Origin of the sequence: Streptococcus parasanguinis (assembly GCF_047463195.1) — a bacterium.
Classification (GTDB): Bacteria; Bacillota; Bacilli; order Lactobacillales; family Streptococcaceae; genus Streptococcus; species Streptococcus parasanguinis_R.
This window is the reverse complement of the sequence record NZ_JASHEI010000002.1, coordinates 230686-288356: the sequence shown is the minus strand read 5'-3', so window position 1 is coordinate 288356 and position 57671 is coordinate 230686. Positions and strand designations below refer to the sequence as shown.

General features: G+C 41.3%; 54 protein-coding genes, 1 tRNA gene and 1 other RNA gene (2 of these 56 only partly in view). 7 read left to right on the top strand and 49 right to left on the bottom strand.

Annotated elements, in window-relative coordinates; all coding sequences use genetic code 11:
• From QM870_RS02945 to QM870_RS02880, 14 genes are all read right to left on the bottom strand, one after another.
• Positions 1–41, bottom strand: partial view of a rhamnan synthesis F family protein gene (locus tag QM870_RS02945; RefSeq protein WP_155169011.1) — the start only. The gene continues 1708 nt to the left of window position 1, outside the view; only the first 41 of its 1749 coding nucleotides appear in the window; its start codon is at positions 39–41; the stop codon falls past the left edge of the window.
• 1 nt (position 42) lies between these two features.
• Positions 43–1392: a glycosyltransferase family 2 protein gene (locus tag QM870_RS02940; protein WP_414368541.1), complete on the bottom strand. Its 1350-nt coding sequence runs from the start codon at positions 1390–1392 to the stop codon at positions 43–45.
• Between the two features lie 12 nt (positions 1393–1404).
• Complete coding sequence (locus tag QM870_RS02935) at positions 1405–2628, bottom strand: ABC transporter ATP-binding protein (protein ID WP_049482481.1); 1224 nt, start codon at positions 2626–2628, stop codon at positions 1405–1407.
• Entirely contained in the window at positions 2628–3434 is an 807-nt protein-coding gene (locus QM870_RS02930; protein WP_313790718.1) for an ABC transporter permease, read from the bottom strand. The genes QM870_RS02935 and QM870_RS02930 overlap by 1 nt, the downstream gene beginning before the upstream one ends.
• Positions 3434–4375, bottom strand: a complete 942-nt coding sequence (locus QM870_RS02925; protein ID WP_414368538.1) for a glycosyltransferase family 2 protein — start codon at positions 4373–4375, stop codon at positions 3434–3436. The genes QM870_RS02930 and QM870_RS02925 overlap by 1 nt, the downstream gene beginning before the upstream one ends.
• Positions 4372–5520: a beta 1-4 rhamnosyltransferase Cps2T gene (cps2T, locus tag QM870_RS02920; protein WP_201087633.1), complete on the bottom strand. Its 1149-nt coding sequence runs from the start codon at positions 5518–5520 to the stop codon at positions 4372–4374. The genes QM870_RS02925 and cps2T overlap by 4 nt, the downstream gene beginning before the upstream one ends.
• Before the next feature lie 107 nt (positions 5521–5627).
• Positions 5628–6479, bottom strand: coding sequence for a dTDP-4-dehydrorhamnose reductase (gene rfbD, locus QM870_RS02915; RefSeq protein ID WP_023026990.1), 852 nt, complete (start codon positions 6477–6479; stop codon positions 5628–5630).
• Between the two features lie 65 nt (positions 6480–6544).
• Positions 6545–8446 carry a hypothetical protein gene (locus tag QM870_RS02910; RefSeq protein ID WP_414368535.1) on the bottom strand — a complete coding sequence of 634 codons (1902 nt, stop codon included), beginning with the start codon at positions 8444–8446 and terminating at the stop codon, positions 6545–6547.
• Positions 8443–9372: a glycosyltransferase family 2 protein gene (locus QM870_RS02905; RefSeq protein WP_049490921.1), complete on the bottom strand. Its 930-nt coding sequence runs from the start codon at positions 9370–9372 to the stop codon at positions 8443–8445. Before QM870_RS02905 ends, QM870_RS02910 begins: the two co-directional genes overlap by 4 nt.
• An 82-nt stretch (positions 9373–9454) precedes the next feature.
• Complete coding sequence (locus QM870_RS02900) at positions 9455–10933, bottom strand: DUF2142 domain-containing protein (RefSeq protein ID WP_414363078.1); 1479 nt, start codon at positions 10931–10933, stop codon at positions 9455–9457.
• 9 nt (positions 10934–10942) lie between these two features.
• Positions 10943–11725: a glycosyltransferase family 2 protein gene (locus QM870_RS02895; protein ID WP_414323196.1), complete on the bottom strand. Its 783-nt coding sequence runs from the start codon at positions 11723–11725 to the stop codon at positions 10943–10945.
• The gene (locus tag QM870_RS02890) at positions 11715–12998 is read right to left on the bottom strand and encodes a lipopolysaccharide biosynthesis protein (protein ID WP_414363076.1); all 1284 of its coding nucleotides are present in this window, start codon (positions 12996–12998) and stop codon (positions 11715–11717) included. The genes QM870_RS02895 and QM870_RS02890 overlap by 11 nt, the downstream gene beginning before the upstream one ends.
• Positions 12988–13317, bottom strand: coding sequence for a DUF2304 domain-containing protein (locus QM870_RS02885; RefSeq protein ID WP_049490917.1), 330 nt, complete (start codon positions 13315–13317; stop codon positions 12988–12990). Before QM870_RS02885 ends, QM870_RS02890 begins: the two co-directional genes overlap by 11 nt.
• 1 nt (position 13318) lies before the next feature.
• Positions 13319–14029, bottom strand: coding sequence for a glycosyltransferase family 2 protein (locus QM870_RS02880; protein ID WP_049472007.1), 711 nt, complete (start codon positions 14027–14029; stop codon positions 13319–13321).
• A gap of 127 nt (positions 14030–14156) precedes the next feature.
• Here QM870_RS02880 and QM870_RS02875 point away from each other — a divergent pair, with 127 nt between their 5' ends.
• Both QM870_RS02875 and QM870_RS02870 read left to right on the top strand, forming a co-directional pair.
• Positions 14157–15137 carry a Gfo/Idh/MocA family protein gene (locus QM870_RS02875; protein ID WP_414368530.1) on the top strand — a complete coding sequence of 327 codons (981 nt, stop codon included), beginning with the start codon at positions 14157–14159 and terminating at the stop codon, positions 15135–15137.
• A complete protein-coding gene (locus tag QM870_RS02870; protein ID WP_414368528.1) occupies positions 15134–16219 on the top strand; it encodes a DEAD/DEAH box helicase in 1086 nt (361 codons plus the stop codon). Before QM870_RS02875 ends, QM870_RS02870 begins: the two co-directional genes overlap by 4 nt.
• 42 nt (positions 16220–16261) lie before the next feature.
• Here the strand turns inward: QM870_RS02870 and QM870_RS02865 are convergent, their stop codons facing one another.
• The 5 genes from QM870_RS02865 to QM870_RS02845 all read right to left on the bottom strand — a co-directional run bounded on the left by QM870_RS02865 (position 16262) and on the right by QM870_RS02845 (position 21012).
• Positions 16262–17644 carry a polysaccharide deacetylase family protein gene (locus tag QM870_RS02865; RefSeq protein WP_414368526.1) on the bottom strand — a complete coding sequence of 461 codons (1383 nt, stop codon included), beginning with the start codon at positions 17642–17644 and terminating at the stop codon, positions 16262–16264.
• A 257-nt stretch (positions 17645–17901) separates the two neighbouring features.
• Positions 17902–18282, bottom strand: a complete 381-nt coding sequence (gloA, locus tag QM870_RS02860; protein ID WP_003003384.1) for a lactoylglutathione lyase — start codon at positions 18280–18282, stop codon at positions 17902–17904.
• Positions 18283–18311: 29 nt separating this feature from the next.
• Complete coding sequence (locus QM870_RS02855) at positions 18312–19673, bottom strand: sensor histidine kinase (RefSeq protein ID WP_125826265.1); 1362 nt, start codon at positions 19671–19673, stop codon at positions 18312–18314.
• Positions 19657–20337: a response regulator transcription factor gene (locus QM870_RS02850; protein ID WP_021152983.1), complete on the bottom strand. Its 681-nt coding sequence runs from the start codon at positions 20335–20337 to the stop codon at positions 19657–19659. Before QM870_RS02850 ends, QM870_RS02855 begins: the two co-directional genes overlap by 17 nt.
• A 135-nt stretch (positions 20338–20472) precedes the next feature.
• Positions 20473–21012: a hypothetical protein gene (locus tag QM870_RS02845; protein ID WP_414368523.1), complete on the bottom strand. Its 540-nt coding sequence runs from the start codon at positions 21010–21012 to the stop codon at positions 20473–20475.
• Between the two features lie 205 nt (positions 21013–21217).
• On the opposite strand from QM870_RS02845, the gene QM870_RS02840 reads away from it, so the two are divergent.
• Positions 21218–21751, top strand: a complete 534-nt coding sequence (locus QM870_RS02840) for a biotin transporter BioY (protein WP_118228284.1) — start codon at positions 21218–21220, stop codon at positions 21749–21751.
• Between the two features lie 154 nt (positions 21752–21905).
• Here the strand turns inward: QM870_RS02840 and QM870_RS02835 are convergent, their stop codons facing one another.
• On the bottom strand, positions 21906–22628 hold the full coding sequence (locus QM870_RS02835; protein ID WP_070595201.1) for an ABC transporter permease: 723 nt from the start codon (positions 22626–22628) through the stop codon (positions 21906–21908).
• A 1-nt stretch (position 22629) separates the two neighbouring features.
• The gene (locus QM870_RS02830) at positions 22630–23586 is read right to left on the bottom strand and encodes an ABC transporter ATP-binding protein (RefSeq protein WP_070595199.1); all 957 of its coding nucleotides are present in this window, start codon (positions 23584–23586) and stop codon (positions 22630–22632) included.
• A gap of 106 nt (positions 23587–23692) precedes the next feature.
• Between QM870_RS02830 and QM870_RS02825 the strand changes: the two genes are divergently transcribed.
• Complete coding sequence (locus tag QM870_RS02825) at positions 23693–24403, top strand: LytR/AlgR family response regulator transcription factor (protein WP_414368521.1); 711 nt, start codon at positions 23693–23695, stop codon at positions 24401–24403.
• Positions 24403–25680: a sensor histidine kinase gene (locus tag QM870_RS02820; RefSeq protein ID WP_414368519.1), complete on the top strand. Its 1278-nt coding sequence runs from the start codon at positions 24403–24405 to the stop codon at positions 25678–25680. The genes QM870_RS02825 and QM870_RS02820 overlap by 1 nt, the downstream gene beginning before the upstream one ends.
• Before the next feature lie 582 nt (positions 25681–26262).
• Here the strand turns inward: QM870_RS02820 and QM870_RS02815 are convergent.
• The 13 genes from QM870_RS02815 to truB all read right to left on the bottom strand — a co-directional run bounded on the left by QM870_RS02815 (position 26263) and on the right by truB (position 38883).
• The gene (locus QM870_RS02815; RefSeq protein WP_414368517.1) at positions 26263–28806 is read right to left on the bottom strand and encodes a M1 family metallopeptidase; all 2544 of its coding nucleotides are present in this window, start codon (positions 28804–28806) and stop codon (positions 26263–26265) included.
• A 129-nt stretch (positions 28807–28935) separates the two neighbouring features.
• The gene (gene phoU / locus QM870_RS02810) at positions 28936–29589 is read right to left on the bottom strand and encodes a phosphate signaling complex protein PhoU (protein WP_021152974.1); all 654 of its coding nucleotides are present in this window, start codon (positions 29587–29589) and stop codon (positions 28936–28938) included.
• Positions 29590–29601: 12 nt separating this feature from the next.
• The gene (gene pstB / locus QM870_RS02805) at positions 29602–30360 is read right to left on the bottom strand and encodes a phosphate ABC transporter ATP-binding protein PstB (RefSeq protein ID WP_003003393.1); all 759 of its coding nucleotides are present in this window, start codon (positions 30358–30360) and stop codon (positions 29602–29604) included.
• A gap of 29 nt (positions 30361–30389) precedes the next feature.
• Positions 30390–31193 (bottom strand): phosphate ABC transporter ATP-binding protein PstB, encoded by an 804-nt coding sequence (pstB, locus tag QM870_RS02800; protein ID WP_003006600.1) that lies wholly within the window; start codon positions 31191–31193, stop codon positions 30390–30392.
• Between the two features lie 10 nt (positions 31194–31203).
• Complete coding sequence (gene pstA, locus QM870_RS02795; RefSeq protein ID WP_003006597.1) at positions 31204–32088, bottom strand: phosphate ABC transporter permease PstA; 885 nt, start codon at positions 32086–32088, stop codon at positions 31204–31206.
• The gene (pstC, locus tag QM870_RS02790) at positions 32078–32989 is read right to left on the bottom strand and encodes a phosphate ABC transporter permease subunit PstC (protein WP_014713132.1); all 912 of its coding nucleotides are present in this window, start codon (positions 32987–32989) and stop codon (positions 32078–32080) included. Before pstC ends, pstA begins: the two co-directional genes overlap by 11 nt.
• A 16-nt stretch (positions 32990–33005) precedes the next feature.
• Positions 33006–33872 carry a phosphate ABC transporter substrate-binding protein PstS family protein gene (locus tag QM870_RS02785; protein ID WP_414368514.1) on the bottom strand — a complete coding sequence of 289 codons (867 nt, stop codon included), beginning with the start codon at positions 33870–33872 and terminating at the stop codon, positions 33006–33008.
• Between the two features lie 107 nt (positions 33873–33979).
• Positions 33980–35284, bottom strand: a complete 1305-nt coding sequence (locus QM870_RS02780; protein WP_155199462.1) for an RsmF rRNA methyltransferase first C-terminal domain-containing protein — start codon at positions 35282–35284, stop codon at positions 33980–33982.
• A complete protein-coding gene (locus QM870_RS02775; RefSeq protein ID WP_155199461.1) occupies positions 35285–36055 on the bottom strand; it encodes an inositol monophosphatase family protein in 771 nt (256 codons plus the stop codon).
• A complete protein-coding gene (locus QM870_RS02770) occupies positions 36045–36323 on the bottom strand; it encodes a UPF0223 family protein (protein ID WP_003003480.1) in 279 nt (92 codons plus the stop codon). Before QM870_RS02770 ends, QM870_RS02775 begins: the two co-directional genes overlap by 11 nt.
• Before the next feature lie 12 nt (positions 36324–36335).
• Positions 36336–36737: a Spx/MgsR family RNA polymerase-binding regulatory protein gene (locus tag QM870_RS02765; protein WP_009732658.1), complete on the bottom strand. Its 402-nt coding sequence runs from the start codon at positions 36735–36737 to the stop codon at positions 36336–36338.
• A gap of 309 nt (positions 36738–37046) precedes the next feature.
• Complete coding sequence (locus tag QM870_RS02760) at positions 37047–37982, bottom strand: bifunctional riboflavin kinase/FAD synthetase (protein ID WP_155199460.1); 936 nt, start codon at positions 37980–37982, stop codon at positions 37047–37049.
• A gap of 4 nt (positions 37983–37986) precedes the next feature.
• On the bottom strand, positions 37987–38883 hold the full coding sequence (gene truB / locus QM870_RS02755; RefSeq protein ID WP_414368510.1) for a tRNA pseudouridine(55) synthase TruB: 897 nt from the start codon (positions 38881–38883) through the stop codon (positions 37987–37989).
• Positions 38884–39065: 182 nt separating this feature from the next.
• Here truB and QM870_RS02750 point away from each other — a divergent pair, with 182 nt between their 5' ends.
• Positions 39066–40382 (top strand): FAD-containing oxidoreductase, encoded by a 1317-nt coding sequence (locus QM870_RS02750; protein ID WP_414368507.1) that lies wholly within the window; start codon positions 39066–39068, stop codon positions 40380–40382.
• Between the two features lie 37 nt (positions 40383–40419).
• Here QM870_RS02750 and QM870_RS02745 read toward each other — a convergent pair whose 3' ends face one another.
• The 4 genes from QM870_RS02745 to pcrA all read right to left on the bottom strand — a co-directional run bounded on the left by QM870_RS02745 (position 40420) and on the right by pcrA (position 45593).
• Positions 40420–41220, bottom strand: a complete 801-nt coding sequence (locus tag QM870_RS02745) for an alpha/beta fold hydrolase (protein WP_347089291.1) — start codon at positions 41218–41220, stop codon at positions 40420–40422.
• Positions 41221–41251: 31 nt separating this feature from the next.
• Positions 41252–41695: a GNAT family N-acetyltransferase gene (locus QM870_RS02740; RefSeq protein ID WP_118095669.1), complete on the bottom strand. Its 444-nt coding sequence runs from the start codon at positions 41693–41695 to the stop codon at positions 41252–41254.
• A 9-nt stretch (positions 41696–41704) separates the two neighbouring features.
• Positions 41705–42979, bottom strand: a complete 1275-nt coding sequence (locus QM870_RS02735) for a DUF2130 domain-containing protein (RefSeq protein ID WP_048789667.1) — start codon at positions 42977–42979, stop codon at positions 41705–41707.
• A 328-nt stretch (positions 42980–43307) separates the two neighbouring features.
• Positions 43308–45593, bottom strand: coding sequence for a DNA helicase PcrA (pcrA, locus tag QM870_RS02730; RefSeq protein ID WP_414368503.1), 2286 nt, complete (start codon positions 45591–45593; stop codon positions 43308–43310).
• Positions 45594–45745: 152 nt separating this feature from the next.
• Here pcrA and QM870_RS02725 point away from each other — a divergent pair, with 152 nt between their 5' ends.
• Complete coding sequence (locus QM870_RS02725) at positions 45746–46936, top strand: cation diffusion facilitator family transporter (protein WP_414368501.1); 1191 nt, start codon at positions 45746–45748, stop codon at positions 46934–46936.
• Between the two features lie 295 nt (positions 46937–47231).
• Here QM870_RS02725 and QM870_RS02720 read toward each other — a convergent pair whose 3' ends face one another.
• From QM870_RS02720 to QM870_RS02670, 11 genes are all read right to left on the bottom strand, one after another.
• Positions 47232–48059: an amino acid ABC transporter substrate-binding protein gene (locus tag QM870_RS02720; protein ID WP_414368498.1), complete on the bottom strand. Its 828-nt coding sequence runs from the start codon at positions 48057–48059 to the stop codon at positions 47232–47234.
• A 9-nt stretch (positions 48060–48068) separates the two neighbouring features.
• Entirely contained in the window at positions 48069–48698 is a 630-nt protein-coding gene (locus tag QM870_RS02715; RefSeq protein ID WP_003014104.1) for an amino acid ABC transporter ATP-binding protein, read from the bottom strand.
• 12 nt (positions 48699–48710) lie between these two features.
• The gene (locus QM870_RS02710) at positions 48711–49352 is read right to left on the bottom strand and encodes an amino acid ABC transporter permease (RefSeq protein WP_023917742.1); all 642 of its coding nucleotides are present in this window, start codon (positions 49350–49352) and stop codon (positions 48711–48713) included.
• A gap of 99 nt (positions 49353–49451) precedes the next feature.
• Entirely contained in the window at positions 49452–50012 is a 561-nt protein-coding gene (gene lepB / locus QM870_RS02705; protein ID WP_021152958.1) for a signal peptidase I, read from the bottom strand.
• 165 nt (positions 50013–50177) lie between these two features.
• Positions 50178–51683, bottom strand: coding sequence for a pyruvate kinase (pyk, locus tag QM870_RS02700; protein WP_013903352.1), 1506 nt, complete (start codon positions 51681–51683; stop codon positions 50178–50180).
• A 69-nt stretch (positions 51684–51752) separates the two neighbouring features.
• Positions 51753–52766 carry a 6-phosphofructokinase gene (gene pfkA, locus QM870_RS02695; RefSeq protein WP_021152956.1) on the bottom strand — a complete coding sequence of 338 codons (1014 nt, stop codon included), beginning with the start codon at positions 52764–52766 and terminating at the stop codon, positions 51753–51755.
• Positions 52767–52850: 84 nt separating this feature from the next.
• On the bottom strand, positions 52851–55952 hold the full coding sequence (locus QM870_RS02690; protein WP_414368493.1) for a DNA polymerase III subunit alpha: 3102 nt from the start codon (positions 55950–55952) through the stop codon (positions 52851–52853).
• Positions 55953–56035: 83 nt separating this feature from the next.
• Positions 56036–56123: transfer RNA gene (locus tag QM870_RS02685), tRNA-Ser, on the bottom strand.
• 10 nt (positions 56124–56133) lie between these two features.
• Positions 56134–56482: a transfer-messenger RNA gene (ssrA, locus tag QM870_RS02680) on the bottom strand.
• Between the two features lie 103 nt (positions 56483–56585).
• Complete coding sequence (locus QM870_RS02675) at positions 56586–57380, bottom strand: hypothetical protein (protein ID WP_414368490.1); 795 nt, start codon at positions 57378–57380, stop codon at positions 56586–56588.
• Between the two features lie 9 nt (positions 57381–57389).
• Positions 57390–57671, bottom strand: the 3' end of a protein-coding gene (locus tag QM870_RS02670; protein WP_021152925.1) for an ABC transporter ATP-binding protein. It continues 426 nt past the right edge of the window; 282 of the gene's 708 nt are visible here — the last part of the coding sequence; its start codon lies off the right edge, out of view; the stop codon is at positions 57390–57392.

Here is a 57671-nt window from a genome sequence, read left to right as displayed (position 1 = left end):
TTAAATTTATTGAAGTGGACATATAAAAGTAAACGTTGCATATTATTTCCTTATTCTTAAGAATTTCAAGATCTTTGTTGGAATGGTCCAACGTTTGGATGTGATAACGGCGTTATATGCTACTTTCGTAGCTTCTAGATCAGCCTCAAGTTTTTTTATTCTATTCTGACTATCCAAGAACTCAGCTGCAAAAACTTTTCCAATATAATCCGGTGCAGCTATATCATCGACAGGAATCATCTTATAACTTAATCTATATTCTCCTTCTTCCTTAACATCATAGATCAGTTGTGGATCCGGTTCGCTAAAGAAAAAGTAACCATCAACAATGACTCCGTTACTATAAACTGGCGAGTAAACCTTTCCGTTAGAATCTCTCAATTCAACATCAGAGTAATAACTTGGACTTTCAGACAGATCAACTCGGATAACAGAAGTTCCCTTCGGAATTTCGATTGCCAGACTATCTTCTTTTTGAAGAAGTTTGGTCATGGTACGATCTTCCGAATAAGTATTTTCTTCGTCACCAAAATAAATTGTAACAGACTCCATTCCGATGTGTGAAAGAGAATCCATTGGTTTGGAAAGGCGAATCTCATAAGTATTATTACGATCTAAAAGGATCTTCGTCATCTCTTTATAATCGGCATTTGGATATTTATCAAGATAGTCCAGTTGTGTTTGTAGCAACTTATGAAAACGATGTTCTAATTTTTTAAAATCAGTAGGACGAGAATCCGATCCTTGATTAATGGTATAAGCAACTGTCGCTTCATCCAGATAGGCTAAAGAAGTCCGTTGAAAGAGTTCCAATTGGAGGTTGAAAGTATCATCTGATGTCGTTAAATCTAACTCTTGATTGACTTCTAACATCAGATCTCTTTCAACTAGCCATGTAGAGGCCATGGTAAACCCTCTTGTTGCAAGCATCTTTTCATAGGTATCTGCTAATGGAATCGTATGATTAGCAAAGCCGGCCTTAGAAACGAGGGTTCCTTGTTCATCATAAATATCAAAATCTGTATTGGACCATTTGCAATCAGGTTCACTTTCTAATAAGTCAACCTGTTTCTGAAGTTTTAAAGGGTCTAACCAAAAATCATCTCCATCACAGCGGGCAATATACTTTCCACGTGCTTCTTTACAGATAGAGACCCAGGTTTTAGAAATTCCCTGATTCTCATCCTGATAAAAGGCACGAATCAGATCAGGGTAGTTGGCTTGATAATCATGAATGATAGAACGAGATCCATCGCTTGAAGCATCATCCACCAAGATAATCTCATAATCAAACTCTGTTTGTTGGGCTAAGAAGCTATCAATCGTCTTCTTTAGCCAGGGCTCTTTATTAAAAACCGTACAAATAATCGAAACAAAAGGCGTCGTTTTCATATTTCCCTCAGTCTAGTCAGTCATTGACCATGTTCCATTGCGTTGGATTAAGCCACTTGCCGAATCCATTGCTGATTTATCATCCAAAGCGATATCATCTCGATTGATAAAGATCAGTGGAGTCTGGGTGGCATCTGAAAAGGCCAACATCTGCCCTTCCTCATCCCTTACTGTCACTTCCAATTTCATTTTTAAGTCATTTACAGTTGGCAGTGAACAAGTATAATGAACTGTTTTATGTCCAGCTCCACTCATCAGTTGATTCATAGAATTATCATTGTAGATCCAAATGTTCCGATCAATATCCGTTAAAGACAGAGCGATATAGGTCCTGATATCTTCACGAACATCAAAATCAATCTGGAACTGAATAGGATCTTGAGGACGTAATTTGTTTGAGCTTAACAACTGAAGCTGAAAATTTTCAACCAAGACTTTTTCTTCCTGGTTGGAATTGCCTGCTCCATTAGCTTCTCCTCCCTGTTGCAAAGGAGCTGTATTATCAAAACTGTACTGATTGGCAACATTTTCTGGACTCCCTAAAGCCTTCACCAATCCATTTTCAATCAAAACAGCCTTGTTACAATATTTCTTGACAGCTCCCATATCATGGGTAACCAGGATCGTGGTTTTCCCTGATTTCTTGCGTTCTTGGAAGTAATCGTTACACTTGCGCTGGAAGGCCTCATCTCCTACTGCTAGGACCTCATCCAAAATCAAGATATCCCCTTGGGCCTTAATGGCAACCGAAAAGGCTAGACGAACCTGCATGCCTGATGAGTAGTTCTTGAGCTTTTGGTTCATGAATTCATGCAACTCAGCAAAGTCTACGATATCATCATACATGGCATCAATTTCAGCTGTCGAGAAGCCCAGCATAGCCCCGTTCATATAGACATTTTCACGACCAGTCAGCTCTGGGTTAAAGCCCACTCCAAGCTCGATAAAGGACACCAATTTCCCATCGATGGTGACGGTACCTTTTTCCGGCACATAGATTTCAGAAATAATTTTCAAGAGAGTCGATTTTCCAGAACCATTTCTTCCGAGGATCCCGAAAAAATCACCTTTTTCTACTTCAAAAGAAATATCCTTAAGCACATGTTGTTCTTTGTAGCCTTTAATGCCTTTGAAGCGATTGACCAGGGCAGTTCGAAGACTGTTGGTTGCCTCTGTTGGCAACTTAAAGTACTTGCTGACATGGTCTACTTTTACTGCAATTTGTTTATCTGTCATTAGAGAATCTCCGCAAATTTCTTAGCATGTTTGTTAAAGTAAGCATAGCCAGCGACAAAAATAAGAATTGGTAAAACATAAGGAATCAAAACCAAGAACTTATTTTCCACCAAAAGCCAGACAGGGGTGTTGGCCTTATCAATCAAGAAGTATCGCATGTCTTGAATAATTTGGGCCAAAGGATTCATCATGACCAACTTAGCAGCCCAGGGATTGCGGTCTGCAATAAAGGTAATTGGATAGATAATTGGCGTCGCATACAGGCCGGCTTGCAGGAGTACTTCCCAGACTTGACCTAGGTCACGGAAACGGACAAAAAATGTCGCTAAGATCAATGCACATCCTGTCGCCATCAAGAACAACTCAAAGAATAGCGGAATCACCATCAAAGCTGTCCAAGAGAATGTCACCCCATTAAAGAATGAAAAAATCAAGACAACAACCAGGTTAATGACAAAGTTAATCGCTGCTCCTGAAATCGCAGACAAGACAATGATGTGTTTGGAGAAGTTCAATTTTCGCAACAAGTCGCCTCGACTAACAATAGACACCATCCCCATAGATGTTGCTTCTGAGAAAAAGCCCCAGATTACATTGGCCAACAAGAGGGCAACTGGGAAATGGGGCACATCTCCACCCAAGCGTAAGAATCGGATGAAGACAATATACATGATCGTAAAGGTCATCAGGGGCTTTAAAATCGACCAAAGATAACCGATTGCTGATCCTTGGTAACGTAATTTAAAGTCTGTTTTGATTAATTCTCTTAATAAAATTCGATTTTTCTGACTAAAAACGTCAAACATTATTTTTTACCTCGATATGCAAACTTTGTCAGAATCAAGCTAGTAAACACAAAGGTGTGAAAAGCTCGGTTCTTACGATAACCATACTGACGAATCCTTCTCAAACGTTCTCTTAGCGGAACGTCCATGATGGTCACAAAGTTTTCAATAATTTCTTTATTTTGGGGACTGACAGGCAGATCCAATAAATTTTTTGCTTGTTCTTGACTGGACTCGATGAGATTCCAATATTTAGCAAAAAGAATATGAGGGCGAACCCAGTTTTTAACCCGTTTTCTAAGGGTACGAGCCCCCAGAACATTGCTACTGTGCTGACGGTACAACTCTGTCGGCTGATCGATATAGATGAGCTTTCCAAAGGCAGTTGCTAGTAAGGCCAAATACCAATCATGCATAAGGAGTGCATGCTTTTCTTGACCTGTCCACAATTCCGCCAGGTCATGGTTAATCATGGCTACCCCACCAGTTACCGTATTTTCCGTCAGCTCTTGAATCAGTTCTGTATTGGCATGATCAGACTGGGTGCGAATCATACTTTCATGCTGCACGTGCAAGTTTTCATCGACCACTTTTAAATCTGTGTAGACCAGCAAAGGCACTTCTTGAGGATGCTTCTCGGCTTCTGCTACCTGAAGTGCAATCTTTTCAGGAAGCCAGACATCATCTTGGTCACTGAAGCAATAAAGATCTGCTTTTTCATATTTCAGAAGCGCATGGAAGCTCTTGATAACACCGAGATTTTCGATAGCTCCTTGGTTGATAAAGCGGATGCGCTCATCCTGGGCTACCAACTCTTGAATGATCTCCACCGTACCATCTGTCGATCCATCATCTCGGATCAAGAGTTGCCAGTCTTGATAAGTCTGGTCTTGGATACTTTTGACCTGCTCTTTTAGATACTGTTCACCATTATAGGTGGACAACAAGATATTTACTTTCATGATAAGAATAATTCCTCGTACTCACCTACAATTTTATCCCAGGTAAAGTTTTGCTTCATATTGGCCTTGGCACGTTGACCCCATTCAGATACATCTTCTAAAGAATCTACCTGGTCAATCAAATGCGCTAAATTCCCAGTTTCTTTAGTCCAATATTGAGCCGAATCCTTAGCGACCGTTTGGTTAAAGGAGACTCCTAAAACTAAATTCAGATCCGTCTGAGCGAGAGCCTCTAGGAGACCAGGATTGGTTCCGCCCACTTCATGACCATGGATATAGGCAAAGGCTTCTTTACGGATATACTTCAAGAGATCTTGATCATAGACCGTTCCTACAAACTTAACACGAGGATCCTGATCAAATCCAGTTCGAACTCGGAGCTCCTCAAAATAGGGATTGCCTTCTTGGTTACAAATAATCACCAAATCCCGCTTGGTAGAAGAGGCCATAAATTCACGAATGGCAGTCTCATAATTATTTTCTGGGACAAAACGACCCAAAATTAGGTAATAATTTTTCTCCTGAGTCTGCCACTTGTGATAGAATTCTAGGACCTTATTATCCTGACTGGTCAGGCTGGTCTGAGACAAATCCGTCCCATAGGCAATATAGGTCGTCTTGGACCAAGGGTAGGCTTCCTTGATATAGGATTCGATACCAGGGTTGTCAGAAATCACCAAGTCAGCGTGGCGCGTCATGATCTTTTCAGAATACTTGAGATAGGCTTGGATCAGTTTGGCCCACTTGGCCCGCTTCCACTCCAGTCCATCTGGATTGATATAAAATCGTCCGCCTATCTTATGGATCTTGCGCGCAAAAGGCGCCACAAAGGCTCCGATTGTATTGCCCAAGACGTAAAAAATCGGCTGTTCAATTCCTTGTTTCTTAATAATCTTCAAGGCATAGTTGATGGCCATCATATCATAGGCGATGACACGCGCAGGCCCAAGCTTGGGGGCTTTAATGGTAAAACAATCCACACCCTTGTAGTCAAAATGATGATAGGCTTGATCATTAGAAAGGCAGGCAACATGGTACTGGATATCTGGAGACACTTGATGCGAAACCAATTGGTCCACAAAAGTCTCAAAACCGCCATATTGAGCCGGAAGCCCACGACTTCCGATAATAAAAACATGTTGCATAGAGTTCCCTTTCAAATCATTCACAGTCTATTCAATTATACCATTTTCTAGGTTTTTTGCCTAATCCAAACAGAAAAGCGACCCTTGAGGGTCGCTTCTATTTGATCTTATTTCACTTCTTGTTTATAAAATTCTTTCAAAGCATCTTGCCAAGTTGGAATAACGAATCCTGTAGCCTTAGCCTTAGCCAAGCTCATCGTTGAGTTGAGAGGGCGTTTTGCCTTAGCTGGGAATTGGCTAGAATCCACTGGTTTCACTTCAACATCCGTATCTTTGAGGATTTCAACTGCAAAGTCATACCAAGTTGTATCTTCTTTCGCATCGTTAGACAAGTGGTAATAACCATATTCTTTACGATTTTCAGCCAAATATGTCATGAACTCTGCAAGAGTACGGGTCCAGGTTGGACGACCATGTTGGTCATTAACGACCGTCAAAGTCTTATGAGTCTTCGCAAGGTTTTGCATGGTGAAGACAAAGTTCTTACCGTAGTTCCCGAAGACCCAAGCTGTACGGATGATATAGAAGTTAGACACATGCTTCTCAACCAATTCTTCCCCCATACGTTTGGTACGACCGTATTCAGTTTGAGGATCTGGTTGATCGTCTACTTCCCATTCTTGTCCCACTGGTTTTTTCCCATCAAAAACGTAGTCTGTTGAGATATAGACCAAGGTTGCACCGTGCTTTTCAGACGCTTTTGCTACATTTTCCGTACCAGTCACGTTGATCGCATAGTCCAACTCTTTACCTTCATCTTCCGCAGCATCAACAGCTGTGTAGGCAGCACAGTGATAGACCAAGGTTGGTTTTACTTCCGCAAATACCTCGTCTACTTTCTCTGCATTTGTGATATCCATTTCAGCCACATCAACAGCTACATATTCTTCATTTCGTTCATCTAACAAATGGCGAAGTTCTGTTCCAAGTTGCCCATTTGCTCCTGTAATTAAAATCATGTTAAATTCCTTTCAAATGCTTTTTCCCTATCATTATAGCAAAAAAAGCAGAAGTTTTCTGCTTTTTAAGATGGGAATTGCTCCTTATTTTTTGAATACTTCTGCTTAAAAATAAAGAATACCAGTATCCAAGAGATCCACTCTATCATGAAACCAAGATACTGTATAAATGTCTTGTGATAAGAAACTTTGACATGGCCAGAATTTCGAATAGATAAATAAATTTTACCATCATTTAAAACTTTTTCTGAGACAGTTGGTTTCCGATCTTTTTTATTTTCTTTTAACTCAGATTCGGTAAAAGCTCGCTGTTTCAACACAGGTTGAGAACCTTCTGCTCCCTTAGAATATTCTGCGCGATATCCTTTGTACCATATCATTGGTATAGAGATAGTAGTTTCCTTTTTATCGTCAGGAACCTTTATATCAAATTCTAAAAGATTGTACCTCTTTTTAATAGTTGATATTTTTACATCCTTAGCTGTTTGAAATTCAGTAAATTGAGGTAAGCGTACATCTCGATTGTTAATATCAAGATTATAATATTCATCACCTACAGGATCAATATATTTGGATTTGTCACCTTTATATACTGATTTCAGTAATTTTTCATTCTTTTTATTATCCTCACGCATCTGTTTATAGTTTTTTGAAGAGCTATCAAATTGAGGGACCACATGATTGAAATAGAAAGTTAAACTCAAGAGGCATAAGACAATAGAGAAAAATCCATTTCTATTTGTAACAGCAAGAAAGAATAGGAACAACAGAGGAATGAAAAACAATAGGCGCCCTGAATACTGCATACTCCCTAAAAAAGTGTATTTCAATACGGAATTCCAAGGCAGCAGACTCGTTGCAGAAAAATATAAGATCCAACAAGTCCAAAATATGGTTTTACTTAAACTCCCTAGACGGCGATAGAATAAGATTACCATCATACTCGCATAGAATAGACCATCTCGTACAAATTGATGGATCGGCCACTCTAATGGTGTGAAAGGTTTATAAAAACCATATCGATCTGCTTGAAATGGAAAAGGAACCAAAAAAGTATCTTTCACATTGACAGGAAAATTTCTCGCTGTCCATGTGAAGAAAAATTTTTGTGATGAAACCTGTTCCAAATATTGAAAAATGTACCCTGCTGATAAACATAAGGCAAACAAGATAGAAAATACAAAAGAGATAATCTTTTCCAGTGTGAGCCTTTTATAATTTAAACATAAAAATACCGCAGAAAAGATTGCTAATATGATCGTTGATAAAATATGGGTTTGAATTAAAAGCGCTACTACAATCCCTAAATAGAGAGGGTTCTTTTTGTTTAAGTAGAGCACTCGATAAATAGAATAAATAAGAATTGGGACAAGTGGCACTACCATGGTCATTCCAAAACCAAATAAGGTGTAATAACAAGGAATGGTCAAGGCCACTACTATACCAGTCACCTTATTTTTTACTATTTTTGAAACAACAATATAACTTGTTAGGCTTGTACCAAGAATGAACAAAAATGCAAATATAGAATAAGCAAGATTTCCATCGTTGGTCATCATATAAACGATGGCTGACGGATAAAACTGCCAATTTCCATAAAACATAGGAGAAGCATATCCCGTACCGAATGCAAATAAAAAATTCAGATTGGGGAGTAAATCCCAATGCTCAATGGACTCTGCTAAGCCGACAATGCGGGATAAATGGAAGACATAGTCATATGAGCGACTTTGAAAATTGATCAGATTGAAAGATATAAATGTAAAAATGAGCGCATAGGAAGTTAGTAATAGGTAGACCAACTTATTGCTGATTTGGTTGAAAACATCTATAAGCCGGTCAATATAACTGCGGATCCCTTTTACCATATCCAACTGATTGATCTTATCGAGGAGCCGATCCACTCCCTCGTAAAATCTGTCTATCTTTTGCTTAGCAGCAAGACTCATACTTAGGATATTCTTCATTCTTCACTTTTCTCTTTGATAACATAGATTGGACGTTTCTTGGTTTCCATGAAGATCTTACCAATATATTTCCCTAAAATCCCGATGGTCAATAATTGGAACCCTCCCAGGAAAAGAATCACTGTCATAAGAGATGGCCAACCTGAAGTAGGATCCCCAAAGACCAAGGTGCGGATTACAATCAAAATCATCATGATAAAGGCCAAAATCCAAGATAACAGTCCACCAATAAAGGCAATGTTTAATGGGGCATCCGAGAAATTGACAATCCCTTCAATCGAGTACTTAAAGAGAGACCAAAAATTCCAAGACGTCTCTCCTGCCACACGCTCTACATTTTTATATTCGAGGTATTCTGTCTCAAATCCTACCCAAGCAAAAATTCCTTTTGAGAAACGATTGTACTCCGATAATTCCATGATAGCATCAACCATAGGACGTCGCATCAAACGGAAATCACGCGCCCCGTCCACCATTTCCACTTGGCTAATATGATTGATCAATTTATAAAACATCCGCGCAAAGAAAGAGCGGATCGGCGGTTCCCCATCACGGGTTACACGTCTCGTTCCGACACAGTCTAAATCCGGCTGTTCCTCCAACTTCTGCTTCATTTCGATCAATAACTCTGGTGGGTCCTGCAAATCTACATCCATGACCGTCACATATTGACCACTAGCACGCTCAAGTCCAGCATATAGTGCGGCCTCTTTTCCGAAATTTCGAGAAAAAGAAAGGTAGTGCACATTTGAATCTGTAACATGTAGCTTTCGAAGAATGGATAGCGTACCATCTGAAGAGCCATCATTTATAAAAATATATTCAAACTTTTCTCCCATTTTCATCCGAACACGTTCCATCTCTCGATAAAACAATGGAATTGATTCTTCTTCGTTAAAACATGGGACTACAACTGATATGGTCATCTCTTACTCCTTGAATTATTCACTTTCTATTGTAACAAAAAACTAGGGTTTCCCCTAGTAATAACTTATTTTAGCCTTTTAATTAAACTGCAGCATATAAAACAGAGATGGTTTGTAGTAATGTTAGAGATAAAATAATGAGACTGCTTTGTACTACAAAATGATCAGAGAACTTTTGTTCATCTAGAACTCTTTGCTTAAATAAACTACAAATAACTGGTAGACAAAGAGCAACAACACCCAAATAATATCGGCCTTGAACTCCTAAAACTTCAAAATTTCCAACTGGTGTCCAGGTCAGATACAAGGTCAAAGAAATTAAACCAACAATTGCAAGAGAAACCAAACTTGCTCCTACTACTGATACTTTAGGAAGTTTGATTTTCCCAATATTTGAAAAAGTAATCAAAGTATAAAGAGCATAAATTGGAATAAGGACTTCTGACATCGACAAATCTAACCAACCAAATGTATAGAGTTGATTCAAATGACTGACTGATAATAACATCTCCTTCAAAATCACTGGAAGATACCAATGAGGTTTTGAAATGATGCTACTAATTTGCCCTTTTACATCTGCGCCCTCCAGTTTAAAGTTCTCAATTCGAACTTGCTGGGTAAGAACGTACCAAAAAATCGTAAAGACAAAGACTGAGATAATCAAAGCGAGAGAAATGAGATAGTAGTTTTTACATTGCGTTTTCTTTTTCGGTATAAATAGCAATAATCCTACAAGCAAGACATAAGGAAGCTTCATTGTTACAAGGATCACGCAAAGGAAAGCATAAAGCAATAAATCCTTAATTTTAACCACTTTTTCATCATCCGTTACATAGTTCAAAAATAATCCAATAATGATATAGGTCAACCCTAATGCTACACTATCTTGATTATAAGAAGCAGCTAGAACCAGATTCATTGGAAACATCGCTACCATTGTCATCAACTGCTTCGCTTTCCCACTTAATTTAATGGCAATGAGAGCTAAAATACAGTAAGCGATGACATTAAAAATTCGACCAAGATAATAGGAGACTCCTACACTCAAGTTCAAAAATTTTCCAATCCCAAATCCAAGAGCCTGAGGGATATAACCAATAAACCAATATGAGTTGGTTGCCCTGTAATCCGTTTCTTTCCCAAACTTCACTTGTTTGGTCGTCTGCCCTTCTTCAAATAAAGAAGATTTGGTAAATGGTTTTTTGAAATTCTTATAAACATCAAAGTAATCTTCGGTAATATGGATGTTTTTATTTCCCATATTGACGTTGCCTTCCACAATATGAATCGTTCTTGAAAGGTGAACTTGTTCATCTGGCGTATTCAAAACGGGTGTAATGAAAGCAAAGGACAGACCACCAATAAGCATCGCAAGGAAGGTTCCAACATTCTTCTTCGGTAAAAGAAAAATGAAAAAAGCCAATACAACAAATAACGCTACACCAATTTTAGGAAAATCTACTAAGCGCTTTGTATAAATAACTGCAATACAAAAGGCCAAAACTGCGAAAGCTACTAAATACTTTTTATTTCGCTCATAACTATCAACAAAATATCCCATCAGTTTCTCCTAATTATTCGAATTTTGACTCTTCACATATTGTCTCATCAACAACTTGGCCATCCATTTGGGCCAGAAGAGTTGGTACATGTATAGATCTTCTTTACTACGCGTATTGTCTGCAATGGTTTTTGAAGTTTCAGACTCTTCATGGATACGGTGGCACATGAGTTTGTCAGATACATAAGCGAAACGACCTTTATACTCGCTGATCTTATACCATGCGTACCAATCCAAACTCACTCTCATTCCTTCATCAAAATAGAAATTCTTCAAATTTTCACGATTATAGGTGACAGCTGGACAACAAATCGGATTCCCAAAAGCCATCACACGGTTTCGCCAAAAGTGACTAGCAGGAAAAAGATTCATAGTTTTTAACATCAAGGTTTTGATCTTCAGATTTGTATTCGCAGGAATTTTATGGCCATCTTTTTCTTCAAAATAATCAGAATACCCAATCAACACATCTTGATTTTTTTCCATCTTAGCCAAAACTTTCTCAGCATAGTCCGGCTCATAATAATCATCCTGATGGGCGATGGTAGCATACTTCGTCTCTACAAAAGACATGGCATTGTTCCAATCCTTACCAATCCCACCACCTTGCTTAGTGTAAAATGGAATAGCATAACGCTGACAAAGTTCCTTGATCGAATCCAGTGGTGTTGAACTGTAACAGATAATCTGTGATTGGAGAGTTTGATTCTTCAAGGATTGAATACAAGCTTCTAAGTATTCGCTCTCACCATAAGCACAAATCACCCAAGTATGTTGTTGATTAACGAGCATAGCCCTTCCTTTCTATTTTTCTTGCAATAAAATAAGCAAGTAAACTTCCACTAAAATAAACGAACATCACGATGAAAAAGCTTAAAGACGCACCTAGAAGTCCCATTTTTTGTACCAAATCATTATTTGTCAATTTGGAAGCTATAAACATGAATAAATACACAGGCAACAGATACGTTTGTTTTCGAATAACCGTCATGACATCCCCAAAAACAATCCCAATAGAATACAGAATTCCAGAAAAAACAAGGATGGCTAGGGTAGTACTATGCTGGTTTAAAGGTAAACCAAAAACAAGACTTAATATTGGCGTCCCGATCAAATAAGCTAGCACAGTTAAAACCAAGCCGACACCCAAAACAATGACAAACATCTTCGCAATGATGGCATCAAATTTTTTCAATTCTTTATTCTTCCATAAGATCGCTAATTGCGTTGTTAAGGGTCTAAGAATTAAAATAAAGAGACTCATAAAAAAGACAGGCATAAACAAAATATTAAAGTCCCGTTGTGTCCCTGCAATAAAGTGTCCCAGTCTAATTTCAGAGTCAATCGCGATTCTAGGCTCATTGAAAATATAAGCTAGTAAAAATCCACTGATAAAGAGAGGAATACAATTCTTTAAAATAGTGATCGCATCAAATAGGTCTCTTTGGAGATTTTTTACTGAGACATCAATGGATTCAAATTCTTTTGATTTTACATAATCATAACAAAATACAAAGATAAAGTTAAAAACAACTAAGTAAAGCAATGATTGTGTTAATGACTTTGTAATCAGCAAAAATGCCAACAAAAGAATCGTGCTGATAGAATACCGAATGGTCATTGATTTGCCAGCAATATCCAATCGTTCATGACGCTGAAACATCCCTTGAAAAAGATCAGAAATTGCCTCACACATTCGAAAGAGAACATATAAAGCGATAATGGTAATTTTTGAACTCTCATGAAAATCAATCCCCGAAATAAATAAATAAGGAAAGAAGACAGCCACCATAAGTAGGAGAGAAAGACATCTGGCAATACTATAACTGGTAAAGGAGTGTCTAAAGAGAACATCTGTCCCTTGGTAGCTTCGAACTTGAAACATGCCTACTACTACTAGAATCGCAGCAATCCCATAGGCAAGACTAAAGGAATCTGCTTCCATTGGCGAGGTCATGCGTGTAACGATCAATGTAAATAGTACAGATGATCCAGCAAATGCCAAGTTCCCTAACAGATTCCAAAAATACACCTTCTCCGTTGAAACAGGTTGATTATTCTTCATGCTCTTTTACCTGTAATGCAATTTTCTGAGACAATTGTCGAATTTGAACGGATTGTTTTGAGGTAATCCGAGTCAAAGAGAAGTTTAAATAGACAAGTAAACAGAAGCCTAAGAAAAAGATTAGATTGCTTGGAACTTGAATTCCTAACATTTTTGACAACTGTCCAATCAAATTAGGAAACCAAATGACTGGCAACGAGAGTAAACAAAGAATAAGCCAAGAAATGACATTTCTCATTTCAACGACTTTCTTTGCAACTAGGCGTAGAATATAAACGATAAAAATAATTACAATAAGGGTTAACCAAATATTTAGCATGTTATTTCTTATATCCTCCACCAATTCTAGCCAATAGCATTGCCATTGTCACTTTGATCATATAGTAAACAGACTTACTGAATGTAATCGATGATTCTCCGTGTTCTCGCTCGTTCATCAAGACCGGTACTTCTGCAACGGAATAGCCTGAGGTTAAGAGGGACACAATCGTTTCTGGTTCTGGATAATCACTTGGGTATTGTTTAGCAAATTCTTCAATCACTTTTCGATCAGCCACCCGCAATCCTGATGTAGGATCTGTTACCTTTTGACCGGTTAAAATCTTAATTAATTTTTCAAAAAATGAAATTCCAATCCGTCGTGCGAAAGAGGATTGGAAACCTTGATTTTCAATAAAACGAGAGCCAATCACCATGTTCACATTCTTCTCTTGAAGGACTTGAAGCATCTTTCTGATAAATTCAGGATTATGCTGACCATCTCCATCCACTTGAACAGCATATTGATAGCCATTTTTAACTGCATATTGATAACCAGTTTGGACAGCACCACCAATTCCTAAATTAATCGGTAAATCGATAACATTAAAGTTGTTATTGCGACAAATTTCAAGTGTATGATCTGTAGAACAATCATTGATAATGACATAATCAAATTCAGGTGTATGTTCTTCAATCATCTTGATTGTTTTTTCAATATTTCCACTCTCATTATAAGCAGGAATAATGATCAATAATTCTGAATTTCTCAATCCTATTGTTTTCCCTTCTAAGCATATCACTTCATTATACAATAATCAGTGCATATTTTCTACTTTATACTGTCCCCTCCCCCTTTTCATGGTATAATAGAGTGAATCGATGACGGAAGGACACCTTATGTTAAAGCTGGGAATTATTGGTACGAGTTGGATTTCACATGAATTTATTAAAGCTGCTCATCAGACGGGCCACTATCACTTGCAGGCTGTGTATTCGAGAAAGATGAAGACAGCTCAAGAGTTTTGTGAGCCTTATGGGGAGATCTCTTGCTACATGGATATCATCGACTTCTTAGACAGTGAGCTGGATGTGGTCTACATTGCTAGCCCTAATTCTCTTCACTTCGCTCAGGCCAAGCTTGCTATTCTGGCCAAGAAGCATGTCATCATTGAAAAACCCGCTGTGACCACCCCTTCTGAATGGAAGGAACTGGTCAAGCTCGCTAAGGAGCACCAGGTCTATCTCTTTGAAGCTGCCAGAAATTACCAAGAAGCGGCCTTTCAAGTAGTTAAAGACTTCCTCTCTAATCAGGAAATACTGGGCGCCAACTTCACCTTTGCCAAATATTCTTCTAAATTGCCGGCCCTTCTTGCGGGTGAGATGCCCAATATTTTCTCAGATGTCTATGCAGGGGGAGCCTTGATGGATCTGGGAGTCTACTGCCTCTACTTGGCCATTGGCTTCTTTGGAAAACCGATCTCCAGTCACTATTGCGCTCAGCAATTACCCAATTCGGTTGATCTCTATGGTCAAGGTGTCTTGATTTATCCAGAGTTTCAGGTTGCCATTCAGGCAGGGAAAAATATCACCAGCCATCTACCTGCTGAAATCTACACCAAGACTGGAACGCTGACTCTCAATGCTGTAGCAGCCATCAACCAGGCTCGCTTCGTCAGCCATTCTGGGGAAGTCATCGACCTTCCGGTCCAGCCCTGCCCACACCAAATGCAAGAAGAGGCGGAAGCCTTTGCCCTTGCCATCGCTCATCAAAAGCCAGCTGCTTATCTTGAATGGTTACAAACAGGTGAGCAGGTCCATGAAACCCTCTACCAGATGCGTCAAAGCGCTGGAATACAATTTAAGGATGAAAAAGAATGAAAGAACAATTTCCACAAAGCTGGAAAGACCAGTTAGAAACACTCGGATTTGATGCATTCACTGAAATTCAGGAACAGATCTTCTCCCCTATCTATGAAGGAGAAAATGTCCTCGGCATCAGTCCTACCGGTACTGGTAAGACACTCGCCTACCTCTTTCCGAGCTTGCTCAAACTCAAACCGAAGAAGGCCCAACAACTCTTGATTTTGGCTCCTAATACAGAGTTAGCAGGACAAATTTTTGATGTCACCAAACAATGGGCAGAGCCTCTCGGTCTCCAGACACAACTCTTCCTTTCAGGATCTAGTCAAAAACGGCAAATCGAACGCCTCAAAAAAGGACCCGAAATCCTGGTTGGGACGCCTGGTCGGATCTTTGAGCTGATCAAGCTGAAAAAGATCAAAATGATGAATGTAGAAACCATCATTTTAGATGAATTCGACCAATTACTGAGCGATTCTCAGTACCACTTCATCGACAAGATCAGCCACTATGCTCCCCGTGAACACCAATATGTCTACATGAGCGCCACAGCTAAGGTCGATCCAGACCAGCTAGAGGAAAATACTCTTCGCGTTACGGTTAATGGAGTTTCTTTGGACAATATCCAACATTTTTATATGCAAGTGGATAAGCGGGACAAGGTCGAATTGCTCCGCAAACTCGCCTACGTCGAAGATTTTCGTGGTCTGGCTTTTTTCAATAGCCTGTCTGATCTGGGTAGTGCTGAAGAAAAACTACAATACCGTGGTGTTGAGGCCGTATCGCTCGCCAGTGATGTCAATGTCAAATACCGCAAGGTCATTCTGGAGCGCTTCAAAGACCATCAGCTGACCCTCTTGCTGGCCACCGATTTGGTCGCTCGTGGCATCGATATTGAACATCTTGAGTGTGTGATTAACTTCGATATTCCTCGTGATGTAGAGACCTATACCCACCGTGCCGGTCGTACAGGACGAATGGGGCATGATGGCTATGTGATTACCTTTATCACCCACCCAGAAGAACTCAAATCCATAAAAAAATACGCTTCTGTACGTGAACTGGTTTTAAAAAATTCAGAACTCTTTTTAAATGAATAAGAAAATCCTCTGCTAGTGAATGAACTGCAGAGGATTTTTACGTTAATTTCCATTGTAATAGATGCGATGGCTTTCAAGTTGATAATCCAACAATTCATCCACCGTTACAAAAGTATAGCCTTGTGATTTGAGGTAGTCAAGGACGGTCGGTAGAGCGTCAATCGTGGTTTGATGGATATCATGCATGAGGATAATCGAACCCGGTTTGACTTCTTTTTTCACTTCATTGAGAATGGCCGTCGTATTGTGTGTCTTCCAATCTAGGCTATCCACATCCCACATGATGAAAGATTGGTCGACACCGTATTGGATGGCACTATTGATGGCTCCATACGGAGGACGGGTAATCTTGGTCTGCACACCTGTCGCTTTTTGAATAGCTTCTTGGGTATCCAAGATCTCTTTTTTGGCATTATCCAAGCTCAATTTTGGCAATTGAGGGTGATCCCAGGTATGGTTCCCAATTTGATGACCTTCTTTGCGGACTTGCTTAGCAATATCCGGATTCGCACTGACATTTTTTCCGACCATAAAGAAGGTAGCTTTGGCATTGTATTTCTTTAAGATAGAAAGCGCCTGAGGAGTCGTGGTTGGATCTGGTCCATCATCAAAGGTCAAAGCAATCATCTTACGGTGGCGTTCTTCAATATAGGATTCGTAAGAAGCTAGATCATCAGGAAGCAAGCGCTCTGTATCAATCACGTCATAGAATTTAGACAAGGGAACAGTGAAGGTATCATCTCCCTTAACCTTGGTTGGAAATGGAATGGTGAAATTTCCTTTTTCATATTGGAATTCCCATTGGCTCAAATCCAACTCTGAGAAGTGGGCAACCATTTGATCAATGCTCTCCTCATCCAGCTGACGAAAGGCTAGATTCCCCCGTAATTCCTCCAAAAAGATCTGCTTAGCTCCATCTGGATCCGCAAAAACTTGGCTCAGGGTCAGAGGATTGTTCTCATCATCCAAGTAAAAGAGGGGCAACTTCACCGTCTCATCTTTGATGAATTTCCCTTTTTTGTACTGGTACTCCGCCCGTTTGATTTGGATAGGGTGATAGCCGACAAAAGGCGCTTCTGCTTCTTCACTATGGTAGAAGGTCAAATGCTTTGGTTCTTTGGTTTTTTCATCGGATCCTAGACGCTGAAGGTCTTCTTGGATCTTCTCTTTCACAATCTCAACAGGCTGTCCATCCTTAGTAGGATAATAAGCCGTCACATAAGAAGTTCCTAAAATCCCTTCCTGAACTTGAACATCTTTCCCTTTTTCAGAGCTTTTCTCAAGTTGGGTAACCTTAGCAAACTGATCCTGATAGGCTTTTTGTTCACGAACCCTTTGAATCTTTTGATAGCCGATATACAAAAGAATCAGTAAAAGGAGATTTGTAATGATTAATAAAATAGTTTTCGTGTGTTTTAATCTCATAACTTTATTATAGCAAATTTCTCTCGAAAAAACATTCCTTTTTTGTAAATGGTTTCATAAAAAAGAGAGAGTGGGACAGAAATCGGTAATTCGTTAGAATTCGATTTCGTCGTCCCACCTCCGCACAGTTGAGTAGGGCTGTAAAAGCTGATGAAATCAGCGTAGTAGAGCCCACTCAACCACTGCGTCTTGCTCGACAATCCAAAAATAATTGAGAGGCTAGGACTTTTGTCCCAGCCCCTAATTTTTAATCAATCTTATTTTTCGCGAATGACTTCTACTTTATATCCATCCGGATCTACAACGAAATAATAATTCGGTTTCGTTCCTGGAAGACCTTTTGGTTCCGTCACTTCATAGCCTTTAGCCTTGTGTTCCGCATTCAAACCTTCCAAATCAGGAGTACTCAAAGCAACGTGAGCATAGCCATCTCCGATGACATATGGACCATGATCATAATTGTAAGTCAATTCCAACTCATAGTCATCTCCAGGCAAGGCCAAATAAACAATCGTGAACTTGTAGTCTGGGAAATCTTTCCGACGTTTTTCTTCAAAACCAAAAGCATCTTGGTAAAAAGCGATTGATTTTTCTAAGTTTTCCACACGAAGGCAAGTGTGCAACATTTTTGAACTCATAGGTTTTCCTCTTTTCTATCTTTTAAAGATTATGAACGATTTTTTTTACGACTTTCCGTCTTAATGGATAATTTCACTTCAAAGATAGTCCCTTTTGGTTTATTATCTTTGACTTGAATAGTCCCTTTAAAGGCTTCTACGATCTGCTTAGCGAGGGATAAGCCCAAACCAAATCCACCTTTTTGACGGGTTCTGGCCTTGTCGACCCGGTAAAAACGATCAAAGATCCGTTTCTTGTCCTCATCTCGAATCCCTGGACCATTATCCAGCACCCTCAAAAGAAGATTTTTGTCCTTCAACTGGACTTCAAACTGGATCTCACCATCTTCATCGGTATATTTCAAGGCATTGTCATAGAGAATCGTCATCAATTGCTTGAGGAGTGTCTTGTCAGAACAAATGACTTTGTCCACCTGATTGTCTCCTCGGAAGAGTTTACCATTTTCTTCCGCAATGATCTCAAAATTCGAGAAGGTCTGATCGAAAAAGCTTGGTTCGATATCTTCCATCTCTGGTTTCAAGCCGTCATCTCTTCGGGCAATGTTAAGAAGGTTGGTGGTCAAGAGCTTCATATTTCGAACTTCATCCAAGCTGGATGCAATATTCTCACTCGATTCCATAATGGTCGCTTCAGGCTTTCTAAAAAGCGTTTCAAGGCGATTTTGTAGAACTGCTAAAGGCGTCCGCAACTCATGGGAAGCATTTTCCACGAAAGCCTTTTGCTTTTGCATACTCTCAAGAAGGGGCTTGACGCTGAGACGTGCTAAGAAGAGACTAGCGAATAAGGAGATTCCCCAGAAGCAGATCATGATGAGGGCGATTTGACTTTCGTGCTCTTCACTGGTCTGCTCTAGCTGACTGATATTGGTCATGACAACCGCATACTTGATGTCACTATCACTTTCATCATCAGATAAACTCAACTCTGCCATATAGGCCCGGTAACTTTCTTTTTTCCCATAGCTATTTGTAATTTGAAGCTGGGAAACCTTGTTGAGGAGCTTTCGACCAAACGTCACCGTTTTGAAGTTTAAAAACCCATTACCGGTTGTCAAGTTTTCATATTTTTTATTGAGCAAAACAACAGTGGTATTGGATGTGACATCCCCTTTAGGTTCTGATTTATCATGATCTGGGATCATCATCTCATGATCATTATCATCTCCTTTGGTATTTGACTGTCGCTGGTCTCGATAAGCAATCGCTACAAGTGAGTAGGGATCCTGACTGAGAGTCTTGAGGTTTTCATCGACCGTTGTATAGAGACTCGAGCGCATGACCTGGATGATAATCAGGGTCATGGCTGAGAATATCAAAGTAAAGAGCCCAAAATATCGGATGAAGTAGGAAAAATCATCTTCCCCGACGGTTTTCTTAATTCTGGTTAGCATCTTTTAAGATATACCCCACACTGCGCAATGTTTGCAAGTTCTCAACGAAATCAGTACCTTTTAATTTCTTACGGATTTTTGAAACATAGACTTCAACCACTGAGATGGTTGTGTCACTATCAAAGCCCCAGAGACGATCGAAGATCTGGGTCTTTGGAAGGATGACATTTTGGTTTTGAAGGAAATAGACCAAAAGATCAAATTCCTTCCCAAGAAGTTCCACTTCTTTCCCATCCACATAAGTCGAATTGGTAGATAAATTGACCTTCAAATTGCCATAATTGAGGGTATTTTCATTGACCTTTCCTGAGCGCTTCAAGAGAGCTTGAATCCGCATCTTAAGCTCTTCTAGGTAGAAAGGCTTGGTGAGGTAATCGTCTGCCCCTAGCTCAAATCCGTGCCCTTTGTCATCCAGACTTTCTTTGGCTGTCATGATCAAAACAGGGGTTGTCACGCCTTTTTCACGTAATTCTTTCAAGACATGGAAACCGTCTTTTTCAGGAAGCATCAAGTCCAGCAAAATCAAATCATAGATCCCGCTTTCTGCTTCATAAAGACCTTCTTCTCCGTCAAAGACCTGCATGACGTCCGCAAAATCATCTAAAAAATCAAATACTGAATTTGATAAACCAAGGTCATCTTCGACCAATAGAATTTTAATCATTGTCGTATCCTCTTCTCTTTCGTGAGCGAGTCTTTCTAATCTATTCTTAACCATTATAACACGACTTGCCTTCATTTCCTATACTTTAGAACCTGGTTTTATGATCAAATTCAGCCTGCCTGAGGAAGGCTTATTCTATGAATTTGTCGTGTTTTCTTTGTTACTTTGACTATCACTCGTCTTGTTTTTATTTTTTGAATTCTTCTTATTGGACTTTTTAGAGGAATCCTGGTTCCCTTCTTGTCCGCCAGATTGGTTCATGCCGTTATCTGGACCATTCCCTTTTGGGCCACCATTGCCTTCCTGTGGCATCTGACCAGGTCCGCCACCTTGTGGGCCGCCTTGTCCTTGGCCACCACCTTGTGGACCACCGCCTTGAGGACCGCCATCCTGTGGGCCACCATTTTGCTGGTTTCCTTGTGAAGCATGGCCATTTTGACTATTTTGTTGCTGATTGGATCCTTGGTTCTGACCCGTTTGGACCGGTTGAGAAAATTGTTGGTTATTGGAAGATTGAGAAGCGATGACTCCGACACCAAAGCCACTTCCAGCACCGACCAACAATCCACCAACTGCTGCTATGCCAATCCACCACTTAGGACTTCGTTTTAGGACAACCATTTTTTCTTTGGATTCTTGCGTTTCGACTACTTGTTTTGTTTCTTTTTGATTCATCTTTTTACCTTTTATCTTTTTGTACAAGTACTTGTCTTTTAAAATTTAAAGGGAGCTCGATCCTTTAGTAAGGCGATTATACTTCAGGAGTCTTAAGCCTGCCTAAATTTTTACTTAAAAAATCCTAAAACAAGCGTGGGCTATTGACAGGATGAACCCCTTATTGTAGAATAGTTACCATAAAATAAATACGAGGTTAACTGTTATGAAGAAAATCTTTCCCTTAGTTCTCATCTCCATTGGAGTGGCCATGATCTCCGTCCTATCTCAATTCACCATTCCCTTTGGTCCAATTCCTTTGACCCTGCAGACACTCATGATCGGGATCATCGGGACCATCTATAAACCCAGCCATGCCTTTGTCACAGTCTGTCTCTACCTACTTTTAGGCTTCTTAGGTTTTCCAATATTTGCCGGCGGTGCTGGTGGCGCTTCGCATTTCCTTGGTCCTACTGCTGGTTTCCTCCTCTTCTTCCCATTCCGAGCATGGATCACGTCTCTGTTCACGAGTGCTAAATCCAGCCTTGTCACTATCTTTTTGGCCAATCTCCTCAGTAGTGCTCTCCTCTTTGTGTCAGGAGCTATCGGCTTTATGCTGGTCACGCATACCGATCTCCAAAAAGCATTTACTTTGGTCGTCGCTCCCTTTATCCTTGCTGACCTCATCAAACTGGTCATCATCACGATCACCAGCAAGGCAATTTTTGCCAGCCTCAAACACCACTGGTATTTCAAATAAGATACAAAGGGCTTAGAGGATATATTAAAAAAATCAACATCTGAACGCAGATGTTGATTTTTGTTGTAGGGATACATTTATAAATCTCTTCAATTAAACTACTTTTAAATGGATTACTGTTTCGAAGAAGAACCTTCTATCTCCCCTCCTTCCTTTATTTTTCCTTATAAAGAACTCTCAAGATCAGTAACTGTGTTAGCAAAATCCAGATGATCAGAATAGTGAAGTCAAAAAATGAGACGTGACCATGACTATAGACACAAGCTCGTAGGAGGTTGACAGAAGGGACAAATGGAAGAACATGATAGAGATGGTTTACCCAATCTGGAAGACGACTCGCTGGGTACATGATTGGAGAAAACATCAAACCAATCATGAGAATCAACTGAGACATCAGCGTGACAATATTGGGAGAAAAAGTATAAGCAATGGCAAATCCAAGACTGATCATCGTAAGACAGATCAGAAATAGGATGAAAACAGCCAGAACAGATACATTTAGGCGGACAGAAAAACGAAAATAGCCCAGTATAACAGAAATGAACACTCCAGGCAAAATAGCAATCATCCACATCCAAAGATCTGCTAAGGAAATCAGAATTCGAGGTATTGGAAGGGCTCGTACGTAGTCTACATGTCCTTCTGACTTCGCATTTGCTATAACAGGGGATGAGATAGTACAGCCAATAGAAATGATTCCTATCAGAACTGAACCAGAAGAGAGATAGTAGGCAGCTGTCGTATCAATCTCACCGATCACTAGTGGATAACCAAAAAGAAGTGAAATGGACAACAGAACCTGAGCTAGCGTAAAGAGTAGAAATAGATCTTTTTGACGAAGATAGTTCCAACGAAGTAAGTAAAAAAATTGAGTCATATCAGTTTGTCAACTCCTCTCTATAAAGATCTGAAATGGATACGTTTTTCTGAGCAAGTGACAGATTAAAAATATTCTTTCTATCCAATTCCTGTGTTATTTTTGGTAGCAGTCTCGTTAACTCCTTCTCTTCTATTTCAATCTGGCAAATCGAACCATTGATAATGGTATAATCTTGAAATAGAGCTAAGCTATCTGCATTCCTAAATTCAAAAGAGATTTGATACTGTTTTTGATAGGTTATTTGCTGAACTGGTCCTGATTTGATTAACTTCCCATGGTTAAATAATGCATAGTTGTCTGCATATTTTTCAACTTCCAACAAGTTATGTGTCACAATAATAATGGTATGCCCTTTATGCGCCAACTTCTGTAATAATTGCCACTGTTTTTCACGACGTATTGGATCGACATCGTTCGTCGGCTCATCAAGAAGAATGATGGTCGGAGATCCGATTAAAGCCATTGCAAAAGAGGTCAGACGCTTTAAACCACCTGAGAGATCCTTTCCTTGTTTTGCCCGATAGTCCTCAATTTCCAACTCGGTTAAGAGCTGATTCATTTCTTTTTGTAAATCTATGGTGTTTAACCCTCTCATTCTTCCAAGCATTTCTAAGTTTTGTTCCACCGTTAATTTTTCAAGTGGTGCATACTGTTGAGACATATAGCTCATCATTGAGCGAGCTTGTTTACGATTCTGTACAAAAGAAATGTCTCCATAGCTAACGTCTCCTTTATCAGGTTTGGTAAAACCAATCATTTGATTTAAGAGGGTGGACTTACCAGCACCATTGTGTCCTAAAAAAGCTGTAATTTTAGCGGCTTCTATTTCTAAGGAAATATGGTTATTAGCAAAATGTTGCTTATCAAATGATTTTGTCAAATCTCTAATAGTCAGTGTTGCAAATGTCTTCATCTCATCACTCAAGACTGAGAAGATTTTCCCAGCTTCCTTCATTTTTGATAAGATTATTGTATAATAAACATATGACTTTCCTTGGTTTACGTCATGATTTACCATTTTAGTGTCATAATTAGCCAACTCAATTTGATAAGGGGGACTTATGTTAAACGTCGTTATTTGTGATGACTCAACTAGAGATGCTAGTCAGTTAGAACAGTATTTACTTTCTTACGACAAGGTTCCTGTAGAAACAAAACTATATACAAATCCACAAAAAATGCTAGAACAGTTAACAAGGGATACACATTGTGTTTTTTTGGATATTGATATGCCACAAATTTCTGGAATTGACCTTGCACGTGAAATTCGTCAGTTCAATCCTTTTATCCCCATTATTTTTGTGACCAGCTATCGTGATTATATGGAACAAGTATTTGAAGTACAGACTTTTGATTACTTAGTAAAACCAATTGAACCTCAAAGGCTAAATAAGGTAGTAGACAGAATTTTACGTTATTTAGATTTAGGACAAACCATCTTTAACTTCTCATTTGGAAAACAAAGTTACTCTATTCCTTTAAGTGACATTACCTATTTTGAGAAAGATAAGCGTTCCGTTTTTATTTACACACTAGCAGATACCTATAAGTCCTTACTGAAAACTCAAGACATTTTAGATAAACTACCTGATTATTTTATTCAAATTCATGCTTCTTATATTGTAAATCCCAAATATATAAAAGATTTTGATGCGAAAACAGTAACTATTTTGCTAAATGGAACCGAGGAGCATTCACTTCCAATTAGTCGTAAGTTCCAGTCTTCTTTTAAAGAAAAATACTATAACTATCTCAGTGAAAGGAATTTCTAATGCTAATAGGATTGCGGATCATTAGTATCTTGTTTGACTTATTTCTGGCAAGTGTTTTATTTTATAGGCCAATATCCAAAAGTAAACATTCAAAAGAGACACTTTTAGCCCTTTGTTGTTGCTTGCTTTTTCATGTAGCTCTTGTGTTTATATTTTTAGAAAGTCGCGTTTTTTTAGTCAGCAATCTCCTTCTTAGTATTTTAGAATCCTCTCTTGTAGGACTCTATTTTGGCTACTCCTTTCGTGATTCTTCCTTTTGGATATTCTTACAAACAAGCCTGACATTATTAGCCGGAGCTGTCCTCAATCAAGCTATCCAACTATTTCTTCCACTGTCAAAAGTATCGAAAAATTTAGGAATGATTAGTGGTTACCTTGCCATCAGTTTTCTTTTTTCAACTGTGATCACTCTTGTTCTTCGACAGCTATTTCGAACACATCAAAAGTTAAGCATGGCAACATCTAGAAGAAATTGGCTTTATCAATTTATCGTGCCGATTTTATCGATTATTTTTGCCTTTACTGTATCTGCTATTCAAGGGCAAGTATTTGGACCAGATTATCTTTCTGTCATTTCACTCTTGTCTCTTATTGTATTGTCGTTTTCCTCGCTGTATTTTACCTTGCATCTTTCTCAACAACAGCACGCTTATTATCAAAATAAATTGGATAAAGAACAACTTCAATTCCAATTAAGAGAAACACAACAGTCTCAAGAAGAATACCAACGATTGCAAAGTCTTCGGCATGACTTAAAAAATAAACATTTAACCCTCTTGGCACTTCTAGAAGAAAATCCTGATGAGGCTAGAGAGTACCTTCAATCGTTAACCGATAGTATTTCAGGAAAACAAACCTTTTACTCCAAAAATCCAACGGTTAATTATTTACTGAATCAAAAACTGCACGATGTGGAAGATGAAATTGAATTGGATATTAACTGCTTTATCCCACAAGAACTATCTATTCAGCCAGATGTTCTAGCTGTTATTTTAGGAAATTGTTTGGATAATAGTATTTCAGCCTGTCTTCGATTGACTGATAAATCAGAGAGAACATTGTCTCTGAATATACGTTATTTTCAACAAAATCTATTTATTTCGATCAACAATACCTTTAATGAACAGGAACAAGAGACTCGTAAAACACGTCAAAGAGATGGTTGGGGCTTGCGAAACGTTGATGCCCTAGTACAAGAATACCAAGGAACTATCAAACGATTCAAAGAAAATGGCCATTATCGAACGGAGATCCTCTTACCAAGTCCAGTAAACTAATGATTCTTCTCCTTTGAGGTCTTATTCAGGTCATTTATAAAAAAGAGGCTGGGCAAAATCTGTCCAGCCTTTGAAGTTAGATAGAAATAACAGTTTGACACATTGGTTGATTGCTCATAGCACTGCTTTGAGGTGACGCAAACAGTATTTCCTTTATCTGCAACCTCCAACACTCTTCCAGACTGTTGTATCTATGCGGGGGTGGAAAAATTGAAAAGAGAGGACTTCTTTCCCACTCCATTAGGATGTAGTTAAACTATCATTAACCAACCTAAATGATGCCCCAAAAATTAAAATAATATATTTTTTAAGTCTCAATCAAATATACACTGAAACTTTCCGCCGTGAGAAAAATGCCTGAAACACAATTGTTTCAGGCACTCGGGAGTTTTGAGAGTAAAACAGTTCGGGGAACTGTTTTAGCCTGAGCCCAAAAATTGAAAAGTGAAGGGGCTCAAAACTAAGTCATGGAACTTCAAAGAAGTTCGCTGACGTCCGTGCTCACCTAAGGAAAGTTTCAAAGATGACGTTGTCTACATTCTAAGATGCTACAGAATGAATTCTGTAGCATCTTTTTTCAATCTATTTTGTCGCAAGGATAGCAGCTTCTACTGCTGCTTTTTCCCGTTGGATTAAATCCACACGAGCAGCAATTTCTTTGATTCCCATCTTGATATTACGACTGATCGCCATATCATCCAATTGAGGCTCAAAGAAGGCCTTGTATTCATTCAACCGTTCATGGGTCTTGAAACAGTTAGCTGGGTAGATGACAAACTTATCAAAGCTCATATCACCACCAAGTGCTTTCTTGATCCAATCCCAGTTTTCACGCGCCCAAGTCCAGGTTCTACCTTGGGTAAAGTCATCATGCAAGAAGTTGTAATACCAGCTCATAGCCAAGTCCTGAGGTTTCACCACATCCTTGTTCTTCCACTCCTTCAATAGAGCTTCCAAAGTTTCCTTATCCTTGGTATAAGAAAGTGCAGCCGCCAACTGGCGTTTAAAGTTTCCATCAACTGTCTTAACATAAGTATCCAGGTATTGTCGGCTAAGCTCCTTGGTTTCCTGGTGCTTGATTTGGTTGACCAAGATTTGCAAGCGGATGGCCGCTGGAAGTTTTTCCAAATCATCTGCATGCGCTTCAAAGATAGCGCTCGCTTGAGCTTTTGCAGCTTCATCATTGGCCTTGATCATATTAGCAATCATTAGTTGACGAACTTTTTCGTCTTCTTCTGTTTCACCAGGCTTAGCTTCTAGACCCAAGCGTTCAAAGTTGTAACGGTTCAGGCGTTTCAACAACTCATGGAAGGCCGCTTCTGTTTCAGTTCCTTCATCCACAAAGAGACTGATTCCAGCTAAGACGCTCGAAACAGCTGAAACAACCAAGTAGGAACTTTCTTCTGTCAAGTGTTCAATCACTGGCAAAAGGCTTGCATAAGAAATTTGACCACTTTCCGCTAAGAGACGGCGTTCTTGAACCACTTGTAGTTTCGAAGTGCTATCCAAGCTAGCAAGTTCAGCAAGGATGTCTTCCAACAATTCCCCACGGTAGTCACTGATATAATGAGCTGTATTTTCTGTATTGAAGCGAAGAGCTCCGCTGTTAGCTGCTTTCAAGGCACTGTAGTTTGGAATTTCTAAGACTTCAGTTTCCAAAGTATCTGGAATACCTGTCCAGTTGCTATTTAAAGGAACAACCCACTTGCGACCTTTTTCTTCTCTTTCTCCGATGAAGAACTGCTCTTGACGGATGATCAAGGTATCGTTCTCCACAGAAGCTGAGACAACAGGGTATCCTGGTTGCTCCAACCATGAATCCATAAAGGCTGCGACATCACGACCTGAAGCCTGCCCAAGAGCATCCCAAAGGTCACGACCGATGGTATTGCTGTATTGGTGTTTTTCAAAGTAGATCTTCAAGCCTTTACGGAAGGCGTCATCGCCTAACCAACGGCGAAGCATGTGCATGAGACGGCTACCCTTGGCGTAAACGATTGCTGGGTCAAAGAGGGTGTTGATCTCATCAGGGTGTTTGACTTCCACATGGACGGATTGAACGCCATCTGTAGCATCGCGTTTCAAGGCAGCAGGCACACCGGTTGTTTGGAAGTCTTCGAAGATATTCCAGCTTGGTTCGATAGCATCCAAGCTGACATATTCCATCATATTGGCAAAACTTTCATTCAACCAGAGGTCATCCCACCATTTCATGGTCACGAGGTTTCCGAACCATTGGTGAGCCAATTCGTGAGCCACCACCAAGGCTACTGTTTGACGGCTTTGGGCAGTCGAGTTTTCATCTACAAGGAGATAAACTTCACGGTAGGTTACCAAGCCCCAATTTTCCATCGCTCCTGAAGAGAAGTCTGGAAGAGCGATATGAAGGGATTGAGGGATTGGATACTTAACGCCATAGTAGTCTTCGTAGAATTCAATAGCACGAACGGCAATATCTAATGAGAAGTCCAAGTTTTCTAATGGGTGAGCTTTGGTAGAGTAGACACCGACTAGGGTTCCATTCTTGGTCTTAGCTGTCACTCCTTGAAGATCTCCAGCAGCAAAGGCAAGGAGGTAAGAAGACATCCGTGGAGTCGTATCAAACTTCCAAATTCCTGTTTCTTTGCGGTTTTCCACATCGATTTCAGGCATATTTGAAAGGGCGATTTCACCTTCTTCTTGGTCAAATTTCAAAGAAAGATCGAAAGTTGCTTTGGCTTCAGGCTCGTCCACACTTGGAAAAGCTTCACGCGCAAAATGGCTCTCAAACTGGGTAGAGAGGACTTCCTTCTTCACGCCATCAATGCTGTAGTAAGATGGGTAAATCCCTGTCATATTGTCTGTGATCTTACCAGAATAGGTCAGAGTAACTGTCACTTGACCTGTTCCTTCCAATTCAACATAGACTGCTTCATTGTCATCATCAACCGTAAATGGACGGGCTTGACCTGCTACTTCTACTGTTTCGATGGTCAAATCCTTTTGGTGAAGCGAGATCTTGTCCGCCTTGGCTTGACCTGTGATCACCACACGACCGCTAAAGGTCTTGGTTTTACGATTTAAATCCAAAAACACTTCGTAATGTTCTGGAACGAATGTTTCTACAAAATGTGCAACTGCTTGCATAATTTCCTCCTTTAAATGTTTCTTGCTTTCCAATGAAAAGCCCTAATAAAACTATTTTATCACAAAGTCAAGATAAAAGAAAAGACAAGCATTAGAATGCCTGTCTGATATCGAAAAGACTCTATGATCTTACATTTCGATAATTTTACCTGTTTCGAAGTAAACCACCCATTCACAGATGTTTTTTGCATAATCTCCGATACGTTCCAAGAAGTTGATCACTTGGAAATAATCCCTCCCGGTCACGATGGACTCAGGATTTTTCCGAATTTCTTCTGTTGCTAATTCTTGGATGCTATCGAAGTAATGGTTGATGACTTCGTCTCGTGTCGCAACTTCATAGGCCAAATCCACATCGCCTTTGAGGTAAACATCTAATGTCGCTTCGACAAAATCTTTGACTTCACGGCCCATCTTGCTGATCTCTTCCTCAACAGATTGGATGCGGACTTCCCCTTTCATGCGAATCGTTGCCTTGGCAATTGATACTGCGTGGTCACCCATCCGCTCTAAGTCGGAGACCGCTTTTAAGACAGTCATCACGATACGAAGGTCTTGTGAAACGGGCTGTTGAAGGGCAATAATCTCAAAGGATTTGCGCTCTAACTTCACTTCGTAGTCGTTGATCTCCGCGTCATCTTCGATAACTTGGCGGGCCAATTCACGGTCATGGGTCACGAAAGCGCGGACCGTACGGTTGATCTGACTCAACACTTCATTTCCCATTGCATAAAACTGGTTATGCAACTTCTCTAAATCTTCTTCAAATTGAACTCGTAACATTTTATTTTCTTCCTATCCAAATTTACCAGAGACATAGTCTTCTGTTTCTTTCTTAGCTGGGTTCAAGAACATTTCATTGGTGTCATTGTACTCGATCAAATCCCCATCCAAGAAAAAGGCTGTTTTATCGGAAATCCGACTCGCTTGTTGCATGGAGCGTGTCACCAAGAGCATGGTGTAGCGGTCTTTTAGTCCATACAAGGTTTCTTCAATTTTACCAGCTGAAATCGGGTCCAGCGCTGAAGTTGGCTCATCCAAAAGAATAATCTTTGGACTGGTCGCAAGAACCCGCGCCACACAGACCCGCTGTTGCTGACCACCGGAAAGTCCGATCGCCGAATCATGCAGGCGATCCTTGACTTCATCCCAGATGGACGCGCGTTTCAAAGAGGTTTCAACTGCTTCATCCAAGACAGCCTTGTCCTTGACACCATTAATCATCAATCCATAGGTCACATTATCATAAATGGACATTGGGAAAGGATTGGGCTGTTGGAAGACCATTCCGATTTCCTTACGCAATTCGACCGTATCGGTCCGTGGTCCGTAGATATTATGTCCATTGTAGAGGATGGTTCCTGTGGTAGTGACCTCATGGTTGAGGTCGCCCATACGGTTAATAGCTTTTAAAAGGGTAGATTTTCCTGATCCTGAAGGACCAATCAAGGCTGTAATCTCCTTTGGAGCAAAGTCCAAGGAGACGCTATTTAGAGCCTTCTTTTTATTGTAATAAACCGACAAGTCCTTGACTTGCAAAATTGGTTCTGTCATTCTATTTTCCTTTTTGTTGTCATTTTACTTTATCCAAAGTGACCAGATACATAATCGTTGGTCGATTGCAATTTCGCATTTTGGAAAATATTCGAAGTCTTATCGTACTCGATGAGGTTTCCAAGGTAGAAGAAACCGGTATAATCACTAGCACGGGCTGCTTGTTGCATGCTGTGGGTCACGATGACAATGGTATAATCCTTCTTCAACTCAAGCATGGTTTCTTCTAATTGAGCTGTCGCGATCGGATCAAGCGCTGAAGCAGGCTCATCCATGAGTAAGATATCTGGCTTCACAGAGATAGCCCGCGCGATACAGAGCCGTTGCTGTTGACCACCTGAAAGAGTCAGGGCTGATTTATGAAGGTCATCCTTGACCTGATCCCATAGGGCTGCCTGTTTCAAAGAAGTTTCGACCAATTCGTCCAAAATCTTCTTGTCTTTCACCCCAGCGCGTTCATGCGGGAAGGTGATGTTTTTATAAATCGATTTGGCAAAAGGATTGGGCCGTTGGAAAACCATCCCAATGTGCTTGCGCATTTCATAAACATTGATATCTGGACGATTAACATCGATTCCTTCATACCAAATTTCCCCCGTTACACGCGCAATATCGATGGTATCATTCATCCGGTTCAAACTACGAAGGTAGGTTGATTTCCCAGATCCTGAAGGACCGATCAAGGCTGTAATTTTATTTTTTTCAAACTGCATGTCGACGCCTTTAATGGACTCGTTCGTTCCATAATAGACATGCAAATCTTTGGTCGATAGGACCACCTTTTCTTCAGGAAAAGTAATGATGTGTCTCTCATCCCAATTGTATTTTGACATTTCTTCTCCTTTAAGCAGATGTTAGTTTTTTATGGAGGTAACTTCCGAGTTTGCGTGCTCCAAAGTTAAAGATCAAGATAAAGATCAAAAGAACGGCGGCAGAACCGGCTGAGACTTCGATTGAGTCTGGAATGGTTCCTTCACTGTTGACCTTCCAGATATGGACAGCCAAGGTTTCAGCCTGACGGAAGATCGAAATCGGACTGGTTACACTAAAGATATTCCAGTTTGACCAATCTAGAGCTGGAGCTGATTGACCTGCTGTATAGATCAAGGCAGCAGCTTCCCCGAAGATCCGCCCTGAGGCCAAGACAACCCCAGTAATAATACTTGGAAGAGCTTCTGGTACCACGACATGGATCACAGTTTCCCAGCGAGACAAGCCCAGAGCTAGACCTGCTTCGCGCTGCGTATGGTGGACGTGTTGCAAGCTATCTTCGATATTGCGAGTCATCTGTGGCAGGTTAAAGACGGTCAAGGCCAGGGCCCCTGAAATGATCGAAAATCCATATTTGAACTGGACAACAAAGACCAAGTAACCAAAGAGACCTACAACGACAGATGGCAAGGAAGACAAGATCTCAATACAGGTACGAACCAAATTGGTCAAACGACCTTTTTTAGCATACTCAGAGAGGTAAATCCCAGCTCCAAGAGAAAGTGGGAAGGAAATCACCAAGGTAATGACCAAGAGAAAGAAGGAATTATACAATTGAATTCCGATCCCTCCTCCTGCTTGGTAAGAAGAAGATTTTCCAGTCAAGAAGTGCCAAGATACATGGGGCAAGCCACGGACTAAGATATAAAGGATCAATGAGGCAAGAATCGCAACGATGATCCCTGAAATAGCATACAGCACTCCTGTCGCAATTTTATCCATTCGTTTAGCGTGCATAGTTCTTCTTACCTCTTTCTTTCGTAATCAGTTTAATCACACTGTTAAAGGCAAGACTCATGAGGAGCAATACCAAGGCGAGTGACCAAAGAACATTGTTATTGACCGTACCCATGACGGTATTTCCGATTCCCATGGTCAAAATAGAGGTGAGGGTGGAAGCTGGTGTTGTGAGCGAGGTTGGTACCACTGCCGAGTTTCCTACAACCATCTGGATAGCCAAGGCTTCCCCGAAAGCACGCGCCATACCAAAGACAACCGCTGTAAAGATTCCAGAGCGGGCTGCCTTGAGCGTGACATGCCAAATAGTTTGCCAACGGGTCGCTCCCATGGCCATACTAGCTTCCCGGTAATGACGAGGCACAGCTCGGAGGCTATCGGTCGTCATAAAGGTAACAGTTGGCAGGATCATAACAAAGAGGACAAAGACCCCTGAGAGAATCCCAAAACCAGTCCCTCCAAAGAGACTACGCGTAAATGGGACGACCACTTGAAGACCAATGAATCCGTAAACAACTGAAGGAATCCCCACTAAGAGCTCAATCGCTGGTTGCAAGAAACGAGCTCCTTTAGGAGAGACTTCTGTCATGAAAACAGCTGCACCAATGGCAAACGGCGTTGCCAAGAGGGCAGAAAGCAAGGTTACAATAAAGGAACCTAGAATCATTGGTAGGGCTCCGAATTCCTTTGCAGCAGGATTCCAAGAGCTCCCAAATAGAAAACTAAAGATATTGACTTTATTGACAAAGAAAGTCGATAAACCTTTTTGGGCCACGAAAATCAAAATCATGGCAACGACGACAACAATCAAACTCATGCATAGAAAAGTAATGGTTTTCCCAAATTTTTCTAGGCGGGAGTTTTTTGATTTCGTCAGCATTTTTTTTGCTACTTCGTTCATTTTTTACCTAATTCTTTTATTTTTTTGTCACATTCCCTTTTAAATCACGGGTGACTTTCATATCATTGATTGGGATATAGCCCATCTTACCAACAACTTTTTGCTGGATCTCATCGGTCATCATGTAGTCAATGAATTTTTTAGACAACTCATTGGGTTTTCCTTTGGTATACATGTGTTCATAAGACCAGATTGGCCAGTTATTGTTGACAACATTGGCTTTGGTTGGTTGATAACCGTTAAGCTTCATGGTTTTGACACTGCTATCCAAGTAGGTAAAGGCTAGATAAGAGATGGCTCCTGGCGTTTGAGAAACGATGTTTTTCACCATTCCATTAGAGTCTTGCTCTTGGGCCTGCTTGGGTTGTTTGCCATCCATGATAATGGCATCAAAGACAGCACGGCTACCAGAACCAACCGCCCGGTTCACAATCGTGATTTCAAGATCTGGACCTCCCAATTGCTTCCAGTTGGTATATTCACCCGTAAAGATCTTTCGCAATTGCTCTGTTGTCAAATTATCTACTGAGATATTTTTATTGGCAATGATGGCTGTCCCTGCCACGGCTACCTGATGATCGACTAGACTAGAGGCATCAATCCCAGATTTTTCCTCCGCAAAAAGGTCACTATTTCCGATGTCCACAGCGCCTGATTGAACTTGTGAAAGTCCTGTACCAGAACCTCCTCCTTGTACATTTACAATCTTACCAGGATGTTCTTCAATGTAGCGATCTACTACTCCTTCAACCAAGGGTTGTAAGGCAGTCGATCCGACAGCAGTGATGGATTCTCCGCGATTGATCCAAGAAGCACAAGCAGATAAACTTCCTGCTAATGCGATCGTCGCTAGTCCTAGGATCAGCTTTTTAGACTTTTTCAAATCATGTCTCCTTGATATTTCACTATTTCACTTATGATTTTGACAAGTTTTTTTCAAAAAAACCTGTACTTCCACTATATCATAGAACGGGTTCTTTGCCCAGCATTTTACCTAAAACGAAGCCCCTTTGGATAGAAATTTTTCAGGGTCTGTCCGGTCACTTTGGCAAAGCCCAAACCATTGCCTTCGACCAGGACCTGGTACCATCCATTTGGATGCGTTTCCTTCAATTGGACCGTCTCTCCTACCACATAATGAACAAAGTCCTCAGGCGTGATCGAAACGGTCTCTTTGACTTCACTCGGTCTCAATGCTAGACCAAGGGCAAAACTAGGTTCAAATCGATTTTTCTTGAAGGTTCCTAGGTGCAAGCCATTTCGGGCTATTTTTACTTTGCGCAAATCTGGTAAACCTAAAGGAACCAAATACAGCTCGTCCCCAAAGGTTTCGAGGACACCTTCTAGAGTGATCTTCAAGTGTTTCTTAGAAAACTCCTGCCACCATTTCTTTTGCTCCGCAGATAATTGGTCCTTTTTGGAAGGGATTTTGGCAGGACGATTCTCTCCTAGATAACGGAACTTAGCAACAAATTGTCCCTCCCCTTTAAAGAGATGAGGATACATGCGCGCCGTTTCTGGATGGTCAATGCCTTCTGCCATACCATTGATCTTCTCGATCGTTTCCAGCTCCAGATCATAGTTTTCCAAAAGCCAGGATACGACCTCTTCATTTTCCTCTGGAGCCCAGGTACAGGTTGAATAAACCAAGGAACCACCTGGAACCAACATCTTGAGAGCATCCTCTAGAATTTCTCTTTGAAGAAGACTACACTCTCGAGGATAATCGATGGACCAATAGTCCATGGCATCTGGTTGCTTACGGAACATCCCCTCACCTGAACACGGGGCGTCTAGTACAATCAGATCAAAAAAGCCTGAGAAAACTTTGGCCAGACGATCGGCAGACTCATTGGTCACCAGCACATTTCGCGCACCAAAGCGTTCTACATTCTCTACAAGAATTTTCGAACGACCCTTGTGGATTTCATTGGAGACCAAGAGTCCCTGATTATCCAAATAAGACAAGAGCTGGGTGGTCTTTCCACCAGGAGCTGCGGCCAAGTCTAAGACCTTCATTCCTGGCTTAGGCTGGGCGACTTGGACCACTATCTGAGCTGCTGGTTCTTGCGAATAGACCAAGCCCGTCGCGTGCTCGATGGATTTTCCTGAGACCTTTCCATAATGGCCCCAAGGGGTATTGGGAATCGGATCATCAAATGCTTTTTGAGCTTCTTTCAAAGGATTAGTCCGAAAGGCCGATACTGCTTCTTGTTCAAAGGTCGCAAAAAAAGCAGCAGCATCCTCACCTAGAAGATGCTGGTATTTTTCTTTAAAACCATTGGGAAAATTCATTTAACTTCTCCCTTTCTTAAGATAGGTTTGAATTTCTGTTAACTTCACTTTTGGAACCATCATAATGGGTTCCACTGACTGGTAATTAGGTTTATCTCCATTTAGATTTAAAACGGTATAGCCCAACTGTTCCCCCATGATCGCAGCTGCGGCATAATCCCAAGGCCAGATATAGCTAAAATAAGCTAGAATCCCACCTGAGAGAATTTTTGAAAAACTAATACCGGCACTTCCGTAGACCCGAATGCCAAGAGAATCCATACCAAGATCGGCCATACCCCAGTCATTTTTCTCAAGCATGCCGACATTTGAAGCAATCAGAAAGTTTTCCAGAGGTTGGTCCACAAAGGGTGTCAGTTCAACCTCATTGCGATACACAGGGAATTCTCCACCCCCATAAAAAAGGTTATCCCGCATCACATCGTAGATCAGGCCAAACTGACCAATTCCGTCTTCAAAATAGGCCACCATCACCGCAAAATCTTCCTTTTGGGTCACAAAATTATTGGTCCCATCAATAGGATCAATCACCCAAACGGATCCTTCTGAAATTGGGGAGCGAAGGCCATCTTCCTCCGCAAAAATCCGATCATCTGGGTAGCGATGTGTGATTTTTTCAACCAAATCCTTTTGAACCTGTTGGTCCATCTGGGTGACTAAATCTGTCGGCCCAGTCTTTTTTGAGATCATCAAGTCATCATGGAGATGAAGACGCAAGTAGTCTCCAGCCTCTAAAACGATTTGTTTGGCAAACTCTAATTTATTCTTCAAGAGAAAACCATCCTTCCTCTTTTTGCTTTGCAGCCTGGGTCGCACGATAGAGAGAATAACCGCTCACTTCTTCGAACTCCCGTCCAAGACGCTTTTCTTCTCCGATACTAGGCACGACCTTCTTAAAAGCGCGGTAGGCTTCCATGTATTCTTTGGCTTCTACCTTACTTTCATAGGCTTCTTCAACTTTATTGAAAAAAGAAAGCACTGAAGCAAGCTCTTCAGTGCTCCACGATAAGTCCAGTGGGTAACTATAATTTTTTTGCATTCGACATACTTCTTAGTTTATTTCTGCTCTTAGAGTGGCAGAGCGTAACTCTTGTTTGCGATAACTCCGTGGCAAGAAGGCCCGAATTTCATCTTCGTTAAAGCCAATCTGCATGCGTTTGTTATCTAAAATAATCGGTCTCCGCAAGAGACTTGGATTTTCCTCAATCAGATGGATCAAGGCTGAGATGGATAAATCTTCAACATCAACATCCAATTTTTGAAAAATTTTTGAACGAGTTGAAATAATGTCGTCTGTTCCGTTTTCGGTCAAGGCCAATATACTTGTCAACTCCTGTTTGCTCAAAGGACTTGTCATAATATTGTGTTCTTTAAATGGAACATCGTGCTTTTTTAACCAAGCCCGAGCTTTTCGACATGATGTACAACTCGGCGATAAAAATAATGTAATCATGTGGTTCACTTCTTTTTTTATATATAACTATCTGACTCTATTATACAAAAAAAATAGGTGCTTGAAAAGCGCTTTTTTGATTTCTAGACGATTTTTCTGAATTTCAGTGGAAAAAAGAAATCCCTTTCATTTTTCCCAAGAAGAGGCCCGAAAAAAGAGAGTGGGACAGAAATCGGTAATTCGTTAGAATTCGATTTCGTCGTCCCACCTCCGCACAGTTGAGTAGGGCTGTAAAAGCTGATGAAATCAGCGTAGTAGAGCCCACTCAACCACTGCGTCTTGCTCGACAATCCAAAAACAATTGAGAGGCTAGGACTTTTGTCCCACTCCCTTGGTCCAGTTTCGTGAAACTGCTTCATCTTCTTCTAGTTGCGCCACTAGTTGATCGATCCCATCGAATTTGACCATTTCTCGAATCTTATCCAACCAATGAATGGTCAGGGTATGACCGTAGATATCTCCTGTAAAATCAAAGAGATTGACTTCGAAACGAAGCTCTTTTCCATCAAAGGTGACATTTTTCCCAACAGAAGCCATGCCACGATAGATCTGCCCTTTAAAATCGACATCAACTACATAAACCCCATCTGATGGTAGATAGGTCCGGTCAATCGGCGCTAGATTGGCGGTAGGATAGCCAATAGTGCGACCACGCGCATCCCCATGCACGACGATTCCTCGACTGGATAAAGGGTGACCAAGTAGACGGGCAGCTTCTTGGACGCGTCCTTCTAGGATAGCTTGACGAATACGGGTCGAACTAATCTTCTCCCCCTGATCCAATACAGGAGAAATGACTTCCACTTGACCATCAAAATAATCAGCTAAGTCAGAGGCCTTTTTCTTATCAGAGCCAAAACTATAATCAAATCCAGCAATTAAAACTCGGGCTCTCAAGGCTTTGACAAATTGATCGACAAATTCTTTGGCAGTTTTAGAAGCAAAATCGGTCGTAAAATCAATGAGGAAGAGCTCATCTACTCCTAGTTCGTTTAATTTTTGGAACCGATCCTCAGGACTTTGCAAATGGAGTAACAATTCTGGTTGGTAGCGAACAAAGGCTAACTTAGGAGATTCAGGAAAGGTTAACAAAGCGACCTTCAAGCCTTTTTCATCCGCGATCTGACGCGCCATTTTAAAAAGTTCTTGATGTCCCAGATGCAGGCCATCAAAGTAGCCCAGAACCAAAACTGTCTCATTCTCCAAATGGATCTGGTTAGCAGTAGTAATCGTACGAATATTCATGAATTTATTGTAACACACTTTCTGTCAGAAAAACCTTGCGAGGTTTGTAAAGTTCTTCTCTTTTTTCTAAAATGGCTACCAATTTCCCTTGGTAAAAAGCAGCTAACTCTTTGGCTTCGCTCTCAACCGGAATAAAGCGTCCCACTTGGACTTCACCGACCTCTTCTACTGTCAGCTCTACTTTTTCCAGATCCCCTGTTCCAAATTCAAGTGGATGAAGGAAGCTCAAATCTCCTTGCCCTACTTTTTCAGCCACTTCTTCTAAGGTCAGGGCATCATCCAGTGACAAACCAGCAGCACTGGTCCGTGTCAAATGAGACATATGGGCTGCGTAACCCAGTTTTTGACCAAGGTCCACAGATAAGGTCCGGATATAGGTCCCCTTGCTGCATTTAACCCGGAAGCGAAAACGGGCCAGGCCTTCTTCATAGCCAATCTCACTAGTGCGCGTGAATTCATAAATGGTTACCTGCCGGACAGGGCGTTCCACTTCTTCTCCTGCCCGCGCATATTCATAGAGCTTACGTCCATTGACCTTGACTGCTGAATACATAGGTGGTACTTGCTCGATTTCTCCCACCATTTGGGCAATCATGCGGTCCACCTCTGCTACATCTAAAGGGGCTTCCACTGGGGTCCGCTCTATGACTTCCCCACTGGCATCCTCCGTCGTGGTAGAAAATCCCAAAGTGATTTCTCCCTCATAGACCTTGCCTTCATCTTGCATGAATTCGACCATCCGGGTCGCCTTTCCAACTGCAATCGGAAGCACTCCCACCACATCTGGATCCAGCGTTCCCCCATGGCCGATCTTCTTAGTTCCTAAGATTTTTCGCAGTTTAAAGACCACATCATGTGAGGTCATGCCTGCTTCTTTTTTTACATTGATAATTCCGTCCATCTGATTTGTTCTTTCTAACTGATTGTGTGACCATCCGGGCCACCGACCCTTTATTATACCATGAAACAAGACTTCTTGTCCCTCTTTCCCCCCTTCCCATGAGCTCCTAAAAAATCCCGTAGCAGATTTCAGACTTTTTAAAATGGGTTTGATACAATAGAAAGCGAAAGAAGGTGTAACATATGTTAATGTATGATGTTATTGTGATTGGATTTGGTAAAGCTGGTAAAACACTTGCAGCGAAATTATCAAGCCAAGGAAAAAAAGTTGCTCTAATTGAAAAGAGCAAATCTATGTACGGTGGTACTTGTATCAATATCGCTTGTATTCCAACCAAGACCTTGATTGTTGCAGCAGAAAAAGGCTTGGATTTTGAGCAAGCCATGAATGAGAAAAATGCAGTCACTACTCGTCTCAATGGCAAGAACTACGCAACCATTGCTGGAACTGGTGTAGACATTATCGACGCGACGGCTCGTTTCGTCTCCAACAAGGTCATCGAAATTCAAGCTGGAGATGAAAAGGAAGAATTGACAGCTGAAACCATTATTATTAATACTGGTGCTGTGCCAACTATCCTTCCGATTCCAGGATTGGCTGAAAGTAAATTTGCTGTGGATTCAACCGGTATTCAACGTTTGGAAAACCTACCTAAACGCCTGGGTGTCCTTGGTGGTGGACCAATCGGATTGGAATTTGCTCATCTCTATAATACCTTGGGTAGCCAAGTAACGGTGCTGGATGCTTCTGAAACATTCTTGCCACGGATCGAGCCAAGTATTGCAGCTCTTGCAAAAAGCTACCTTGAAGAAGACGGTATTCAATTCTTGCAAGGCGTTCATACCCAAGAAATCAAAGATGGCCAAAACAGCTTAACGGTTGTCACAGATAAGGGAGACTTTGAGTTCGATATCCTTCTCTACGCAACAGGTCGTAAGCCAAACACAGCTGGACTTGGTCTTGAAAACACAGACATCCAAGTCACTGATCGTGGAGCGATTCAAGTAAACCGTCATTTGGAAACCAGCGTCCCTGGTGTCTTTGCAGTTGGGGATGTCAATGGTGGTCCTCAGTTCACTTACATGTCACTCGATGACTTCCGCATTGTCTTCAACTACCTTACAGGCGATGGTAGCTACAATCTCGAAACTCGTAGAAATTATGCGACAACACTCTTTATTGCTCCTCCACTTGCCCAAGTCGGCTTGACCGAGCAAGAAGCACGTGACAAAGGACTTCCAGTTGCTGTTAAAGAATTGCCAGTTGCTGCTATGCCACGCGGTCACGTCAATGCAGACCTTCGAGGTACCTTCAAAGCCGTTGTCAACTCAGAAACCAAAGAAATCCTTGGAGTGACGCTCTTTGGAGAAGCTGCAGGCGAAATCATCAACCTGATCACCATGGCCATGGACAACAAGATCCCTTATACTTACATCGCAAAACAAATCTTTACCCACCCAACCATGGCAGAAAACCTAAACGATCTCTTTGCGATTTAAATAGAATAAAAACGCTGGAAAATTTTTCCAGCGTTTTTTAGTTTAAGAATTCACAGACAGCCTCTTGAAATGCTTTATTTTCTTCATAAAGAGCATGCCCAGAGTGCTTAAGAATGAGGAGTTGACAACCTGAAATCGCTTTTGCTAGTTCCTTAGATCCGTCCACACCGACCACATCATCTTCAAGGGCACCAAGGATCAGGGTCGGACAATGAATTTCTTTTAAGGCCTCAAGGCTATTATGTTCCAGGCAAGACTGAGACTGAATGGCTATTCTATTTTCATCTTTGATTCGCCCCAAGCGACCCATGACATTATAAAGCAACCGCCACTTTTGATAGCTCTTTTGCGTGTAGGAATGCTTTGCAATATCCAGCATGAGATGCTTAAAATTTCCAGATTGACTAAGTTGTTGCCAATGCTCAATTCGTCCTCTAGCAAGTTGACTAGGTTTTGCAGTGGTCACGGCTAAGATGAGCTTTTGAACCTTTTCAGGGAAATCTGCAGCTAGCCATTGAGCAATCATTCCACCTTGTGAAATCCCCATGACATAGGCTGTATCTAGGTTTAGTGTCTCCATTGCTTCTGCTACATCTGCTGCCATATCCCGCGTCGTATAGCCCTGCCTCAACTCATTGATTCGAGAAAAAACATAGATTTTATAACACTTAGCAAGTAGACGATAAGAGAGGGAAAAGAGCTGGGCCTTTCCTTTAACCGTCTGCAACCCATCTCCCAAGCCTGGTATGATCACTAATGGCTGTTTACCTTTACCAAATGTCACATAGTCCATGCTCTTTTCGTTAAAATATAAGGTTTTCCCTTTTGTTGAAGACATTACTTCGTTCCCTCTACTATTTTTTCATGATTTATTTAGGTTGAGTTTTTAAATGCAAGGCAAAGCCAGCAGTCACTTTTTCAAATCCAACTGCCTGATAAAATTGATGTGCAGCATTTCGTTCAGCGGTTAATCCACTATTTAGAGCCAGTGCCTCAACTCCTTCTTTTACCGCTTGTTTTTTCAATTCATCGATTAGCCTACTGGCAATTCCTTGTCGTCTTGTTTCTTTTGCAACTGACAAAGCCAAAATACGATAGTAAGATCCATCTGCTTCAAAAAAGAAGAGCTTTGCATAACCTAAGAAACCTAAAATTTCTCCGTTTCTTTCAGCTAAAAGACAGCCATAATGCGGCTGAGAAAGAATCATTTCTAAACGTCGAGACAGCTTAGAAGCGGTCGTTGGATAGCCCAAGTCTTCGTATAGAGACAGTAGGGCTTCAGCATCTTTCATGGTTGCTTTTCGTATCTGCATAGGATTCTCCTATTCTTCCTTCAAGGCATCAAACTTAGCCTTCATGGTTGGATTTTTCCGTGTCAATTTTTTAACGGAAACATCATCCAACTTGTTGTTAGCAAGACGAAGTTGATTTTCTGATGTAGTCAAGAACTTCTTAACTTCTTCCATCCGTTTAATAGCCTTGTCAATTTCATCGATGGCCTTACCGAAGTTGACGGAAGCTGAGTTGTAGTTCTTAGCAAAGGCAACTTTGAAAGCATCCAGGTCTTCTTCAAAGTGGGTGATGTCGATATTTTGTTCACGAACAAGCGCCAATTCCTGCTTGTATTTGAGGGAATTGAGGGCCGCATTACGCAGGAGCCCAATGATCTGGATAAAGAACTGAGGACGCACCACATACATCTTCTCATACTCGTGGCTAACATCGACAATCCCTGTGTTGAAGTAGTCATTATCTGCCTCAAGCATGGTCACCAAAACCGCATATTCACAGTTCTTTTCTCGACGGTCCTTGTCCAATTCCTTGTAGAAATCCGCATTCTTATGCTTCTTCTCGGTCCCGTCGGCTTCATTCTTCATCTCAAACATGATGGAGATAATCTCCACTCCATTTTCATCACACTCGCGGAAGATAAAGTCACCTTTAGACCCACGTGCAGAGACCTTGTTGTCCTTTTCAAAATAGGCATTTGGGAAGGCAAAACTGCGAACCTTGTTGAATTCACTTTCTGCATACTGTTCCAGACTTTCCCCGATAGCCTTAGTCGACTGCTGGGCCTTAAAATTCTTGTAGAACTCGACCTGTTCATTGGCTGCCTTAAGCTGAGCCTCATAATTTTGTTTGACAGAAGCTAGGGATAGTTCATTTTCCTTCTCTTGAAGGAGCAATTGGTTTTGTACCTGATCACGCTCCTTCTCCAAATTAGAAAGCGTCTTTTGCAGTTGATTCTCATGCTCCAAGCGCAAGGTGGCCAACTGATTTTCCAGTGCTTGCACTTCTTTTTCTTTCTCTAGCAGGCTTTGGCTAGCTGTTTGCTCCACCTCTTTTTTGGCCAATTCTTTTTCGGTATCAAACTGTTGAATCTGGTTTTGTAACTGAGCAATTTCTTGGTCCTTCTTAGCTAACTTCTCTTGTTGCTCATTAAGGGCCTTTTGCTCAGCTAAAGCCAACTCTTGTCGAATCCGCTCATGAATTTCCTTGTCAAACTCAGCTGTCCGTACCTGTGACAAGAGTTCGCTGTATTGACTTTCATTGACTGTAAAGACTTCCCCACAGTTGGGGCACTTGATTTCGTTCATAGCATGCCTCTTTCTCTATTCTTAGTATATTATATCATGCCACCAGTAAAATCAAAACCAACAAACGAGGCTTGCTCCTACTATTTCCCTAGTTTATGACAGTGAATAGAGTAAATGAGAGAATTTAAGAAAGAAGAACAATGACCATTAAAACTTCCCGCCGTGAGAAAAGCAGTAGAAACAAATTTGTTTCTGCTGCTCGGTAGATTTGAGACGGAAGGCTCAAATCTAAGGTATGGAATCCCAAAGGGAGTCGCTACCGTCCGCCCTCACCTAAGGGAAGTTGATAAAAGGACAAAACCAGCAAGCTTAGCTTACTGGCTTTAGTTTATTTCTTTTCAATCGGAGCGACACTGGCCAAGAGTTTTTTGAGACCCACTTCTGGGAAGTTGATCTTGAGCTCTTGGGTACTACCACTACCAGAGACTTCTAGAACAGTTCCTTCGCCCCACTTCTTGTGAATGGCAATGTCGCCAATAGACCAAGCGACGCTTTCTTTAGCAGCATCTCGGTTACTATTGCCAAAGGGGAGGCTTGATGACGTGAGAGCACTTGGGGCTGCTTGTCTCTTGCGCTCTTGAAGGGCTTGTGACAGGCTCATGCCTTTTCCAAAGGTAGTTCCGCCACCATTGCTATAAGAAGCCTTAAAGCTAGTGTTGACTGGACGGGCTAATCCTTGGTAAGTCAATAAATCCGAGCTAATTTCATTGATGAAACGCGTTGGCCGGTTGTAGCTGGTCCGTCCAAAGAGCAAACGTGAGTTGGCATTTGTCAAGAAGAGAACCTTCTCTGCCCGCGTGATCCCTACATAAGCTAGGCGACGCTCTTCTTCCAACTCGTCTGGATCCTCTGCTGCACGACTAAGAGGAAAGACATTTTCTTCCATTCCAATCAAGAAGACGACTGGGAACTCCAATCCCTTAGCCGCATGAAGAGTCATCAAGGTGACTTCAGAAGTTTCTTGCGCCCCATCATCTGTATCGGCAATCAAGGCCAAATCGTTCAAGAAACGACTCAAGGTTTCCACACCTGATTCGTCTTCGACGGTTTCCCCATTTTCATCAAAATTCTTAGTAACAGACAGGAACTCTTGGATATTCTCGATGCGGGCCTGACTTTCCAAATTCCCCTGATTGGTTAAGGCTGTCATATAACCTGTCTTGTCAAGGACTTCTTCGACCAACTCTGTAATGGTCAGTTGGTCCAATCTTTCTCTCAAATCAAGAATGAGATTGGCAAAGTCCCAGATGGCTTGGGCTGCCTTTCCTTTAATGCCTGAGAGCATGATATTGGCTGAAGCATCCAGGAGTGAGGACTCTTGCATTTGAGCAAAGTCGCGAATCTTATCCACTGTACCTGGCCCGATTCCCCGCTTGGGTTCATTGATAATGCGCTCAAAACTGATATTGTCACTGAGGTTGGCAATCAAGTTCAGATAAGCAATGACATCCCGAATTTCCTTCCGGCTGTAGAACTTAGTGCCCCCTACCATGGTGTAGGGAATGTTAGACTTGAGCAGGGCTTCTTCAATGGTCCGTGACTGGGCATTGGTCCGGTAGAGAACGGCAAAATCACGGTGTTTGTAGCCAGCTTCGCGACTAAGCTCTTCAATCGTTTTAGCAACAAAGACTGCTTCATCCTGCTCGTCATTAGCCCGGTAATAGACAATCTCTTCCCCGTCTTCATTTTGTGTCCAGAGATTCTTCGGACGGCGGTGGCGATTGTTTTTGATGACATCATTGGCTGCTTGCAAGATCGTCTTGGTCGAGCGATAATTCTCTTCTAGGAGGACGACCTTAGCTTCCTTATAATCCTTCTCAAAGTCCAGGATATTCTGCATATCTGCTCCCCGCCAGCCATAAATAGACTGGTCCGCATCCCCAACGACACAGATATTTTTAAAGCGTGAAGCCAAGAGTTTGACCAACTGGTATTGGGCATGGTTGGTATCTTGATACTCGTCTACGTGGATGTATTGGAACTTCTGCTGATAATAGGTCAGCACATCTGGATGCTGATCAAAGAGACGCAGGGTCAACATGATCAAATCATCAAAGTCCACTGCTTCTGACTGACGGAGTTCCTTTTGGTAAGCCTCATAGCACTTGGCGACGATCTGGGTGTACATATCGCCAGCCTGGGCGACGTAGGCCACTTCATCGATCAGGTCATTTTTGGCATTGGAAATAGTCCCCAAGATGGTCCGTTCATTCCATTTTTTAGGATCCAAGTTCAAGGACTTCAAAATCCGCTTCATCAAGGTCCGTTGCTCACCCGGGTCGACAATGGTAAAGTTACGATTGTAGCCAATGTGATCCGCATCTCGGCGAAGGATGCGCACACACATGGAGTGGAAGGTTGCAATCAAGCAATCTTGGGTGGCTGGATTTAACTGATAAGCCCGCTCCTTCATCTCCCGAGCGGCTTTATTGGTAAAGGTAATGGCCAAAATATTCCAAGGATTGACCATTTTTTCATCGATCAAGTAAGCAATGCGGTGGGTCAAGACACGTGTCTTACCAGAACCAGCCCCCGCCATGATCAAGAGGGGACCTTCTGTCGTTTGGACCGCCTCTGCTTGGCGATCATTCATACCATTCAATAAAGGATTCATCTCATACTCCTCATTCATTCAATCGTTCTATTATACCACAAAAACCGTCCTAGCTTCTTTTAAAAAAGGACTCATTTGAATTTCCCTTCCAAAAACGATATAATAGTAGCTTAAAGAAAACAGGTTCATATCCGAGGTTGTAGGAGGAAATTTTGGAAAAACCATACAGTAACTTAAAACTGGCCGAACGTGGTGCCATCATCAGTATTTTAGCCTATTTACTACTTTCTTCAGCAAAATTAGCTACTGGCCATCTGCTTCACTCCTCTAGTTTGGTAGCCGATGGATTTAACAACTTATCAGATATTATCAGCAATGCTGCCCTGCTCATCGGGATTCGTCTCGCTCGCCAACCAGCTGACCGCGATCACAAGTTTGGTCACTGGAAAATTGAGGATCTAGCTAGTCTAGTCACCTCCATCATTATGTTTTATGTCGGTTTTGATGTCTTACGCGATACCCTCCAAAAGATCTTCAGCAATGAAACAGTTAGCATTGATCCACTCGGTGCTGGCGTCGGAGTGATTTCAGCCCTTGTCATGCTAGGCGTTTATTTCTACAATCTTCGCTTAGCCAAACGAGCCAAATCCAAAGCCCTAAAAGCAGCCGCAAAAGACAATCTTTCAGACGTCGTCACATCTCTTGGAACGTCGATCGCGATCGCTGCTAGTGCTTTTAACTATCCAATTGTCGATAAAATCGTAGCCATCATCATCACCTTCTTTATCCTCAAAACAGCCTACGATATCTTTATGGAATCTTCCTTTAGTCTTTCAGACGGCTTTGACGATAGTCTCCTCGAAGATTACGAAAAAGCTATTTTAAAACTCCCTAAGATTGCGCGTGTGAAATACCAACGCGGACGGACCTACGGAAGCAATATCTATCTGGACGTTGTCTTGGAGATGAATCCCGATCTTTCCGTCTATGAAAGCCATGCGATCACAGAAGAAGTCGAGGATCTCCTGAAAGAAGAATTTGGAGTCTTTGACATTGACGTCCATGTAGAACCTAGCTCAATTCCTGAGGATGAGCTGATCGAAAACGTTGAAAAGAAACTCTTAACCTACGAAAAACGCCTCTTTGCTAAGCAAGAGTTTGATACATTGCTAGCGGATAATTATACCTTGATTGACGATACCGGTCACGAACACAACAAGGCAGAATTAATAGAGGCTCTCGCAAGCGACCAAGTTCAATTCCAAAACTTTGAACTAGAGTCCATCAGCCAAAAAACCAAACTCATACGCTATGAACTAGACGGTCAAATCCATACCAGTCTCTGGCGTCGCCACGAAACGTGGCAAAAGATTTTCCATCAAATTACAAATAAAACAGATTAAAAAGCCAGGAAGTATTTCCTAGCTTGAGAGAGCAGCCAAACCTTATAAAAAAAGTTAATTGATCCTCTAAAAATTTTCTAATTTTTAAAATGAATCAAAAGTATACCAAAACTTTCCGCTGTGAGAAAAGTGCTAGAAACAGTGATGTTTCTAGCACTCGGGAGTTTTGAAACCTTAGGTTCAAAACTAAGTCATGGAACTTCGTAGAAGTTCGCTGACGTCCGTACTCACCTAAGGAAAGTTTTTGAGATAACTTTGTCTTTAATATAAAGCTAGGAATCATTTCCTAGCTTTTTTACTTGATATCGTCTGTTGCTACATCCGTTCCGAACCACTTCTTAGAGATCTTTTGGAATTGGCCCTTTTGATAGAGTTTTACAAAAGCTTCATCAATTTTTTTCTTCAAGGTTTTATCCGCCTTGCGCACTCCTACCGCAAAGGATTCAGTTTCAAAACCGACAGGAAAGACATTGTAGTCTTTTAAAATTCCTTCCGTCTGCAGATAATAGTTGGCATAGACACGGTCGATTAAGAGGCCATCGATCCGATCATTCTGAAGATCGATCAGCGCCTCGTTGAAACTCTGGTATTGGGTAGCCTTTTGATTTTTAACCTTATTTTTTATGATTTTAGGATTGGCTTCAAAATCCATATAGCCAGACGATCCGGTCTGGGCACCTAATCGTTTCTCTTTCATCCCATCGACTGATTGGATCCCAGAGGCTTTCTTAGTGACCAAGACTTGTTCATTTTTCATATAGGGCTTAGTAAAAGCAACACTTTCCCGACGTTCATCTGTTGCCGAATAGCCATTCCAGATGGCATCAATGGTACCATTTTTCAGTTCCGTCTCTTTCATATCCCAATCAATGGGTTGCCAGTTGACATGAATCCCATAAGATTCAAAGACTTGATTGGCCAAATCAATGTCAAAACCAGCGTAGCTCCCATCTTTTTGCTCAAAGCCCATGGGAACGAAAGTATTATCAAAACCAATCGTGATGGACTGCTCTTTTTGGTATTTTTGCCAGTTGTCCACTTTAGGATCACTCACTGTCTGTCCACAGGCAGTCAGAAGAACGAGACTAAGGACACCTAGCAGCCATGGTATTACTCGTTTCATCCTCTCCTCCTATTTAGGCTCAACCTTGAGAAGAACATCCGCAATTGCTTCTGCAAATGGAATATCATGGGTAACAACGATCTGAGTCATCCCCAGTTCACGGTTTTGCAAGATTAACTTCTCAACTTCTAATCGCAATTCTGGATCCAAGGCCGAAGTCGGCTCATCATAGCCAATAATTTCTGGATCGATCATCATAGCACGAGCCAGTGCCACCCGTTGCTTCTGACCACCAGATAGAGAGAAGGGATAAGCATCCGCATGTTGTTCGAGTCCTAGACGCTCCAGTAAGCTCATGGCTTTTTTACTCGCTTCTTCCTTAGTCACATTCATGGTCTTAACAGGAGACAAGATAAGGTTTTCCATGACCGATAAATGTGGAAATAATTGAAAATCCTGGAAGACAAAACCAAGAAGATTTCGTTTTTCTAAGGCATCCAGAGGCAAGTTTTCACCATTGTAGATGATCTGACCAGAATCAATCGTTTCAAGACCAGCTAACATGCGAAGCAAGGTGGTCTTTCCTCCCCCAGAAGGACCAACAATGGCGACAATTTGTTTTTCAGGAACGAGAAGATTGAAATCTGATAAGATCTGCTTATCCCCAAACCGTTTCGAAATTTGTTTTAATTCTAACATATGCTTCTCCTCCTATTTATAATATGAAAAGTTCTTTTCAACTCGCTTGGCAATGATGGTCACGATCCCAATGAGGATTAAATAAATAGCTCCCGCCAAAAACATGGGTGCTAGACTGGCATCACGATTGGCTGCCGTCCGACTAGCGAGGATCAAATCACTAATTCCCAGAGCATAGACCAAGGAGGTATCTTTAATCAAGGACATGACTTCATTGAAGACACTTGGAAGAACGATCTTCACCACCTGAGGCAAAATGATATAGCGAATTGTTTGCCATGAACTCAATTTCAAGACCTTGGCCGCCTCATACTGACCTGTCGGAATGGCAACAATTCCTCCACGGAAGATTTCCGCAAAATAGGCTGCATAATTGAGGGTGAAGGCTGTAATAGCCGCAGGCAACCGATCAATCCGAATCCCGATACTTGGAAGGACGTAATAAATAAAGATCAACTGAAGCAAAAGAGGAGTTCCTCGCATGATCCAGATATAAATCGTTAGGAGTCCATGCAGGATCTTTGAGCGCAATTGAAGCAAAAAGGCAACAACGATTCCTAGTGGAATCGATAAAATCAATACGAAAGCAAACACTTGCAAGGTGAGGCTTGCTCCCTTTAACAAACTTGGTAAAATTTCCAAAGCATACTGCATAGCATTCTCCTCCTAAAAAATTATTTAATGAACATCTTACCACAAAAATGGAAAAAAAACTAGTTCATTCTGATATTTATAAAAAAAATAGCCTTTTGGCTATTCTTTTACTTTTATAAATCCAAATTTATTGAGAGGATAGAGACGCAGATTCACGACTCCTTCGATCTGATTTTTATGGATATAACCAAACTCACGGCTATCTTCTGTATCCCCACGGTTATCATTTAAGACCAGATAAGTATCCGATGGTACACGACCAGCCTTGGTCCCTTTTAACTCTGATAAAAAGAAATCATCCGTATAATACCCATTACTCGTTGGAGCAGCTAGGTGTTTGTTGAGCATTTTATTCAGGTAAGGTTCTGGTGTTGCCTGTCCATTCAAATAGAGGACGTCATCTACGTAGCTGACTTCGTCGTTTTCTTTGGCAATGACACGTCCAAGGTATTCTTTTCCACCGACCTTGTATAAGACCAAATCACTGCGATCTACCTGAGCATTTCTAGTCGCTACCACAAGATCTCCAGTTTTCACAGAAGCATTGGCCATTTTATCATTGATACTAAATGGATGAAATACAAAGATTCGAAGCAAAATCAGTGCCAAAACCAGTACACCGACAATGATGACATTTCTAATTAAATCTCTCCTTGGCATGTATGTCTCCCTTCCTTTTTATTTATTATACCATGTTTTTAATCTTTAAAAAAGAGAAAGTAAGCATTAGTGAGAATTCTTGTCAACACACACCAGAAGAAAAAGAAAAACCTCGCGGTCGATCCTTTCGGACCAACCAGCAAGGCTTTAAGATCAAATTGTCTATTAACGTACTGTACGGATACGCATTGTGTTTGTACGAACAGCTTCTCCAACTGGTACACCAGCAACGATAACGATATCATCACCAGATTTAACAAGACCAGCTTCAACTGCTTTACGTTCAGCAATTTCGAACATATCATCAGTTGATGAAGGAGCATCTGTCAACATTGGGATAACACCCCAGTTCAACATCAATCCACGTTCAGTCAATTCGTCAAATGTCAATGCCAAGATATCAGCATCTGGACGGTATTTAGAGATCAAACGTGCAGTGTGACCTGTCTTAGTCAATGTTACAACCAATTTGATATCCATTGAGTTTGTAGCATCTTTAACAGCTGAAGCCATAACTTCTGTCTTAGAGTTACGTTCGAATGAAGCTGGGTTCAAACGACCATATTCTTTCAAAAGTGTTTGAGCGTTCATGTCGATTTTCGCCATTGTAGCTACAGATTCAAGTGGGTATTTACCGTTTGCAGATTCACCTGAAAGCATTGTAGCATCAGTACCATCGATAACAGCATTGAAGACGTCAGATACTTCAGAACGAGTTGCACGTGGTTTTTCAGTCATTGTTTCAAGCATGTTTGTTGCAGTGATAACAACTTTACCAGCAGCATTTACTTTAGAAGTAATCATTTTTTGGTAAACTGGAACCATTTCGAATGGTACTTCGATACCCATGTCACCACGAGCGATCATGATACCATCAGTAACTTCGATGATTTCATCCAAGTTTTCGATACCTTGTTGGTTTTCGATTTTCGCAAACAATTGAACGTGGCTGTTACCAGTTTCTTCACAGATAGCACGAACTTCTTGAACGTCTTTTGCAGTACGTACGAATGAGATCGCGATGAAGTTGATACCTTGTTCCAAACCGAAGCGGATATCGTCGTTATCGCGTTCAGCAAGTGCGGGGAAAGGAATCTTAGTGTTAGGGATGTTTACACCTTTTTGTTTAGCGATGATACCATCGTTTTCAACTTCAACAACAAATTCACGTTTTGCAGCGTCTTTTTCTACAACGCGAAGACCCAATTTACCATCATCAACCAATACTTGGTGACCAACTTCAACATCATCAAAGATGTCAAGCGCACCAGCAACGTTCAAAGCAATCACTTCACGAGTTGATTTAATACCTTGTTTTGTAGCAACGCGGATACGTTCACCAGTCTTGTATGAATATTCTTTAGCTTCGCCTTCGAACAATTCAGTACGGATTTCAGGACCTTTTGTATCAAGAAGGTAACCAACTTTTTTACCAGCGATTTCTTCTGCACGTTTAACAGTCGCCATACGTTCACCTTGTTCTTGGTGGTCACCGTGTGAGAAGTTGAAACGGAAAGTGTTAGCGCCAGCTTCGATCAATTTAGCAATGTTTTGTGCTGAAGCTTCAACGTCAAGTTTTTCAGCCCAATATCCATCTTCACCGAATTTTTTACCGCCACGGATTTCTACCGCAGGACCTAAAGTTGCAACGATTTTTACACGTTTGTTCATGATATATATGACTCCTTTTTAAATATATCTGTCTTTTTAAGACAAGGTTAACGAATTTATGAAATAAAATTAGATTGAAGACAAGCTACGGTTCAACTCGGCAAGACCAAGATCAGCTTTATGTGGATTGTTTACCACAATCTTACCATCTTCTGTCAAGCTAAAGAGGGCTCCTTCTTCTGCTTTACCAAGGATTGGGTTTTCAACCATTTTTTCATTACGGATACCAACGGCTACACCACCGATTCCTTGTTTCAACAATTTAACAGCGTGTGCTCCCATACGTGAAGCAAGAACACGGTCACGCGCAGTAGGTGAACCACCACGTTGGATGTGGCCAAGCTCAGTCACACGAAGGTCACTTTCATCACCAGCTTCTTTCAAAGCTTTACCAAATTCATCTGCAGACATCACGCCTTCAGCCAAGATGATGATGTTGTGGGTACGACCTTTTGCGTAACCTTCTTTGATGCTCTCAACAACATCTTCGATCTTGAATCCTTCTTCAGGGATGATGATTTCATCTGCACCAGATGCAATCCCTGCCCAAAGAGCGATATCTCCAGCGTTACGTCCCATCACTTCGATAACGAAAGTACGGTGGTGACTAGATGAAGTATCACGGATCTTATCGATCGCGTCCATTGCAGTTGTGACTGCCGTATCAAAACCAATTGTAAAGTCAGTTCCGACGATATCGTTGTCGATCGTACCAGGAAGACCCACAGCTGGGAATCCAAGCTCAGTCAAGCGCATCGCACCATGGTAAGAACCATCTCCACCAATAACGACAACACCTTCGATCCCGTGTTTCTTCAATTGCTCGATCCCTTTTAATTGACCTTCGCGTTGTGCGAATTCAGGGTAACGAGCTGAATGAAGGAAGGTACCACCACGGGAAATAATATCTCCAACAGATGAGGCGTCAAGGGGCTGAATTTTACCAGCAACCATTCCCGCATATCCATCATAGATACCGAAAACTTCCATTCCTTCTGAAATTGCTTGACGAACAACTGCACGGATGGCAGCGTTCATTCCAGGGGCATCTCCACCACTAGTTAAAACAGCAATACGTTTCATTTCGTTGTTTGCTCCTTTTTTTCTTTTACATTCTACGTAATTATAACACAAAGAAGACTAAAATTCTCGTATTTTTCGCAGTTTTTACCGATAAATCGTTTTCATAACGAGATTCTTTAATTCATCTTCCAATTCTTTGTTTTTCTGGACTGTATAGCCCTTCAATTGTAGAGTTTTTTTCTCGTCTTCATAGCGTAATATCACAGGATATGGGCCCGGATATTTTTTCAAGATAGAAAGAATTGTTTTATCCTGACGATGATCGAGCAACTGGATCCAGAACTTTTCATTGGTCGCTAGTTGTGCCTCTGCTAGAATCATCTGCAAGCGCCCATCACGCTCTTGTATTTTCCCTGTCAAGTAATAAAAGCCACCTTCTTTTATCAAGGAGGAAAATCGATTGTAGGTTTCAGGGAAAAGGGTCACATCCAATTTTTTCTTGGTATCACTGACTTGTAAGAAAGCCATGAGATCACCTGACTTGGTTCGAATGGTTCGAATACTTTGTACCTCAATGAGAATGCGTGCCTGCTCTCCGTATATGAGTTGAGAAATTGGTTGGATCTCGTAGGGACTCGTTTGCCCAATCGCAACCAATGGGTGAGTACTGAGCCCGACACCAATAATGGCCTCTTCCTTCTCATATTTTTCAGCCTGGCTAAAGTCCTCCGCTTCTGTCCAGGAATAGTTAGAATCTGCAAACAAACTGCCTAGCTCATCAGCAAAGACAAACAAATTCGGCAAATTGTGAAGCACCTTGCGTCTATTTTTTTCAAAAATATCAAACAATCCAAGCTCCACTAAAGGTGTTAACAGAGGTAATTTATGATACTGATTGGGGAGGCGTAAAATAAAATCTTCGACACTTTCAAAGGGACGATTATCAATGATCCAATAGGCTAAATCTCTCGGGAGTCCCTTGATATTTTTCATTCCCAAGTAAATTTTTCGATCCTGGAACTTATCTCTGTAAGGGATGGTGTTGATGGATAATGGCGCGACTTTAAAATCAAACTGGAGAGCATCTGCCAGATAATCGCTGCTCGAATAATTGAGCATGACATCAAAGAAAACATCTGGATAATGGACCTTGAAATAGGCCATCTGAAAGGCCAAGGCAGAATAGGCATAGGCATGGGAACGGTTAAACCCATAGCCTGCGAATTTTTCCATAATCGCAAAGACCTCTTTGGCTTTTTCTTCCGTATGTCCAAGTTTAAGAGCACCTGCGACAAAATCGTCTTCCATCTTGTGCATTTCAGCTGCATTTTTTTTGCCCATAGCCCGACGTAAAATATCGGCTTTTCCCAGGCTAAAACCTGCAAAACGCTGGGCAACCTGCATGACCTGCTCTTGGTAGAGCATGATCCCATAAGTGGGCCGTAAAATTTCTTCAATCGCTGGATCTAAAATCTCAACTTTTTCTTGACCGTGCTTTCTTTTGACGAAATTATCAATGTAATCACTAGCTCCTGGACGATTGAGAGAGGTGGTCGCTACCACTTCTTCGAAATGATTGGGTCTCACTCGTCTCAAGAGGCGAATGGCTCCAGCCTGTTCAAATTGGAAAATCCCCTTGGTATCCCCTGCAGCAAACAAGGCCAAGGTTCCTGGATCTTCTAAATCAATGGCTTCAATCACGATCTCTTCTTGGTACTTTTCATAGACCGCTTCCTTCATTTTCTGAACAAAGGTTAAATTTCGCAGACCCAAAAAGTCCATCTTCAACAGACCATTGGCTTCAACCGCATGAGCATCATACTGGGTGACAAACATGTCTTCTCCATACTTGAGAGGAATGTGATCCGTCAAATCCTGGTCACTCATCACAACCCCAGCCGCATGGATAGAGGTCTGCCTTGGTTGGCCTTCTATTCTTTTGGCAATTTCAAAGCCACGTTCAAATTCTGCTCGGCTATGAATCACTTGTCGAAAAGCTAGATTCTGTTCATAAGCAGTCGTCAGTGTATCCCTAAAACCAATCCGCTTGGTAATGGAGGTCAATTCGTACTCTGGTACTCCAAAACGTTTAAAGACATCTCGAATGGCTTGTTTGGCCCCAAAGGTTGAAAAGGTCACGATCTGTGCTGCATGGTAACTCCCATAACGGTCTCTCACATAGCGGATAAATTCTGGTCGATAGATATCAGGAATATCAATATCAATATCCGGCATGGTGTAGCGCTCCACATTTAAAAAGCGCTCAAAGAGGAGGTTCTTCTCCACAGGATCAATCCCTGTAATCCCTAGGGAATAGGCTACCAGTGAGCCTACAGCAGACCCACGTCCCATTCCCATATAATAGCCTTGACTCCGTCCGAAACGAAGAAGGTCCCAGACAATCAAGAAATAATCATCAAAGCCCATCTGGTGAATAATGTCTAATTCATGCTCCAGACGTTCTTGATAGACCGGACTGGTCAGGTTCTTTCGAAGGAGACCCGCTTGAGCTAATTCTCTCAGTTCCTCAACTGCTGGTTTCTGAGGATTGAAGCGAGGCAATTTCAACTGGGTATCAATGTCATATTGAATCCCTTGGACAAGTTTTTCCAGATTTGTGATAGCTTGCGGAAATCGCTCTGCAAAATCATTCTTTAAATCCTGAGGAGTTTTTAGGACTGTTGTCGGATCAATTGGTCCTGTTTCCGTCAAGCTTTGATTGTCCTTGATGGCTGCCAGCATCTGCATGGCTTCCACATCTTCCGCCTCAAAAAATCGAACGGTATGAAGAGGAATCACAGGGTGGCTAAACTCTTGGACAGGCGTATCCGCAAAAACTCCGATGAAGTAATCTAGACCAAGCGGCAAGTCTCCACTAGCAAAAGGAGCTGGGACAATGACTGCTACTCCTTCTGTTAGGTGCTTCACATCCTCCCAATTGCTCTTCCCCATCATTTTGACGGTCGACATCTTCATCAGATTCTGGTAGCCCTTCGTGGACAAGGCGATCATCCGAAACGGAATTGTTTCATTGTCTACTTCTAGTCCAACTTCTAATCCGACCAAGGGGCTGAGATTGTGGGCCTGACAGGCTTCGATAAATTCATAAGCACCATACAAATTATCTACATCCATGATTCCCAATGCGTCATACCCCATGCTTTTAGCCACGTGGACATAGTCTTTTATGGTCACAAGGCTTTCCATAAAAGTATAGACTGATTTGGTATCTAGCTGTGCAATCACTTTTTCTCCTCCCTCACTTGTCTATTTTTGGGACTCTTTTTTGTACAAAAAAACACCACTGCTACACAATGATGTCTCAACAACGGAAGACATGGGATTCGAACCCACGCACGCTTTTACACGCCTACCGCGTTTCCAACACGGCCTCTTAAGCCTCTTGAGTAATCTTCCATGAATAAAAATATGGAGCCGGTGGGAGTCGAACCCACGTCCAAACACCTGCCAGCATATTTGTCTACAACCATAGGTTATGTCTTAGTTTAACAGCTACATGACACATAACTCAAGCCCTGTACCTGCGAGTCTATCAATCTCTTATCTAACTCCTAGACCAAGCTAGATCGTATCTCGCTATAATTAAGACCTGTCATCAAACACGAGCGATTCGAATCGGGTCACGCCTGCTGGTGTTTAGGCAGCTAAAGCGTAAGAATTATTATTTTTTGCAGTTATATTTAACTGGCGTTTTACATCCGCTAGATGAGTTGCAAAATATGCCTCATAATGCCTGTCGAATCCGTAACGACCCCAAAACGAATACAATTAGTATATCAAAATGTAGCCAAAAATGCAAAAGAAAAAAATTGAACAAGAAGGCTTCCACCGGGAAGCTCCTTGTTCAATTTACTGTTCTTATTGAAGATTCAACTTGTACTTGCTGATATAGTGAATCGTGAAGTACATAGAAACAATCTTGATGACTTCATAGATAAGACCTGGGATAAAGTTAGGTCCAAAATCATCAATATTTCCATAAACCAATGCAGACCCGACAGCATATGAATCTTTTAATGGATTAACTGCTGTACCGATGATACTTAAAACAATGCACAAGAGAAAGAAAAACAGAATAGCCTTCAATCCACGACGATTTTGGAAGAGTTGGCCAAGTGCGATCGATACATAAAATAGTAAGATTCCTGAAGCTGTGGTAAAAATCCACCAAACGATAATCCAATAAGCAATAGAATGACTAAAAGCCTCAGCGATAATACTAAATACAGGAGAGAGGTCTTGTCCAATGACAGCACCCATCACAATAATTGTGATAAAACCACTCAAAAATAGAAGGAATAGGCAGTAAAGACTCGCTACTAAAGCTCCCACAAATTTAGACAAAATAATCGCATGTGGGCTAGCTGGAAGGGTCCAGGTCAAGTAACCTTCACGTCCGTATAAGTTGGAATAGAAACGACGGATAATAATATAATAGTTGCTAAGATAAAGACCAATGACTCCTCCAAAAATGAGAATCCCAAGAGTCCCCGTTATGATTTGCATACTATCGGTTTCCATATTCACAAAACCGTTTGTAGCACTTCCACCAATAACACCTGTAATCACTGACAAACCAAGTGCGATCAAAGTAATCAACAGATACCATTTACTTGTTGTCTTAAATTCGTATTTTAATAATTTACCAAACATGAAGTCCTCCTAATAAACACGGAATTGATCACGGAAGATCTCATCGATTGATTTTCCGTGTTGATTGCGCAAAACAGTCGTATTTTCATGCAAGAGGATTCTTCCTTGGTTGATGAAAATCGCTTCATCCAAAACTTGCTCAATATCCGCAATCAAGTGAGTAGAAATCAAGACAGAAGAATTTGGACGTCGGTTTTGAATAATGGTCCGCAAAATATAATCACGCGCCGCTGGGTCAACCCCACCGATTGGTTCATCAAGAACATACAAGTCAGCTTCACGACTCATCAC

Excerpts from the sequence above, each read along its gene's own strand:
- QM870_RS02940 (WP_414368541.1), bottom strand. The coding sequence starts at position 1,392 with ATGAAAACGACGCCTTTTGTTTCGATTATTTGTACGGTTTTTAATAAA.
- QM870_RS02935 (WP_049482481.1), bottom strand. The coding sequence starts at position 2,628 with ATGACAGATAAACAAATTGCAGTAAAAGTAGACCATGTCAGCAAGTAC.
- QM870_RS02930 (WP_313790718.1), bottom strand. The coding sequence starts at position 3,434 with ATGTTTGACGTTTTTAGTCAGAAAAATCGAATTTTATTAAGAGAATTA.
- QM870_RS02925 (WP_414368538.1), bottom strand. The coding sequence starts at position 4,375 with ATGAAAGTAAATATCTTGTTGTCCACCTATAATGGTGAACAGTATCTA.
- cps2T (WP_201087633.1), bottom strand. The coding sequence starts at position 5,520 with ATGCAACATGTTTTTATTATCGGAAGTCGTGGGCTTCCGGCTCAATAT.
- rfbD (WP_023026990.1), bottom strand. The coding sequence starts at position 6,479 with ATGATTTTAATTACAGGAGCAAATGGGCAACTTGGAACAGAACTTCGC.
- QM870_RS02910 (WP_414368535.1), bottom strand. The coding sequence starts at position 8,446 with ATGAAGAATATCCTAAGTATGAGTCTTGCTGCTAAGCAAAAGATAGAC.
- QM870_RS02905 (WP_049490921.1), bottom strand. The coding sequence starts at position 9,372 with ATGACCATATCAGTTGTAGTCCCATGTTTTAACGAAGAAGAATCAATT.
- QM870_RS02900 (WP_414363078.1), bottom strand. The coding sequence starts at position 10,933 with ATGGGATATTTTGTTGATAGTTATGAGCGAAATAAAAAGTATTTAGTA.
- QM870_RS02895 (WP_414323196.1), bottom strand. The coding sequence starts at position 11,725 with ATGCTCGTTAATCAACAACATACTTGGGTGATTTGTGCTTATGGTGAG.
- QM870_RS02890 (WP_414363076.1), bottom strand. The coding sequence starts at position 12,998 with ATGAAGAATAATCAACCTGTTTCAACGGAGAAGGTGTATTTTTGGAAT.
- QM870_RS02885 (WP_049490917.1), bottom strand. The coding sequence starts at position 13,317 with ATGCTAAATATTTGGTTAACCCTTATTGTAATTATTTTTATCGTTTAT.
- QM870_RS02875 (WP_414368530.1), top strand. The coding sequence starts at position 14,157 with ATGTTAAAGCTGGGAATTATTGGTACGAGTTGGATTTCACATGAATTT.
- QM870_RS02870 (WP_414368528.1), top strand. The coding sequence starts at position 15,134 with ATGAAAGAACAATTTCCACAAAGCTGGAAAGACCAGTTAGAAACACTC.
- QM870_RS02865 (WP_414368526.1), bottom strand. The coding sequence starts at position 17,644 with ATGAGATTAAAACACACGAAAACTATTTTATTAATCATTACAAATCTC.
- gloA (WP_003003384.1), bottom strand. The coding sequence starts at position 18,282 with ATGAGTTCAAAAATGTTGCACACTTGCCTTCGTGTGGAAAACTTAGAA.
- QM870_RS02855 (WP_125826265.1), bottom strand. The coding sequence starts at position 19,673 with ATGCTAACCAGAATTAAGAAAACCGTCGGGGAAGATGATTTTTCCTAC.
- QM870_RS02850 (WP_021152983.1), bottom strand. The coding sequence starts at position 20,337 with ATGATTAAAATTCTATTGGTCGAAGATGACCTTGGTTTATCAAATTCA.
- QM870_RS02845 (WP_414368523.1), bottom strand. The coding sequence starts at position 21,012 with ATGAATCAAAAAGAAACAAAACAAGTAGTCGAAACGCAAGAATCCAAA.
- QM870_RS02840 (WP_118228284.1), top strand. The coding sequence starts at position 21,218 with ATGAAGAAAATCTTTCCCTTAGTTCTCATCTCCATTGGAGTGGCCATG.
- QM870_RS02835 (WP_070595201.1), bottom strand. The coding sequence starts at position 22,628 with ATGACTCAATTTTTTTACTTACTTCGTTGGAACTATCTTCGTCAAAAA.
- QM870_RS02830 (WP_070595199.1), bottom strand. The coding sequence starts at position 23,586 with ATGAAGGAAGCTGGGAAAATCTTCTCAGTCTTGAGTGATGAGATGAAG.
- QM870_RS02825 (WP_414368521.1), top strand. The coding sequence starts at position 23,693 with ATGTTAAACGTCGTTATTTGTGATGACTCAACTAGAGATGCTAGTCAG.
- QM870_RS02820 (WP_414368519.1), top strand. The coding sequence starts at position 24,403 with ATGCTAATAGGATTGCGGATCATTAGTATCTTGTTTGACTTATTTCTG.
- QM870_RS02815 (WP_414368517.1), bottom strand. The coding sequence starts at position 28,806 with ATGCAAGCAGTTGCACATTTTGTAGAAACATTCGTTCCAGAACATTAC.
- phoU (WP_021152974.1), bottom strand. The coding sequence starts at position 29,589 with ATGTTACGAGTTCAATTTGAAGAAGATTTAGAGAAGTTGCATAACCAG.
- pstB (WP_003003393.1), bottom strand. The coding sequence starts at position 30,360 with ATGACAGAACCAATTTTGCAAGTCAAGGACTTGTCGGTTTATTACAAT.
- pstB (WP_003006600.1), bottom strand. The coding sequence starts at position 31,193 with ATGTCAAAATACAATTGGGATGAGAGACACATCATTACTTTTCCTGAA.
- pstA (WP_003006597.1), bottom strand. The coding sequence starts at position 32,088 with ATGCACGCTAAACGAATGGATAAAATTGCGACAGGAGTGCTGTATGCT.
- pstC (WP_014713132.1), bottom strand. The coding sequence starts at position 32,989 with ATGAACGAAGTAGCAAAAAAAATGCTGACGAAATCAAAAAACTCCCGC.
- QM870_RS02780 (WP_155199462.1), bottom strand. The coding sequence starts at position 35,284 with ATGAATTTTCCCAATGGTTTTAAAGAAAAATACCAGCATCTTCTAGGT.
- QM870_RS02770 (WP_003003480.1), bottom strand. The coding sequence starts at position 36,323 with ATGCAAAAAAATTATAGTTACCCACTGGACTTATCGTGGAGCACTGAA.
- QM870_RS02765 (WP_009732658.1), bottom strand. The coding sequence starts at position 36,737 with ATGATTACATTATTTTTATCGCCGAGTTGTACATCATGTCGAAAAGCT.
- QM870_RS02760 (WP_155199460.1), bottom strand. The coding sequence starts at position 37,982 with ATGAATATTCGTACGATTACTACTGCTAACCAGATCCATTTGGAGAAT.
- truB (WP_414368510.1), bottom strand. The coding sequence starts at position 38,883 with ATGGACGGAATTATCAATGTAAAAAAAGAAGCAGGCATGACCTCACAT.
- QM870_RS02750 (WP_414368507.1), top strand. The coding sequence starts at position 39,066 with ATGTTAATGTATGATGTTATTGTGATTGGATTTGGTAAAGCTGGTAAA.
- QM870_RS02745 (WP_347089291.1), bottom strand. The coding sequence starts at position 41,220 with ATGTCTTCAACAAAAGGGAAAACCTTATATTTTAACGAAAAGAGCATG.
- QM870_RS02740 (WP_118095669.1), bottom strand. The coding sequence starts at position 41,695 with ATGCAGATACGAAAAGCAACCATGAAAGATGCTGAAGCCCTACTGTCT.
- QM870_RS02735 (WP_048789667.1), bottom strand. The coding sequence starts at position 42,979 with ATGAACGAAATCAAGTGCCCCAACTGTGGGGAAGTCTTTACAGTCAAT.
- pcrA (WP_414368503.1), bottom strand. The coding sequence starts at position 45,593 with ATGAATCCTTTATTGAATGGTATGAATGATCGCCAAGCAGAGGCGGTC.
- QM870_RS02720 (WP_414368498.1), bottom strand. The coding sequence starts at position 48,059 with ATGAAACGAGTAATACCATGGCTGCTAGGTGTCCTTAGTCTCGTTCTT.
- QM870_RS02715 (WP_003014104.1), bottom strand. The coding sequence starts at position 48,698 with ATGTTAGAATTAAAACAAATTTCGAAACGGTTTGGGGATAAGCAGATC.
- QM870_RS02710 (WP_023917742.1), bottom strand. The coding sequence starts at position 49,352 with ATGCAGTATGCTTTGGAAATTTTACCAAGTTTGTTAAAGGGAGCAAGC.
- lepB (WP_021152958.1), bottom strand. The coding sequence starts at position 50,012 with ATGCCAAGGAGAGATTTAATTAGAAATGTCATCATTGTCGGTGTACTG.
- pyk (WP_013903352.1), bottom strand. The coding sequence starts at position 51,683 with ATGAACAAACGTGTAAAAATCGTTGCAACTTTAGGTCCTGCGGTAGAA.
- pfkA (WP_021152956.1), bottom strand. The coding sequence starts at position 52,766 with ATGAAACGTATTGCTGTTTTAACTAGTGGTGGAGATGCCCCTGGAATG.
- QM870_RS02675 (WP_414368490.1), bottom strand. The coding sequence starts at position 57,380 with ATGTTTGGTAAATTATTAAAATACGAATTTAAGACAACAAGTAAATGG.